Annotated in this window: 53 protein-coding genes (2 of these 53 cut by a window edge); 24 read left to right on the top strand and 29 right to left on the bottom strand. The window is 73.0% G+C overall.

The window, feature by feature from the left end:
* On the top strand, positions 1–694 hold the 3' portion of the coding sequence (locus tag BLW63_RS08850) for a DUF3027 domain-containing protein (protein ID WP_091153913.1). 104 nt of this gene lie to the left of the window's left edge; only the last 694 of its 798 coding nucleotides appear in the window; its start codon lies beyond the left edge, outside the window; the stop codon is at positions 692–694.
* Positions 695–1114: 420 nt separating this feature from the next.
* Here the strand turns inward: BLW63_RS08850 and BLW63_RS08845 are convergent, their stop codons facing one another.
* Entirely contained in the window at positions 1115–1336 is a 222-nt protein-coding gene (locus tag BLW63_RS08845; RefSeq protein ID WP_091153911.1) for a DUF2530 domain-containing protein, read from the bottom strand.
* Positions 1337–1485: 149 nt separating this feature from the next.
* Here BLW63_RS08845 and BLW63_RS08840 point away from each other — a divergent pair, with 149 nt between their 5' ends.
* Genes BLW63_RS08840 through thpR form a run of 5 tightly spaced genes read left to right on the top strand, consistent with a single transcriptional unit; the run spans position 1486 to position 5836 of the window.
* The gene (locus tag BLW63_RS08840) at positions 1486–3000 is read left to right on the top strand and encodes an NCS2 family permease (protein WP_091153908.1); all 1515 of its coding nucleotides are present in this window, start codon (positions 1486–1488) and stop codon (positions 2998–3000) included.
* A 37-nt stretch (positions 3001–3037) separates the two neighbouring features.
* On the top strand, positions 3038–3472 hold the full coding sequence (locus tag BLW63_RS08835) for a MarR family winged helix-turn-helix transcriptional regulator (RefSeq protein ID WP_091153904.1): 435 nt from the start codon (positions 3038–3040) through the stop codon (positions 3470–3472).
* Positions 3465–4823 (top strand): MFS transporter, encoded by a 1359-nt coding sequence (locus BLW63_RS08830; RefSeq protein WP_091153900.1) that lies wholly within the window; start codon positions 3465–3467, stop codon positions 4821–4823. Before BLW63_RS08835 ends, BLW63_RS08830 begins: the two co-directional genes overlap by 8 nt.
* A 21-nt stretch (positions 4824–4844) precedes the next feature.
* Positions 4845–5273 carry a hypothetical protein gene (locus BLW63_RS08825; protein WP_091153896.1) on the top strand — a complete coding sequence of 143 codons (429 nt, stop codon included), beginning with the start codon at positions 4845–4847 and terminating at the stop codon, positions 5271–5273.
* Positions 5270–5836 (top strand): RNA 2',3'-cyclic phosphodiesterase, encoded by a 567-nt coding sequence (gene thpR / locus BLW63_RS08820; protein ID WP_091153893.1) that lies wholly within the window; start codon positions 5270–5272, stop codon positions 5834–5836. The genes BLW63_RS08825 and thpR overlap by 4 nt, the downstream gene beginning before the upstream one ends.
* Positions 5837–5919: 83 nt before the next feature.
* Here the strand turns inward: thpR and BLW63_RS08815 are convergent, their stop codons facing one another.
* Both BLW63_RS08815 and BLW63_RS08810 read right to left on the bottom strand, forming a co-directional pair.
* The gene (locus BLW63_RS08815) at positions 5920–7734 is read right to left on the bottom strand and encodes a peroxidase family protein (protein WP_211517055.1); all 1815 of its coding nucleotides are present in this window, start codon (positions 7732–7734) and stop codon (positions 5920–5922) included.
* 187 nt (positions 7735–7921) lie between these two features.
* Complete coding sequence (locus tag BLW63_RS08810) at positions 7922–8890, bottom strand: aldo/keto reductase (RefSeq protein ID WP_091153885.1); 969 nt, start codon at positions 8888–8890, stop codon at positions 7922–7924.
* Between the two features lie 27 nt (positions 8891–8917).
* On the opposite strand from BLW63_RS08810, the gene BLW63_RS08805 reads away from it, so the two are divergent.
* A complete protein-coding gene (locus BLW63_RS08805) occupies positions 8918–9730 on the top strand; it encodes a thioesterase family protein (protein WP_091153881.1) in 813 nt (270 codons plus the stop codon).
* A gap of 13 nt (positions 9731–9743) precedes the next feature.
* Here BLW63_RS08805 and BLW63_RS08800 read toward each other — a convergent pair whose 3' ends face one another.
* Together BLW63_RS08800 and BLW63_RS08795 are read right to left on the bottom strand one after the other, a co-directional pair.
* Positions 9744–10781, bottom strand: coding sequence for a hypothetical protein (locus tag BLW63_RS08800; protein ID WP_091153878.1), 1038 nt, complete (start codon positions 10779–10781; stop codon positions 9744–9746).
* The gene (locus tag BLW63_RS08795) at positions 10782–11729 is read right to left on the bottom strand and encodes an NAD(P)/FAD-dependent oxidoreductase (RefSeq protein ID WP_091153875.1); all 948 of its coding nucleotides are present in this window, start codon (positions 11727–11729) and stop codon (positions 10782–10784) included.
* Between the two features lie 65 nt (positions 11730–11794).
* On the opposite strand from BLW63_RS08795, the gene BLW63_RS08790 reads away from it, so the two are divergent.
* Positions 11795–12604 carry a TrmH family RNA methyltransferase gene (locus BLW63_RS08790; RefSeq protein ID WP_091153871.1) on the top strand — a complete coding sequence of 270 codons (810 nt, stop codon included), beginning with the start codon at positions 11795–11797 and terminating at the stop codon, positions 12602–12604.
* 71 nt (positions 12605–12675) lie between these two features.
* Here BLW63_RS08790 and BLW63_RS28525 read toward each other — a convergent pair whose 3' ends face one another.
* The 5 genes from BLW63_RS28525 to BLW63_RS08765 all read right to left on the bottom strand — a co-directional run bounded on the left by BLW63_RS28525 (position 12676) and on the right by BLW63_RS08765 (position 18276).
* Positions 12676–13131, bottom strand: coding sequence for a YflT domain-containing protein (locus tag BLW63_RS28525; protein WP_280140503.1), 456 nt, complete (start codon positions 13129–13131; stop codon positions 12676–12678).
* Between the two features lie 113 nt (positions 13132–13244).
* Positions 13245–14186 (bottom strand): septation protein SepH, encoded by a 942-nt coding sequence (sepH, locus tag BLW63_RS08780; RefSeq protein WP_091153864.1) that lies wholly within the window; start codon positions 14184–14186, stop codon positions 13245–13247.
* Between the two features lie 179 nt (positions 14187–14365).
* A complete protein-coding gene (locus BLW63_RS08775; RefSeq protein WP_091154814.1) occupies positions 14366–15817 on the bottom strand; it encodes a family 14 glycosylhydrolase in 1452 nt (483 codons plus the stop codon).
* Positions 15818–15959: 142 nt separating this feature from the next.
* Complete coding sequence (gene serC / locus BLW63_RS08770; protein ID WP_091153859.1) at positions 15960–17072, bottom strand: phosphoserine transaminase; 1113 nt, start codon at positions 17070–17072, stop codon at positions 15960–15962.
* Positions 17073–17151: 79 nt separating this feature from the next.
* A complete protein-coding gene (locus tag BLW63_RS08765) occupies positions 17152–18276 on the bottom strand; it encodes a citrate synthase 2 (protein ID WP_091153855.1) in 1125 nt (374 codons plus the stop codon).
* Positions 18277–18476: 200 nt separating this feature from the next.
* Between BLW63_RS08765 and pdxH the strand changes: the two genes are divergently transcribed.
* Entirely contained in the window at positions 18477–19133 is a 657-nt protein-coding gene (pdxH, locus tag BLW63_RS08760; protein WP_091153851.1) for a pyridoxamine 5'-phosphate oxidase, read from the top strand.
* The gene (locus BLW63_RS08755; RefSeq protein WP_425284242.1) at positions 19130–20518 is read left to right on the top strand and encodes an MFS transporter; all 1389 of its coding nucleotides are present in this window, start codon (positions 19130–19132) and stop codon (positions 20516–20518) included. The genes pdxH and BLW63_RS08755 overlap by 4 nt, the downstream gene beginning before the upstream one ends.
* A gap of 10 nt (positions 20519–20528) precedes the next feature.
* Here BLW63_RS08755 and BLW63_RS08750 read toward each other — a convergent pair whose 3' ends face one another.
* Both BLW63_RS08750 and BLW63_RS08745 read right to left on the bottom strand, forming a co-directional pair.
* A complete protein-coding gene (locus BLW63_RS08750) occupies positions 20529–20972 on the bottom strand; it encodes an organic hydroperoxide resistance protein (protein WP_091153847.1) in 444 nt (147 codons plus the stop codon).
* Between the two features lie 123 nt (positions 20973–21095).
* Entirely contained in the window at positions 21096–21866 is a 771-nt protein-coding gene (locus BLW63_RS08745; RefSeq protein WP_280140502.1) for a UdgX family uracil-DNA binding protein, read from the bottom strand.
* On the opposite strand from BLW63_RS08745, the gene BLW63_RS08740 reads away from it, so the two are divergent.
* From BLW63_RS08740 to BLW63_RS08720, 5 genes are all read left to right on the top strand, one after another.
* On the top strand, positions 21859–22584 hold the full coding sequence (locus tag BLW63_RS08740) for a type 1 glutamine amidotransferase family protein (protein WP_091153840.1): 726 nt from the start codon (positions 21859–21861) through the stop codon (positions 22582–22584). The genes BLW63_RS08745 and BLW63_RS08740 overlap by 8 nt on opposite strands.
* Positions 22585–22620: 36 nt before the next feature.
* Positions 22621–23532, top strand: coding sequence for an ABC transporter ATP-binding protein (locus BLW63_RS08735; RefSeq protein WP_091153837.1), 912 nt, complete (start codon positions 22621–22623; stop codon positions 23530–23532).
* Positions 23529–24722 carry an ABC transporter permease gene (locus BLW63_RS08730; RefSeq protein ID WP_091153834.1) on the top strand — a complete coding sequence of 398 codons (1194 nt, stop codon included), beginning with the start codon at positions 23529–23531 and terminating at the stop codon, positions 24720–24722. The genes BLW63_RS08735 and BLW63_RS08730 overlap by 4 nt, the downstream gene beginning before the upstream one ends.
* A 151-nt stretch (positions 24723–24873) precedes the next feature.
* Positions 24874–25854, top strand: coding sequence for a TIGR03557 family F420-dependent LLM class oxidoreductase (locus BLW63_RS08725; protein ID WP_091153830.1), 981 nt, complete (start codon positions 24874–24876; stop codon positions 25852–25854).
* Between the two features lie 89 nt (positions 25855–25943).
* Entirely contained in the window at positions 25944–26801 is an 858-nt protein-coding gene (locus BLW63_RS08720; protein WP_091153826.1) for a tetratricopeptide repeat protein, read from the top strand.
* A gap of 91 nt (positions 26802–26892) precedes the next feature.
* Here the strand turns inward: BLW63_RS08720 and BLW63_RS26745 are convergent, their stop codons facing one another.
* From BLW63_RS26745 to BLW63_RS08705, 3 genes are all read right to left on the bottom strand, one after another.
* Entirely contained in the window at positions 26893–27051 is a 159-nt protein-coding gene (locus BLW63_RS26745) for a hypothetical protein (protein ID WP_091153823.1), read from the bottom strand.
* A gap of 9 nt (positions 27052–27060) precedes the next feature.
* Entirely contained in the window at positions 27061–27765 is a 705-nt protein-coding gene (locus BLW63_RS08710; protein WP_091153820.1) for a class E sortase, read from the bottom strand.
* Positions 27766–27856: 91 nt separating this feature from the next.
* Positions 27857–28792, bottom strand: coding sequence for an SMP-30/gluconolactonase/LRE family protein (locus BLW63_RS08705; RefSeq protein WP_091153815.1), 936 nt, complete (start codon positions 28790–28792; stop codon positions 27857–27859).
* Positions 28793–29037: 245 nt separating this feature from the next.
* Between BLW63_RS08705 and ppc the strand changes: the two genes are divergently transcribed.
* Entirely contained in the window at positions 29038–31860 is a 2823-nt protein-coding gene (gene ppc / locus BLW63_RS08700; RefSeq protein ID WP_211517054.1) for a phosphoenolpyruvate carboxylase, read from the top strand.
* Positions 31853–32962 carry an inositol monophosphatase family protein gene (locus BLW63_RS08695; protein ID WP_091153812.1) on the top strand — a complete coding sequence of 370 codons (1110 nt, stop codon included), beginning with the start codon at positions 31853–31855 and terminating at the stop codon, positions 32960–32962. The genes ppc and BLW63_RS08695 overlap by 8 nt, the downstream gene beginning before the upstream one ends.
* Before the next feature lie 69 nt (positions 32963–33031).
* Here the strand turns inward: BLW63_RS08695 and BLW63_RS08690 are convergent, their stop codons facing one another.
* From BLW63_RS08690 to BLW63_RS08660, 7 genes are all read right to left on the bottom strand, one after another.
* Entirely contained in the window at positions 33032–33862 is an 831-nt protein-coding gene (locus tag BLW63_RS08690) for a DUF2182 domain-containing protein (RefSeq protein WP_091153808.1), read from the bottom strand.
* Between the two features lie 4 nt (positions 33863–33866).
* Positions 33867–34469: a DUF1326 domain-containing protein gene (locus BLW63_RS08685; RefSeq protein WP_091153804.1), complete on the bottom strand. Its 603-nt coding sequence runs from the start codon at positions 34467–34469 to the stop codon at positions 33867–33869.
* 70 nt (positions 34470–34539) lie between these two features.
* Complete coding sequence (locus BLW63_RS08680; protein ID WP_244522449.1) at positions 34540–35958, bottom strand: FAD-dependent oxidoreductase; 1419 nt, start codon at positions 35956–35958, stop codon at positions 34540–34542.
* A gap of 269 nt (positions 35959–36227) precedes the next feature.
* The gene (locus BLW63_RS08675; RefSeq protein WP_091154801.1) at positions 36228–37055 is read right to left on the bottom strand and encodes a glycoside hydrolase family 25 domain-containing protein; all 828 of its coding nucleotides are present in this window, start codon (positions 37053–37055) and stop codon (positions 36228–36230) included.
* 40 nt (positions 37056–37095) lie between these two features.
* A complete protein-coding gene (locus BLW63_RS08670; RefSeq protein ID WP_091153797.1) occupies positions 37096–37905 on the bottom strand; it encodes an Fpg/Nei family DNA glycosylase in 810 nt (269 codons plus the stop codon).
* 84 nt (positions 37906–37989) lie between these two features.
* Positions 37990–39354, bottom strand: coding sequence for a cryptochrome/photolyase family protein (locus BLW63_RS08665; RefSeq protein WP_091153793.1), 1365 nt, complete (start codon positions 39352–39354; stop codon positions 37990–37992).
* A gap of 57 nt (positions 39355–39411) precedes the next feature.
* Positions 39412–39783, bottom strand: coding sequence for a GNAT family N-acetyltransferase (locus BLW63_RS08660; RefSeq protein ID WP_244522448.1), 372 nt, complete (start codon positions 39781–39783; stop codon positions 39412–39414).
* A 101-nt stretch (positions 39784–39884) separates the two neighbouring features.
* Between BLW63_RS08660 and BLW63_RS08655 the strand changes: the two genes are divergently transcribed.
* Entirely contained in the window at positions 39885–40058 is a 174-nt protein-coding gene (locus BLW63_RS08655) for a DUF4236 domain-containing protein (protein WP_091153786.1), read from the top strand.
* 5 nt (positions 40059–40063) lie between these two features.
* Here BLW63_RS08655 and BLW63_RS08650 read toward each other — a convergent pair whose 3' ends face one another.
* Genes BLW63_RS08650 through BLW63_RS08630 form a run of 5 tightly spaced genes read right to left on the bottom strand, consistent with a single transcriptional unit; the run spans position 40064 to position 43003 of the window.
* Entirely contained in the window at positions 40064–40360 is a 297-nt protein-coding gene (locus BLW63_RS08650) for a hypothetical protein (protein WP_091154797.1), read from the bottom strand.
* Between the two features lie 28 nt (positions 40361–40388).
* The gene (locus BLW63_RS08645; protein ID WP_091153782.1) at positions 40389–41585 is read right to left on the bottom strand and encodes an MFS transporter; all 1197 of its coding nucleotides are present in this window, start codon (positions 41583–41585) and stop codon (positions 40389–40391) included.
* Between the two features lie 18 nt (positions 41586–41603).
* On the bottom strand, positions 41604–42161 hold the full coding sequence (locus BLW63_RS08640) for a TetR/AcrR family transcriptional regulator (RefSeq protein WP_091153780.1): 558 nt from the start codon (positions 42159–42161) through the stop codon (positions 41604–41606).
* Positions 42158–42754 carry a sugar O-acetyltransferase gene (locus BLW63_RS08635; protein ID WP_091153776.1) on the bottom strand — a complete coding sequence of 199 codons (597 nt, stop codon included), beginning with the start codon at positions 42752–42754 and terminating at the stop codon, positions 42158–42160. The genes BLW63_RS08640 and BLW63_RS08635 overlap by 4 nt, the downstream gene beginning before the upstream one ends.
* Positions 42755–42796: 42 nt before the next feature.
* Entirely contained in the window at positions 42797–43003 is a 207-nt protein-coding gene (locus BLW63_RS08630) for a hypothetical protein (RefSeq protein WP_091153772.1), read from the bottom strand.
* A 182-nt stretch (positions 43004–43185) separates the two neighbouring features.
* On the opposite strand from BLW63_RS08630, the gene BLW63_RS08625 reads away from it, so the two are divergent.
* Entirely contained in the window at positions 43186–43536 is a 351-nt protein-coding gene (locus BLW63_RS08625) for a DUF2218 domain-containing protein (protein WP_091154792.1), read from the top strand.
* Positions 43537–44012: 476 nt separating this feature from the next.
* On the opposite strand, the gene BLW63_RS08620 is transcribed toward BLW63_RS08625, so the two are convergent.
* Entirely contained in the window at positions 44013–44228 is a 216-nt protein-coding gene (locus BLW63_RS08620; RefSeq protein ID WP_091153768.1) for a hypothetical protein, read from the bottom strand.
* Between the two features lie 804 nt (positions 44229–45032).
* Here BLW63_RS08620 and BLW63_RS08615 point away from each other — a divergent pair.
* Positions 45033–47312 carry a hypothetical protein gene (locus tag BLW63_RS08615; protein ID WP_091153765.1) on the top strand — a complete coding sequence of 760 codons (2280 nt, stop codon included), beginning with the start codon at positions 45033–45035 and terminating at the stop codon, positions 47310–47312.
* Positions 47313–47857: 545 nt separating this feature from the next.
* On the opposite strand, the gene BLW63_RS08610 is transcribed toward BLW63_RS08615, so the two are convergent.
* A complete protein-coding gene (locus BLW63_RS08610; RefSeq protein ID WP_091153762.1) occupies positions 47858–49030 on the bottom strand; it encodes a glycosyltransferase in 1173 nt (390 codons plus the stop codon).
* Between BLW63_RS08610 and fxsT the strand changes: the two genes are divergently transcribed.
* From fxsT to cas3g, 4 genes are all read left to right on the top strand, one after another.
* Positions 49029–51413 carry an FxSxx-COOH system tetratricopeptide repeat protein gene (fxsT, locus tag BLW63_RS08605; protein ID WP_091153759.1) on the top strand — a complete coding sequence of 795 codons (2385 nt, stop codon included), beginning with the start codon at positions 49029–49031 and terminating at the stop codon, positions 51411–51413. The two genes, BLW63_RS08610 and fxsT, sit on opposite strands and share 2 nt — an antisense overlap.
* Before the next feature lie 892 nt (positions 51414–52305).
* A complete protein-coding gene (gene cas7g, locus BLW63_RS08600) occupies positions 52306–53541 on the top strand; it encodes a type I-G CRISPR-associated RAMP protein Csb1/Cas7g (protein WP_091153755.1) in 1236 nt (411 codons plus the stop codon).
* Positions 53538–55073 (top strand): type I-G CRISPR-associated protein Csb2, encoded by a 1536-nt coding sequence (gene csb2 / locus BLW63_RS08595; RefSeq protein WP_091153750.1) that lies wholly within the window; start codon positions 53538–53540, stop codon positions 55071–55073. Before cas7g ends, csb2 begins: the two co-directional genes overlap by 4 nt.
* On the top strand, positions 55067–57671 hold the 5' portion of the coding sequence (gene cas3g, locus BLW63_RS08590) for a type I-G CRISPR-associated helicase/endonuclease Cas3g (protein ID WP_091153746.1). The gene runs 239 nt beyond the window's last position; the window shows 2605 of its 2844 coding nt (coding positions 1–2605); its start codon is at positions 55067–55069; its stop codon lies off the right edge, out of view. The genes csb2 and cas3g overlap by 7 nt, the downstream gene beginning before the upstream one ends.

Here is a 57671-nt window from a genome sequence, read left to right as displayed (position 1 = left end):
GGTCGGAGAGCACCTCGGCGCCGTCCGCGAGACGCCGCCCACGGGGGCCGGCGGGACGGGCTTCGGCGAGGTGGTCACCCACTCCTTCGCCAGCCGGCTGCCCGGCTACGTCGGCTGGTACTGGGCGGTCACCCTCGCCGCGGTGCCCGGCGAGGAGCACGTCACCGTCGACGAGGTCGTGCTGCTGCCCGGCGACCAGGCGCTGCTCGCCCCCGCCTGGGTCCCCTGGCACGAGCGGCTGCGCCCCGGGGACCTCTCGGTCGGCGACGTGCTGCCCTCGACCGAGGACGACCCCCGGCTGGTCCCCGGCTACACCACCGCGGACGATTCCGCCGACGACCCCGAGGGCTCCGTGGTCGCCTCGGAGATCGGCATCGGCCGGGAGCGGGTCATGTCTCGGGAGGGGCGCCAGGAGGCCGCGGACCGCTGGAGCGCCGGGGAGTTCGGCCCCCGCTCGCCGATGGCCCGGCAGGCGCCCGGTCCGTGCGCCAGCTGCGGGTTCTTCCTGCCGCTGGCCGGTTCGCTCCGGCAGCGGCTGGGTGCGTGCGGCAACGTCTACGCCCCGGCCGACGGGCGCGTGGTCACCGTCGACTACGGCTGCGGCGCGCACAGCCAGGCGACGCTGGCGGCCGACGACGCCGCGGAGGTCGTGCGCTCGGCGCGCTACGACACCGGTTCGTTCGACGTGCTGTGACTGGGTGATCTGTCGCCTGCCGGCCGACACCGCGGCCAGGAGCCGTCCCCCGCTGAACTGAGCCCCCCCGGACGCGTCCCTCCTCGGGGACCCTCCGGGCCCGGCTCGTCGGTCGCACACCGCGGCCAGGAGCCGTCCCCCTGTTGCGCTGAGCGTGTCCCGCGCACTCGTCGGGTGGCATCCGGCCCCCGCTCCTCGCACGCGCTCACGTCGGTCCGGACGGCAGGAGTCGTCACCGGGAACCTCGGCCGCTGCTCACAGGTGGGGGCAGGGGAAGAGGTCCGGGCGAGGAGAGTCGGCCGCTGCTCACAGGTGTGCGCAAGGGGAGAGGTCCGGGGAGAACACTCCCTCGCCGCAGGTGCGGGGGAGGAACCGAGGAGGAACGGCGCCAGCAGCCAGGCGGCCGGGACCGACGAGGTGTCAGTCGTGGCGGCCGATCTGACCCTGCAGGCGCATGACGCCCAGCCCGACGCCGGCCAGCGCGATGCCGGCGACACAGGTCCAGGTCCACATCCGGTCCACCCGGTCGCCGAGGACGAGCAGCACGACGAGCGCCACCACCCACAGCGCCGTCCCGGCCAGCACCACCCGCACGGTGTCCACACGCAGCGGCGGCGGGGCCTGCTTGGTCGGTCTGGGCACGTCCCGACCCTAGGACCCGCAGGCCCGCCGCGTGTCACCTGATCGGAACACCGGTGTGGCACGCTGTCGCCGCTCATCGCAGTCCCCACCGGTCAGCCGGCGCGCCTCCCCCGCCGCCTGCTCGCCCGGCCGCGCGCCCGGGAGTCGTCATGGCACAGAAGTCCCGCCCGTCCAGGGGCACCACCACGGACGGCGGCACGCCTGCCGACGTCGCCGCCGGGGCACCGTCGCCGCGCCGCAGCGAGGGCCCGCGGGTGCGGCCCAGCAACGGGGTCGACCGCTACTTCGGCATCAGCGCCCGCCGCTCGACGGTCACCCGCGAGCTGCGGGGTGGCCTCACGACCTTCTTCACCATGGCCTACATCGTGGTGCTCAACCCGATCATCCTGTCGGGCGCGGACGTCACCGGGGCCACCCTGCCCTTCGCCTCGGTCGCCGCCGTCACCGCGCTGGTCGCCGGGGTCATGACGATCCTCATGGGCGTCGTCGGCCGCTATCCGTTCGCGGTGGCCGCCGGCCTCGGGATCAACGCCATCGTCGCGGTCTTCGCGGCCACCCAGATGTCCTGGCCGGAGATCATGGGCCTGGTCGTCCTCGAGGGCCTGCTGATCACCCTGCTGGTGCTCACCGGTTTCCGCCGGGCGGTCTTCGAGGCGATCCCGGCGCAGCTGAAGACGGCGATCGCGGTCGGCATCGGCTTCTTCCTCACGATCATCGGGCTGGCCGACGCCGGCGTCATCCGGCCGGGCACCCCGCTGATCAGCTTCGGCATCAACGGCCAGCTGGCGGGCTGGCCGCTGCTGGTCTTCGTCGTCGGGCTGCTGCTCACCAGCGTGCTCGTCGTCCGCCAGGTGAAGGGTGCGCTGCTCATCGGCATCGTCGCGTCGACGGTGCTGGCGATCGTCGTGGAGGCGATCGCCCAGGTCGGCGCCCGCACGCCTGACGGGTCCAACCCGCGCGGCTGGGCGCTGCAGGTCCCCACCCTCCCCGCCGAGGTGGTGAGCGCGCCGGACCTGTCGCTGGTGGGCCAGTTCTCGCTGTTCGGCGGCTTCGAGCGGATCGGCGTCATCGCGGCGCTGCTGATCGTCTTCTCGATCATGATCGCCGACTTCTTCGACACCGTCGGCTCGGTGACCGCGGTCGGCGCCGAGGGCGACCTCCTCGACGAGGAGCGCAACCTGCCCCGGTCGCAGCCGGTGCTGCTGGTCGACTCGGTGGCCGCCGCGGCCGGCGGGGCGGCCAGCGTCTCGTCCAACACGACCTACGTCGAGAGCGCTGCCGGCGTGGCCGACGGCGCGCGGACCGGACTGGCCAGCGTGGCCACCGGCGTCCTCTTCCTGCTGGCGATGTTCTTCACCCCGCTGGTGCAGGTCGTGCCGTCGGAGGCGGCGGCGCCGGTGCTGGTGATCGTGGGCGCGCTGATGGTCAACCAGATCCGCCACCTGCAGTGGGAGGACATGACGGTGGTGATCCCGGCCTTCCTCACCATCGCTCTGATGCCGTTCACCTACTCGATCACCAACGGCATCGGCGCCGGCGTCATCAGCTACGTGCTGCTGCACGTGGCGGCCGGACGGCGGCGCGAGATCCACCTGCTGATGTGGCTGATCGCCGCGCTGTTCCTCGTGTACTTCGCACTGGAGCCGCTGCAGCAGCTGTTCTGAGCCGCGGCCGCGGGGCGGGTCGTTAGGCTGGGCAACCGTGAGCCGGACGACGCTGGACACCGCGGCGCTGGCCCACGACCTGCGACTGGCGGTCATGCGGTTCTCCCGCCGCCTGCGCAACCAGCGGGTCGACCAGTCGGTCACGCTCACCCACCTCGCGGCGCTGTCGACCCTCAAGCGGCACGGCGCGATGAGCCCGGGCGAGCTGGCCGGCCACGAGCGGGTCCAGCCGCCGTCGATGACCCGGGTCGTCGTCGCGCTGGAGGGCATGGGGCTGGTCACCCGCAGCCCGCACCCGACCGACGGGCGGCAGGTGGTCATCGACCTGACGCCCGCCGCGGAGGCGTTGCTCACCGCCGAGGCCCGCGCCCGGGAGGCGTGGCTGACCGGCATGCTCGAGCGGCTCAGCGTGGAGGAGCGGGCGGTGCTGTACGAGGCCGCGGTGATCATGGACAAGCTGGCGAGTGGGTAGGGGCCGGACGACGGACGGCGGCACGTTCCGGTCGCTGCGGGTGCGCAACTACCGCATCTACGCGTCGGCCAACCTGGTCAGCCTCACCGGCACCTGGATGCAGCGCATCGGCCAGGACTGGCTGGTCCTGCAGCTCTCCGGTGACGACGGCACCGCCCTCGGCCTGGTCACCGCGCTGCAGTTCGGTCCCACGCTGTTCCTCGGCATGTACGGCGGCGTGCTGGCCGACCGCTACGCCAAGCGCCGGGTGCTGCTGGCCACCCAGACGCTCATGGGGCTCGTGGCCCTCGTGCTCGGCCTGCTGGTGGCCTCCGACGCCGTCGCCCTGTGGCACGTGTTCGCGCTCGCCGCCGCCCTCGGCTCGGTCTCCGCCATCGACGCGCCCGTGCGGCAGGCGTTCGTCTCGGAGATGGTCGGGCCGGACCTGCTGACCAACGCCGTCAGCCTCAACTCGACCATCTTCAACAGCGCTCGGCTGGTCGGCCCCGCCCTCGCCGGGCTGCTCATCGGGGCGGCCTCGGGCGACACTGCGCCGGCCTTCCTCGTCAACGCGGCCAGCTTCGTGTTCACCATCGGGGCGCTGCTGGCGATGCGGCCCGGGGAGCTGCACCCCAGCCGGCGGGTCGCGCGCGCCCGCGGCCAGCTGCGCGAGGGGCTGGCCTACGCGTGGTCGCGCCCCGACCTCCGGCTGGGGATGGGCCTGGCCCTCGTGCTGGGCACCTTCACCTTCAACTCCCAGGTGACCATCGCGCTCATGGCCCGGGAGGTCTTCGGCGTGGGCGCCGAGGCGTTCGGGCTGCTCACCACCTGCTTCGCCGCCGGGTCGTTGTCGGGCGCCCTGCTGTCGACCCGGCGCACCCGCCGACCGCGGCAGCGCTTCCTCGTGGGCGCGGCGGTGGCCTTCGGGCTGACGTCGATCGTCTGCGGCCTCATGCCCACCTACTGGTCGTTCGCCGCCCTGCTCGTGCCGACCGGCGCGGCGGGCCTGGTGTTCAGCGTGGCCACCAACAGCTTCGTGCAGCTGGGCGCCGAGCCGCAGCTGCGCGGCCGGGTGATGGCGCTCTACTTCACCTGTTTCCTGGGTGGCACGCCCATCGGCTCTCCGCTGATCGGCTGGGTCGCCGAGCGGTGGGGAGCGCCGTGGGGGTTCGTCCTCGGTGGCGCGGTCGCGGTGGCCGCGGCTGGCGTCGCCGCGGTGTGGCTGGCGCGCGGCCGGCGAATCCGGCTCGAGGCGCGTGTCGTTCCGCCGCGGCTGCAGCTCCACGTCTCGCCGCGGGCGGTGCCGCCCCCGGCGGTCCGGGCCGCGGCGGAGGCGGCCTCGGCCGAGGCCCCGGGCACGCAGGCGAGCTGACGCGCCCCGGACCGTCGTACCGTGACGGTCACCACACTCGAGGCGTCCGCGGAGGCGGGGATGGGCAGCGCGCTGATCAACCTGGGGGCGATCGTCGGCGGCGTGGTCGGCTCGGTCGCCCTCATGGGCTGGCTGGCCCGGCTGGTGTTCGGCTCGGCGCGCCTGCCCCTGCCGCACCGGGCGACGCCGGCCCCGGTCGGCCGCCCGATCGAACAGGTGGCCGCCGACCTGCGCCGGCTGGGCGCCCAGCTCGCCCGCGTCCCGGCCGGCGCCCCGATGGCCCGCCGCCGCGGCCTGCAGGCGGCCTACGACGACGTCCTCGTGGAGGCCGCCCGGCTGCTCGAGGTGCCCCACGCGCTGGACACCGTCCCACCCGGCCGGCCCCGTGACGTCGAGCGGCTGCGGCTGCAGACCGCGCTCGCCGAGGCCGGCCTGGCGGTGCCCGACTGACCCTGCACCGGCCGCGGCGGCTGTTCTTCGCGGTGACCCCGCCGGCCGGCGCGCTCACCGAGCTCGACCGTGCGCTGGCGCCGCTGCGCGAGGCGCCCGGGGCGCCCCGCTGGACGCCGCCGGAGCGGTGGCACCTGACGCTGCTCTTCCTCGGCGCGGTGCCGGCGGACCGGGTCGAGGAGCTCCTCGCCGCCGCCGGGCCGGCCGTGGCGGGCACTCCACCGATGACCCTGCGGCTGGCCGGCGCCGGACGCTTCGGCTCCCGCCGTCGTCCGCAGGTGTTCTGGGCCGGCGTCACCGGGGACGGCGTTGCGCTGGGCGCGCTCGCCGCCCGGCTGGCCGCGGCCGCCCGCGGGCTGGGCCTGCCGGTCGAGGACCGGCCGTTCCGCGCCCACCTCACCCTCGGCCGCTGGCGGCCCGGCCGGCCGGGGGACGGCGACCTGCCCGAGCGGCTGGCCGGGCACCGCGGGCCGGCCTGGCCGGTGGCCGAGGTGGAACTGCTGGAGAGCCACCCCGGCCCCGTGCCGCGCTACGACCGGGTCGCGGCCTGGCCGCTGGCCTGAGCCCGCGGCCCCGTCCAGAGGCGAGCCTGCGAGCCTGCGAGCGGTGAGGAGGACGGGGTCCTTCTCCTGCAAGGGGGCCGCCCTCACACCACCTGACCGGGTACCGGGGACGTCGCCGCGGGGTCGGGCGCCTCGCCGGGCTCGAGCAGCTCGGGCTCCTCGTCGTCCTCGGGCTCCTCGACCTCCGGCTCCTCCTCGTGCGGTGCCTCGTCCTCCACCTCGCCCTCGTCGACCTCCCCGTCGGCGGGCTCCTCCTCCTCGGGCAGCTCGTCCTCCGGCGCCTCGAAGGCGCGCGGGTCGATGGCGTCGGCCCAGAGCAGGAAGTGCCCCATGGAGTACCCGGCGCCGGGGTCGAAGCCGGGGTTGGCGGTGAAGTACGAGGCGGTGTCACAGGCCATCAGGCCGAGGATCACCTCGGCGACGATCGTGCCGCCGACCTGGCCCAGCCGGTGCCCGCCGAGCAGCTCGGCCTCCTTGAGCACGTAGAACCAGAGCGGCGCCTTGCCCTTCCAGCCGGGGTCGGTGAGGCCCAGCTGCTGGTTGGTCAGCGGCTTCAGGCCCATCGCGACGGCGACGTCCTGGCCGGCCGGCAGGCCCAGCCGCTTGCCGCGGAGCAGGTTGCGCTCGGCCAGCGAGGTGATCGCCCCGGCGGTGGGCGCCACGACGGTCGGTGGCAGCTTCGACAGGGGCAGCGAGAGCTGGGTGTCGATCAACCGTGCCATGTTGCGGTCGTCGGGCGTGCTCATGCCGGGGATCTCGAAGAAGTAGTTCCAGTCGATCCACAGGTCCTCCGGCACCGGGCGGTTGCCGCGCAGGTCCTGGTAGCCCTCGTTGCCGAAGATCGGCACGGTGTGCTGGTCGTGCACCTCGTACTCGGCGCGGATCATGCTGTGTCCGAAGCGGTAGGCCGCGCCGGAGTATTCGACCGGCATGTACGGCCGGCGCGGGTTGCGCGGCTTGTAGAACCGCCCGAGGAACTCGATCGGCCCGCCGCGGCGGCGACGGAGGAGCCGGTCGACGACGTCCCGGCCGACGATCCGCGGCAGGTAGTCGTTCACGATCAGCCACTGGTAGTGCCAGCGCACCAGCTGCTGGGCCTGCTCGAAGGTCTTCCCCTCGTCGCGCAGCTTGTTGTGCAGGCGCAGGAAGACCGCGTGGAACTGGGCGACGATCAGGTTCTCGTCGTTGCGGGGGTCGCCGAGGTAGGCCGCGCCGACGTCGTCGCGGGGCAGGTCGCGCACGCCGTCGTGGTCGTTGCACAGCAGGTAGCCCGGCCGCGCCGGGTCGTAGAGCTCGGGGCTGCCGGCCGGGCCCTTGCCGTAGACGCTGGCCAGGTCGAAGCGGGGCGTGTCGTAGTTGGTCATCGCCCGCGGGTCCTGCTGCTGCAGGGTCAGCGGGGTCTTGTCCAGCGTCATGTCGTGGTCGACGAACTGGCCCAGGTAGATGTAGCCGGCCGGCATGCCCGGGTTGTCGAAGGCGACGTCGGAGTCCTTGACGTCGGACAGCGGCGCCTTGCCGTCGTTCATCGAGACCGCCAGCGCCGTCAGCAGCGCGTCCGGCGGCGCGAAGGCCGGCAGCTTCTTGAACATCATCCCGAACCGGGCCTCGGCGTCCCGGCCGGCGCGGACCGCGATGTCGCTGCCGCGCGGGTTGCCGACGGCGTGCGCGCCCCGCGCGGCCCGCGGACGGCGCGCGGGAGGCGTCGGCGCGGTGGTCGGGACCGGCGGACGGCGGGGCGGCGCGGCGTGCGCCGTCCCGCTCATGACCGGCAGCGCGGCCAGGCTCGCCAACCCGGCGAGCATCGTCCGCCGCGAGACCCCGCTGCGCGCCGTCCCGCCACCCGCTCCGCTGAACGGGCAGACCCCGCCCGTCTCGTCCCCGAACCCGTGCACGTGCACCCGCCCCCCGGCGTCGCAGAGCCCGCCCCCACGGCCGCTCTCGATGGCTCCGAGGCTCCGGCGGGGGGCGGGGACGGGGCACACGCGGCCGTGGGGGACCCCGTCCCCCAGTCCTGGGGGTGCCGGGCGTGGCGTGTCGCGCTTGGTGAGGAGAACGTGACGCTATGGGGCTACAGACGCCAGAACATCACCACGCGTACTCCATCGGCGCCGCGCGGTAACCAGGGAAGATTTCGTCGAGCCGACTCAGCTGAGCCTCGTCGAGCCGCACGTCCAGCGCCCGCAGCGAGCCCTCGAACTGCTCCATCGTGCGCGGGCCGACGATCGGTGCGGTCACCGCCGGCTGGTGCAGCAGCCAGGCGACCCCGACGTCCGCCGGCGCGGAACCCCACTCGCGGCAGACGTCCTCGTAGGCCTGCAGCGCGGACCGGTGCTGCTCGATGCGCTCGCGGTTGTGCTGCTGACGGCGGCGGTCGCCGGCCTGGTCGCCGAGCACACCGGCCAGCAGCCCCTGCGCGAGAGGGCTCCACGGGATGATCCCGACGCCGTAGTGCCGGGCTGCCGGCAGCACCTCGAGCTCCACGTGCCGGGTGAGCAGGTTGTAGTGCGACTGCTCGCTGACCAGGCCCAGGAAGTGCCGGCGGGCGGCCGCCTCGTTCGCCACGGCGAGCTGCCAGGCGGCGTGGTTGGAGGAGCCGACGTAGAGGACCTTGCCCTGCGCGACCAGCGCCTCGCAGGCCTGCCAGATCTCGTCCCACGGCGTGGACGGGTCGACGTGGTGGAACTGGTAGAGGTCGATCCAGTCGGTCTGCATCCGGCGCAGCGAGGCCTCGCACGACCGGATCAGGTTCCGGGCGGAGAGGAACGTGTCGTTGGGCCAGTCGGTCATCGAGCCGTAGACCTTGGTGGCCAGCACCGTCTTCTCGCGGCGCTCGCTGCCCCGGGCGAACCAGCTGCCGAGCACCTCCTCGGTGCGCCCCTTGCCCGCGTCGAAGCCGTAGACGTTCGCGGTGTCGAAGAAGTTGACGCCCTCGGCCAGCGCCCGGTCCATGATCGCGTGGGCGTCGAACTCCTCGGTCTTCCACCCGAAGTTCATCGTGCCGAGGCACAGGCGGGAGACCGACAGGCCGCTGCGTCCCAGGTGCGTGTAGTCCACGGACGACAGCCTGGCAGGCTCCCGGGCGTGCCGCAGACGCCTGGGACCCCGTCCGCCTTCGACGCCGCCACGGCCGTGCGCCGCGCCGAGGGCGGGGGACTGGTCGCCGACCTCGACCCCGGCTGGGACGTCGGCGGCGGGGTCCTGAACGGCGGCTACCTGCTGGCGGTCGCGGCCCGCGCCGCCGTGCTGGACAGCCCCCACCCGCACCCGGTGGCGCTCTCGGCCGGCTACCTGCGGGCCACTGCCGGTGGGCCGGCCCACCTCGCCGTCACGCCGGGCCCGGCCGGGCGCACGCTGGCGCACTGCTCGGTGACGCTCGGCGGGGAGGCCGGCCCGTCGCTCGCCGTCCAGGTGACGACGGCGCGCCTCGGCACCGAGCCGGCCGAGTACACCGTCAACCCCGCGCCGCGGCTGCCCGCCCCCGACGACTGCGTGGCCGCCCGGACCACCGGCGCCGGGCCGGCCGTCGGGCTGGTCCGGCACATCGACACCCGGCTGGACCCCGCGACGGCGGGCTGGACGGTCGGCCGGTTCTCCGACGAGCGGGTGCTGCGGTCGTGGATCCGGCTGGCCGACGGTCGAGCGCCCGACCCGCTGGCGCTGCTGCTGTTCGCCGACGCCCTGCCGCCCACCGCCTTCGCCGTCGGCCGGCCGGGCTGGGCGCCCACCGTGCAGCTGCAGGTGCTGGTCCGCGCGCTGCCGGCGCCGGGCTGGTGCCTGGTCGAGTCGCGCTCCACCGAGGTGGCCGGCGGCTGGGCGGACGAGGAGTGCCGGATCTGGGACGCCGAGGGCCGGCTGGTCGCCCAGGCCCGCCAGTTGGCCCGGGTGGCGCGCTGAGCGCCTGCGCGGCTCAGCCCGAGCCGCGCCGGCGGGAGACGGTGTCGGCCAGCAGGACCACCAGCGCCGGGACGACGCACCAGGCGCCCAGGACCAGCACCGCCCGCGCGACGCCGTCCCCCTCGAGGTAGGCGAGGCCGCGCAGGGCCCGCACCGCGACGCCGGGCGGCAGGGTGCCGGCGAGCGGCTCGAGCCAGCCGGGCAGGTACGCGGCGGGGAAGCTGCCGGTGCTCGTGGCCGCGCCGAGGGTCAGCAGCACCGCGGTCGCGATGAAGGTGCCCGCGCCACCCAGCACGCGCAGCGCCAGCGCGGCCGCCGCCCCGGACGCCAGCGCGAGCAGTGCCACCAGGCCGGCGACGGGCCAGAAGCCCGCGGGCACGGCCGCGAACACCCGCACCGACAGTTGGGCTCCCAGCAGCCCGGCCGCGGCGGCGAACAGCACGGCACTGAGCAGCCGCAGCAGCAGCCGCAGCTTCGGGGCGACCTGGTAGCTGGTGATGCCGAACAGGAAGCCCCCGAGCACCACGCCGAACGCGGTGTGGTCGATCGCCCGGCCCCGGGTGTCACCGGCGGCCAGCGGCGCGACGTCGGTGACGGCCGGCGGCGCCCCGACCCGCTCGGCCGCCGGGCCCAGGGCCTGGGCGAGGTCCTGCGTCACCCCCTGGCCGTGGGCCCCGGCGACGAGCAGGCGCGGCGTCGGGCCCTCGAGCACCAGCGCCCCGTAGACCTCCCCGGACGCGACCGCCCGCTCGGCCGCACCGGCGTCGGGCAGCCCGACCGGCGTGAAGGCGCCGGGCTGCGCCTCCGCCAGCGCCTGCCGGACCTCGACGACCGCGGGAGCCGGCCCGACGACGCCCACGGGCAGGTCGTGCGGCGCCGCGGTCGGGAAGGCGGCCAGGTAGACCACGACCAGCAGGGTGCCCACCGCGACCGCCACGGCCGCCGGCAGGCCGATCCCGCGCAGCGCGGCCTTGGCCGGTGAGCCGTCGGAGCGCTGCGCCTCGGCGGTCTGGTCGGCCGGGCCCGGGGGAGGCGCGAGGCCGGCGGGCACTCAGCGGCCGCCCAGCTCGCTGCCCAGCAGGTGTCCCGACGTCCAGGCGCTCTCGACCCGGGACGGCGCGGACCACCCGTCGCCGCAGACGCCGATCCCGTCGGCCAGCCCGAACGGCTCCTCGCGCGGCTCGGCCGGCCGCGCGTACGTCCAGCGCTGCACCGCCGTCCAGGCCGGCGCGACGTCGATGCCCAGCGCCCGGCCGACCGCGCCGGCGACCGGGCCGGCGGCGGCGTCCGGGTCCTCGAGGTGGGCGGCCGCGAGCGCGGCGGTGGTGTGCGCGACCAGGACCGGGGCGCCGTCCCCCCGCCGGTCGCCGTCGTCGGCGACCCAGGTGACCGCCCGGTCGTCCTGGACGAACGCGCCGTGCAGGTCGGCCGGCCAGTGCCGCTCCGGCCACCCGAGGACGACGGCCAGCGACGGCTCCCACGGCCGGTCGTCGACCAGCCGCCCGGCCGTGTCGGCGTCCAGCAGCCGGCGGGCCTGCGGATCGGGCATGGCCAGGACGACGGCCGGCGCCTCGTCGCCGTCCACCCGCGGGCCGGGGCCGACGGCGGCGACCGTGCGCCCGCTCTCGACGTCCAGGCCGGTGGCCAGGTCGGCGACCAGCGAGCGCAGCCCGGCCGGCGCGGCGTAGCGGACCGGCCCGGTGGTGGTGGACCGCAGGCCGTCGGGCCCGGCGACGGCGAACGTGTCGGTCCACGGGCGGGCCAGGCCGCGCGCGACCCAGTCCGCGACCACGGCGGCGAAGGGCGAGCCCTCCTGCGCGGTGAGGTACGAGGCGCCGAGGTCGACGGTGCGCTCGGACAGGGTCCGGGAGGCCATCCGCCCGCCGGGCCGCCGGCCGCGGTCCAGGACGCGGACGGGTACGCCGGCGCCGGCCAGGGCTCGGGCGCAGGCGGTCCCGGCGATGCCGGCGCCGACGACGGTCACGGGGGAGGAGGGCACGCCGACGATCCTGCGGTCCGGACGGCGCGGCCGCCCGCTGGAGGCGGCCTGCCAGGATCGGCGCCGTGCCGCACGACCCCGCGACGATCACCGACCCGGACGACCCGCGGGTGGCCGACTTCCGCGACCTCAAGGCCGGGGACCGGCGGCCGGGCACCGAGCGCGGCACCGGCCCGGTCATCGTGGAGGGCGTCCCGGCGGTGCAGCGGCTGCTGGCCTCGCCCTACCGGGTGCGCGCGGTGCTGGGCGTGCCCGGGCGGGTGGCGGCGCTCGACCTGCCCGAGGGGGTCGCGGCCTACGAGGCGGACACGTGGGTGCTCTCGGAGGTCATCGGCTTCCGGCTGACCCGGGGGGTGCTTGCCTCGGCCGACCGCCGTCCTGCGGCCGACCTCGGCGCGCTGCTGGCCGGCCCGGACCCGGCCGCGCCCCGGCGGCTGGCCGTGCTGGAGGGGCTCAACGACGCCGAGAACCTGGGCTCGATCGCCCGCTCGGCGGTGGCCCTCGGCGTCGACGGGCTGCTGCTGGACCCGCGCTGCGCCGACCCGCTCTACCGCCGGTCGGTGCGGGTCTCGATGGGCCACGTGCTGGCGCTGCCGTTCGCCGTCCTGACCGACTGGCCCGCCGGGCTGGACCGGCTGCACGACGCCGGCTACCTGACCGTGGCGCTGACCCCGGCCGCCGACGCGGTCGACCTGGCCGAGGTGGACCCGCGGGCACACCCGCGGACGGCGGTGCTGCTCGGAGCGGAGGGGCCGGGGCTGACCCCGCAGGCGCAGCGGGCCGCCCGGGTGCGGGCGCGCATACCGATGCGGGCAGGAGTCGACTCCTTGGGCGTGGCCGCGGCCGCCGCGGTGGCCTTCGCCACCCTCAGGTGACGTCCTGGAACGGCCCCGTCCAGGGGCCCACCCTGAGCCTGCGAAGGGTGGGGAGGACGGGGGTCCTTCCGTCAGCCGCGGAGCGAGAAGCGAGCCAGGTGCGCCCGGGCCTCCTCGGCGCGGGCGGGGTTGCACATGATGTCGTACCGGCTGGCGACCACCGTGCTGGTGCTGGTGAAGTCACGCCGTCCCCGGGTGGCGGAGTAACCGAGCGCGGCGAACAGCGCGCCGAACACCAGACCGATGAGCAGGCCGGTCAGGATCGAGCCGAACCACGCGGAGCCGTCGACGGCGAAGATGCCGAGCAGCAGGCCGACGAACAGGCCCCACCAGGCGCCGCCGGCCGCACCCGCCGCGAGCACCCGGCCCCAGGTGAGCCGGCCGGTGACCCGCTCGACCTGGCGCAGGTCCGAGCCGATGATCGTGACGTTCTCCACCGGGAACTTCTGGTCGGAGAGGAAGTCGACGGCGGCCTGGGCCTGCTCGTAGCTGTCGAAGGAACCGACCTGCACGCCGCCGAGAGGCATGGACACCGAGGCTGACATGCTCCTCGTGGTACCCGGCCGTTCCGCGTGGACACCTGCCCTCGGAGTGGCCGCCGTCACCCGTAGCCGGGCCGCACCGTACGGGGAACTGCAGGTCAGCGGTGCCGGCGGACCCCGAAGACGATGTCCTCCCACGCCGGGATGCGGGCGCGCGGGTCCTCGTCGTCGTCCCCGTCGCCGCCCGGGCGGCCCAGGACGACGGTGTCGTGCTCGCTGATGTCGTCCTCGTCGACCGGCGCCTCGGCGCGGCGGGGTGCCTCGGCGGGAGAGCCGTCGGGAGGCAGCACCGGGCGAACGTCGTCGTCCCCGGCCGGCTCGTCGTCCTCGTCGCGGGCGAGCCGGGAGGAGGCAGGGGCGGCGACGTCGTCCTCGTCGGGGACGACGACGACCGGCCGACTGCGCACCGGGATGGAGCGCTCGGCGGGCACGTGCGGGACGACGCGGACCAGGCGGGTGCCCTCGGCGAAGTCGGTGGTGGCTGCGTCGACCGGGCTCACGGTGCGGGCCGGGATGTCGTAGGCCCAGCGCGTGACGCCGGACTTGGCGCCGGCCTGCCAGGCGGCGGTGACCTGCCAGACGCCGTCGCCGGCGCGGTGGGCGTCCCAGCGGACGGCGTCGAGGTCGGCGCCCAGCAGCCGCAGCCGCTCGGACATGAACTGCTGCAGCGGGACCGTCGGCGTCCCCTCGGACAGCCGCACCCGGGCCTCGCGCGCCTGCTCGGCCACCCGCTCGCGCTCCTGCAGCACCGGGTGGGCGAAGCGCATGATCCGCTCCACCCGGATGCCGGAGGCCTGCGCCACCTGCTCCGGGGTCTCGCCGGCGCGGATGCGGGCCTGGATCACCCGCGGCGGCAGCGTCGCGCCGATCTCCACGTCGATCTGGCCGAGCCGGCGGGCATCGCCGCGCGCGGCGGCGCGGACCCGCTCGTCGATCGGCAGCTCGAACCGCTCGCCCTCCTCACCGGGTTCGGTGCCGTCGATGGCGAGCACGAGGCTGCTGCCGTCGTCGGAGAGCGCCACCAGCCGCAGCTGACGCATGGGCGGCCTCCTGGGTCGGTGCTCGGGTCGGGACGGCGGGCGGACCGGCCCCGGGACGGGGAGGTCCGCTGCCGAGGCTATCCGCGCGCGCGGGAGCGCGTCGGCAGGCTCGCCCGGCGTGGCGCGCCGGCCGCCCTGCGGGGTCCGTTGCGGGTGGCGGGGGTCAGGGGGCGCCTCCCTCACGCGGCGGGGCCGTACTCCGCGATGAACTCCGCGTACCGGCGCTGCCCGGTGCCCGAGGCGACGTCGCTCATCCGGAGCACGGTGAGGCCGAGGTAGCCCCACGTCGCGAAGGCCTCCTCGATGTTGTCCCAGCCCTCGTTCGACTGGACGCCGCCGGCCAGCGCGTTCTCGCCCTTCAGCCCGACGCCGGCGCGGTACGCGTGGTCGCCGATCCAGCCGACCAGGGTCTGGGCCAGCGAGTACGCCTCGGGACCGGGCTGGTCGTCCATCTCCAGCGCGGTGAAGTGCAGAACCACCTCGCGTGCGCCGCCGTCGAAGCGGTTGGCCAGCTCCACGATCCGCTGGTAGCCGTGCCCGGTCGCCCACGAGTCGAGGTCGACGCTGGTCTGCACGAGCCCGGTGGTGACCTCGGTGGCCCGCGGGTGGACGGGGTGGGTCATCTGCCAGTGGATGCCCGGCACCTTGTAGCCGATGTCGGCCTCCGGGAAGTCCCCGCCGAGGGTCGCGACGACCGTGCGCAGCACCCGCTCGCCGTGGTCGACCAGCGAGCCGTTGTACCAGTCGACGAAGTCGCGGCCGTACTGCGTGTCCCGGTAGGCCAGGCCGGTGAAGAAGGCCTCGGCGTCCGCGGGCGGGCCGATCTCGTCCACCGACCGCAGGTCGGTGCCCCAGGCGCGGTTGACCTCCGCCAGCGACCCGTAGCGGCGCAGCACCGACTCCTGCAGGTCGCGCACGGCCAGCGGCGAGTAGGCCTGCAGCGCGCCACGGGTCGGGTAGCCGGTGCCGTCGTCGTGCTGGTTGTAGGACGGGTAGCGCAGCTCGCCGGACGGGCCGAGCGACACGTTGACCTCGACGACCTCGTCGGCGTAGCGGTCGCCGTACTGCTGCTCGAAGGCCCGGGTGAAGTCGCGGTACTCGCCCATCACGACGCGGTCGGCCCAGCCCTGCACGCTCTCGCGGCTGTGGTTGCCCTGCTCGCTCCGGTGCTGGAGGCCGGTCGGGCCGAGCAGGACGCCGCGGTGGGTGACGCCGGCGTACTTCTCCCACAGCCAGGGCGGCAGCAGGCTGGTGTAGTCGTCACCGACGTTCCCGCCGGCCTGGTGGAACGACAGGATCGGCGCGAGGTCCAGGCCCGCGGCCGTGACGGTCGCGAAGACGCGGTCGTAGTAGGCCCAGTCGAAGCGGTTGTCCGCCGCGCCCTCGACGTCGCCCCACCACACGTCGACGCTGACCGCGTCCACGCCGTAGCCGGCGACCGTCGCGAGGTCGGCCTCGAAGGCGGCCCAGTCGGTCACCTTCAGCGGCGCCATCACGTTGGCGGTGAACTCCGGGTTGCCGAGGGCCACGGGCCCGGGCGGCACCGGCCCGTCCCCGGGCGCGGCCTGGGCGGTGCCGGTGCCGGCGAGCACCAGCCCGAGGACGGCGAGGGCCGTGGTGACGCGTCTCACACCGGCGATGCTGCCAGCTGCCCGGCCGGCGTCCACGGCCGGTGGCGAACGGTCCGTCCCGGGGCGGCGTGTCGTCGTGGACACGCTGCGTGCCGGCCCCCCGCGGGGTCCACCTCCGGTGGGCTCCCGCAAGGGGCCTCGCTCACAGCTTCGCGACGACGAAGTCGATGCAGGCGGTCAGCGCGCTGACGTCGTCCGGGTCGACGGCGGGGAACATGCCGACCCGCAGCTGGTTGCGGCCGAGCTTCCGGTAGGGCTCGACGTCGACGACGCCGTTGGCGCGCAGCACCCTCGCCACCTCGGCGGCGTCCACCGACTCGTCGAAGTCGATGGTGCCGACGACGTAGGAGCGGTGGTCGCGGTCGGCGACGAACGGCGTGGCGAACGACGACTGCTCCGCCCAGCCGTAGAGCCGGCTCGACGAGTCCTGGGTCCGCGCGACCGCGCCGGAGAGCCCGCCGAGCGAGAGCAGCCAGCGGATCTGGTCGGCCAGCAGGAACAGCGTGGCGACGGCCGGGGTGTTGTAGGTCTGGTCCTTGGCCGAGTTGTCGACGGCGATGGACAGGTCGAGGAAGCCGGGGACCCAGCGGCCCGAGGCCTTGATCTCGGCGATCCGGTCGAGGGCGTCGCGCGACATGAGGGCCACCCACAGCCCGCCGTCCCCACCGAAGTTCTTCTGCGGCGCGAAGTAGTACACGTCGGTCTGCGTGACGTCGACCGGCAGCCCGCCGGCGGCGCTGGTGGCGTCGACGAGCACCAGCGCGTCGTCGGTGTTGTGCGGTCGCTGCACCGGGGCCATGACGCCGGTGGAGGTCTCGTTGTGCGCCCATGCGTAGACGTCGACGCCGTCGGCGGCGGTGGGCAGCGCCAGCGAGCCGGGCGCGGCCTGGGCGATCACCGGGTCGGCGAGGAAGGGCGCCTCGGCCACGCCGGTCGCGAACTTCGCGGAGAACTCGCCGTAGCTGCCGTGCGCGCTGCGCTCGCGGACCAGCCCGATGATCGCGGCGTCCCAGAACGCCGTCGTCCCACCGTTGCCGAGGACGACCTCGTACCCGTCGGGCAGGTCGAACAGCTGGGTCAGCCCCTCCCGCACCTGGCGGACCAGGCCCTTGACCGGGGCCTGCCGGTGGGAGGTCCCCATGAGGGTGGCCCCGCTGGCGGCCAGCGCCTCGAGGGCCTCGGGGCGCACCTTCGACGGGCCGCAGCCGAAGCGGCCGTCGGAGGGCAGGAGGTCGGCGGGGATGGTGATGCTCATCCGGGGGCGTGCCTCTCGGTAAGGACCCCGTCCTCCCCACCCTTCGCAGGCTCAGGGCGGGACCCGGGACGGGGCCGTTTCAGGCCGGCTGGTCGATGGGCTTGGTCTTGATGGTGTCGAAGCCCTCGACCTCCTCGGGCTTGCGCGGGCCCGGGCCGATGTAGCGCGCCGACGGCCGCACGAGCCGCCCGGTGTTCTTCTGCTCGAGGATGTGCGCACACCAGCCGGCGGTGCGGGCACACGTGAACATCGAGGTGAACATGTGGCTGGGGACGTCCGCGAAGTCCAGGACGATCGCCGCCCAGAACTCCACGTTGGTCTCGATGGGCCGGTCCGGACGCCGCTCGCGCAGCTCCCTCAGGGCGGCCTGCTCGAGGGCCAGCGCGGCCTCGAAGCGCGGAGCGCCGAGCTCCTTGGCGGCCTTGCGCAGCGTCCGGGCGCGCGGGTCCTCGGCGCGGTAGACCCGGTGGCCGAAGCCCATGAGCCGCTCGTGCCGGTCGAGGAGGTCCTTGACGTACTTGTCCGCGTCGCCGACCTGCTCCACGCCGTCGAGCATGTGCAGCACCCGGGAGGGAGCGCCGCCGTGCAGCGGGCCGGACATCGCGCCGATCGCGCCGGACATCGAGGCGGCGACGTCGGCGCCGGTCGAGGCGATCACGCGGGCGGTGAAGGTGGAGGCGTTCATGCCGTGCTCGGCGGCCGACGTCCAGTAGGCGTCGACGGCGGCGACGTGGCGGGGGTCGGGCTCGCCGCGCCAGCGGACCATGAACCGCTCGACGATGGTGGCGGCCTCGTCGATGCGCGACTGCGGCACCGCGGGGACGCCGATGCCGCGGGCGGACTGCGCCACGTAGGACAGTGCCATGACCGCGGCCCGGGCCAGCTGGTCGCGGGCGGTCTCGGAGTCGATGTCCAGCAGCGGGCGGTAGCCCCAGAACGGGGCCAGCATGGCGAGCGCAGCCTGGACGTCGACGCGCACGTCACCGCTGTGCACCGGGATCGGGAACGGCTCGGCCGGCGGGAGGCCCGGCCCGAACTTCCCGTCGACCAGCAGCGCCCACACGTTGCCGAAGGTGACCTTGCCGACGAGGTCCTCGATGTCGACGCCGCGGTACCGGAGGGAGCCGCCGTCCTTGTCGGGTTCGGCGATCTCCGTCTCGAAGGCGATGACGCCCTCCAGGCCGGGTACGAAGTCGTCCGCCATCTCGCATGCTCCTCTGCGCGCGGGACTCGTGCGCGCACGGGGGGCGGCGCACGACTGCGGTTGCGACCCTAAGCCGTGCCGACGCGCCGGGGGCACCCGGGGCGGGGCCGGCTCCCTCCCGACGAGATCTGCACAGTGGTGGTCATCGGGTGCCCGATGACCACCACTGTGCAGATCTCGCGGGGCAGGCGGGTGACAGCATGGAGGTCGTGCCCGACCTCTCCCGCATGCGCAGGGACTACGAGACCCGGGGCCTCCGCGAGGACGACCTCGCCGCCACGTGGGTCGAGCAGTTCGACCGCTGGTTCGCCGACGCCGTCGCCGCGGAGCTGCCCGAGCCCAACGCCGTCGTGGTCGCCACCGCCGACGCCGACGGCGCACCCGACGCGCGCATCGTGCTCATCAAGGGCTACGACGAGGCCGGCTTCGTGTTCGCCACCAGCTACGCCTCGGCCAAGGGGGCCCAGCTCGCGGTCAACCCCCGCGCGGCCCTGGTCTTCCCGTGGCACGCGCTGCAGCGGCAGGTGCGGGTAACCGGCCGGGTCGAGCGCGTCGGGGACACCGCCAGCGACGACCTCTGGGACCCCCGCCCCCGCGGCGCGCAGCTGGCGGCCGCCGCCTCCCTCCAGTCGACGACGGTCGACTCGCGCGAGGAGCTGGTCGAGCGGCTGCGCCGGCTGGACGCCGACACCGCGGGCGGGAAGCTGCCGCGACCCGAGGTCTGGGGCGGCTACCGGGTGGTGCCCGACTCCGTCGAGTTCTGGCAGGGCGGGGCCGACCGGTTGCACGACCGGCTGCGCTTCGCGCGCGACGACGAGGAGGGGGGCGGCTGGGTCGTCCAGCGGCTCGCGCCGTGAAGAAGGACCCCGCTGCCCCCCAGGAAGGACCTCTCCGCCCCCCACCGCTCGCAGGCTCGCGGCGGGCCCCTGCAGAGAGGCCGACAAGGGCTCGGCGCGGGTCCCTGCAGCGGGGCCACCGTCGCCGCCGCGCCTGGGCGATCGACACCACCCCGCTGCGCAACCCGCACTACCGGCGGTTGTTCTGGGGCGTGGCCGCCACGATGCTCGGCCAGCAGATGACCCTGGTGGCCGTCCCGTACCAGGTCTACGCGCTCACCGGCTCCTCCCTGCTGGTCGGCGTCACCTCGGTGGTGGCGCTCGTGCCGCTGGTCGTCTTCGGCCTGCTCGGCGGCGCGATCGCCGACTCGATGGACCGCCGGCGGCTGATGCTGGTCACCGGTGCCGGCTCGGCGGTGACCAGCGCGCTGCTGGCGGCGCAGGCGCTGCTGCCCGGGGGCGGCAGCCTGGCGCTGCTGTGGGTGCTCACCGCCTGCCTCTCCGGGTTCACCGCGGTCAACCAGCCCACCCGCAGCGCCGTCATCCCCGCGCTCGTCGGGACGGCGGGCGTGCCGGCGGCGAACGCGCTGGCGATGACCGTGCGCCAGGTCGGGGTCATCGCCGGCCCGCTGCTGGCCGGGCTGCTCATCGCCGTCGGCAGCCTGCCGGTCACCTACGCCGTCGACGCGCTCGGCTTCCTGGTCGCCGTCCTGCTGCTGCGCGGGCTGCCGCCGCTGCCCCCGGGGCGCGAGGCCGGGCCGCTGCGGCTGGGCGCGGCCGTGCGCGGCGTGGCTGCGGGGTTCGCCTTCCTGCGCACCCAGCCGGTGCTGCTGATGACCTTCGTCGTCGACGTGGTCGCGATGCTCTTCGCCTGGCCGCAGGCGGTCTTCCCGGAGCTGTCGGAGGGCCGCTACGCCGACTCGGCGAACAGCCTGGGCTGGCTGTTCGCCGGCGTCTCGATCGGTGCGCTGCTCATGGGGCTGACGTCGGGCTGGGTGTCGCGCGTGGACCGGCAGGGTGCGGTCGTCGTCGTCGCGGTCGCCGTGTGGGGTGTGGCGATCATCGGTTTCGGGTTCGCGCCGACGCTGTGGCTGGCCGTGGTCTGCCTCGCGATCGCGGGCGCCGGCGACATGGTGAGCGCGGTGCTCCGCTCGTCGATGCTGCAGCTGGCCGCGCCCGAGCACATGCGCGGGCGGATGCAGGGCGTGTTCATCGTGGTGGTCACCGGCGGGCCCCGGCTGGGGGACCTGCGGGCCGGCGCGCTCGCGAGCGCCGCGGGCGTCACGACGGCGATGGCCTCCGGCGGCGTGGTGGTGATCGCCGCGATGGTCGTCGTGGCGCTGGTCGTGCCGTCGTTCTGGGCGTTCCGCGTCTCCCGCTCGGCGCAGCCGTCCGCGCGCGGCTGAGCGGCCTGGTTCAGGCGGCCGAGGCCGCCGGGACGACGTGCAGCCCGACCTCGACGTTGCCCGCCGTGGCCCGCGAGTACGGGCATATGGTGTGCGTCCGCTCCAGCAGCTGCCGGGCCCGCTCGTCGTCCAGCTGCGGCAGCCGCGCCCGGAGGTCGACGGCGAGGCCGAAGTCGCCGGGTGCCGCGCGGAGGAAGTGCACCTCGGCGGTCACCGAGGAGCCCTCGAGCGCCTGCGGGGTCAGCCCGAGGTCCCGGAGCGCGAAGCGCATCGCGCTGTGGAAGCAGGCGGCGTAGCCGGCGGCGAACAGTTGCTCGGGGTTGGTGCCCGGGCCGTCGTCCCCGCCCATCTCCGCCGGGCGGGACAGGCTGGCGGCGAGCCGGCCGTCGGAGGATCGGACCTCCCCGGTGCGGGCTCCGGACGCGGTTGCCTCGGCCGTGTAGACGCGGTCCATGCGACCGTCCTACCCGCCGGGCGGCATCCGCGCAGGAGAAGGACCTCCCTGCCCCCCACTCCCCGCAAGCTTCGCGGCGGGACCCTGCAGGGAGGCCGGAGGCCTCCTCAAGCCAGGGCGTGCTCAGGCCAGGGCGTGCGCCACCACTCGCAGGTCGGCCACCAGCGCGTCGTAGGCCGCAGCGCGCGCCTCGTCCGGCGTCCGCAGGATCGCCGAGGGGTGGGTGGTGGCCAGCATCCAGGTCTGGTGCGGCGCGTCCTCGTCGTCGTCCGCGGGGCTGTCGTCGCCGGCCTCCGCGCGGGCCACGCCCGGCGGGGTCCAGGGGAGCAGCTGCCCCCGCTCCTTGGTGATCCGGAACGACGGCGAGATCAGCGCCTTGGCTGCCGTGGCGCCCAGGCAGACGACCACCTCCGGCTGCAGGACGGCGAACTCCGCCTCGAGCCAGGGGCGGCAGGCCCGCAGGTGCTCGGGTCCGGGCGTCTGGTGGATCCGCCGCTTGGGTGTCGGCGTGAAGCGGAAGTGCTTGACGGCGTTGGTGATGTAGGCGTCTCGTCGCTCGATGCCGGCATCCCCGAGGGCCCGGTCCAGCAGCCGGCCCGCGGGGCCGACGAACGGCTCGCCCTTGCGGTCCTCCTGATCGCCGGGCTGCTCGCCGACGAAGACCACGCGCGCGGTCTCCGGGCCCTCCCCGAACACCGTCTGGGTGGCCGGCTCCCACAGCTCGCAGGCCCGGCAGCCGGCCGCGGCGGCCCGCAGCCCGTCCAGCCCGACACCGGTGGGCGGCTGCGCCGGCACGTTCTCCTGGCTCATGGCCCGATGAGACCGCAGATGCGGCCGCGCCGCAGGGCAGACTGTCGCGGCTCGTCCGCCGACCCGAGGAGGCCCCGTGCCCACCGTCCACCTGATCGGCGGGGGCTGGGACCCGTCGGCCGCCGCCGCCGTGTACGGGCCCTTCCTCGAGGCCGCGGGCACCGCGCCCACCGTCGCCACGCTGGTGCTCGACGAGGGGGACGGCGAGGTGCAGTCCGCCCGGTGGGCGCAGGTCCTGCGACGGACCGCCCCGTGCGAGCCGGTCCCGGTGCTGGTGCCGCTGGGCGGGCGGCTCGACGTGGCCGCCCTCGGCGACGCCGACGCCCTGCTGGTCTGCGGCGGGCTCACCCCGGCGTACGCGGACGCGCTGGCGCCGGTGGTCGGCGAGCTGCGGGCCTGGCTGGCCGCGGGGGAGCGGCCCTACGCCGGGTTCTCCGCGGGGGCCGCGGTGGCCGCCGGGCGGGCCGTGGTCGGCGGGTGGCGGGCCGGTGGCGTCCGCGTCTGCCCGGAGGACGCCGCGGAGGACCTCGACGAGGTGTCCGTCGTCGACGGCCTGGGCGTGGTGCCGTGGACCGTCGACGTGCACTGCGCGCAGTGGGGCACCCTGCCGCGGCTGCTCACCGTCCTGGCCGGCGGCGGGCGGGGCCTGGCGCTGGACGAGGACACCGCCGTCCACCTCGACGGCGACGGTGCGCGGGTCGCCGGGCACGGCACGGCCTGGCTGGTGGACGGCGGCGGCGCGGCGGTGACCGTCACGGCGTCGCGCGCCGGGGACCGGCTGCCCTCCCCCGGCGCCCGATAGCGTCGGCCCCTGGTCCACGCTTCGGGGGGAGAGCGCGTGCTGGAGTTCGACGGCCTGCACAAGAGCTACGGCGGTAACCGGGTGCTCGACGGCGTCTCGTTCGCCGTCGCGCCGGGGACGATGTTCGGCTTCTGCGGCTCGAACGGCGCCGGCAAGACGACGACCATGCGGATCGCGATGGGGCTGGCCCGCGCCGACGCCGGTGAGGTGCGCTGGCAGGGCCGGCCGCTGGACCAGGCGCTGCGCCGCCGGATCGGGTACATGCCGGAGGAGCGCGGCCTCTATCCGAAGATGCGGGTCGGCGAGCAGCTGGCCTACTTCGCCCGGCTGCACGGCCTGGACGCCGGGGCGGCCACCCGCGCCGCCGAGCACTGGGCCGACCGGCTGGGCCTCGGGGCGCGCCGCCGTTCCCGGGTCGAGGAGCTCTCGCTGGGCAACCAGCAGCGGGTGCAGCTGGCCGCCGCCCTGGTCAGCCGGCCGGAGGTGCTCATCCTCGACGAGCCGTTCTCCGGCCTGGACCCGGTGGGCGTCGACGCGCTGGCCGAGGCCCTGCTGGAGCAGGTGCGCGGCGGCGTCCCGGTCGTCTTCTCCAGCCACCAGCTGGACCTGGTCGAGCGGCTCTGCGACGCCGTCGGCATCCTCGCCCGCGGGTCGATGGTCGCCGTCGGGCCGGTCGCCGAGCTGCGCCGCCGCGAGGCCGGCGGGCTGCTGCGGGTCGACGTCCCCGACGCACCGCCGGGCTGGGCGGCCGGGCTGCCCGGCGTGCGGGTCGTGGCCGAGCGGGCCGGCGACACCCTGCTGGAGCTCGCCCCCGGCACCGACGACCAGGCGGTGCTCGCCGCGGCGCTGCGCACCGGCCGGGTCGCGCACTTCGCCCGGCGCGAGCCGAGCCTGGTGGAGCTGTTCCGCGAGGCGGTCGCCGAGCCGGCCGGAGAGGTCGCCGCGTGACGTCGCCCGGGACCCGCACACCGGGCAGCGCCGCGCTGGTCCGGCTGGTCGCGGCGCGGGAGGTCGCCAGCCGCATCCGCGACAAGAACTTCCTCATCAGCTCGGCGGTCATCCTGCTGTTGCTGCTGGGCGTGATGGCCTTCCAGGTGGCCGTCAGCGGCGGGGACGGCGCCGCCCGGCTCGCCGTCGTCGACGACGACGGCCGGCTCGGGCCCGCGCTCGAGGCGCAGGGCGAGGTGGTCGGCGTCGACGTCGAGGTGGTCGACCTCCCCGACCAGGCCGCGGCGCGCGACGCCGTCGAGGCCGAGGAGGTCGACGCGGCCCTGGTTGGCGGCACCGGGCCGGCCCCGGAGCTGGTGCTCGTCGACCGGGACCCCGCCCTGGAGGCGGTCGTCGGCGGGGCGGTCAGCGGCCTGGCCGTCTCCGACCGGCTGCTCGAGGCCGGCGTCGACCTGCAGACCCTGCCCGAGGTGGCGGTCACCCCGATCGGCGACCAGGGGGAGGACGACGGCCAGCGGGTGGTCGTCGCGGTCATCGGCGTCGTCGTCCTCTACAGCCTGCTGATCCTGTTCGCGCAGTTCGTCGCGCAGGGCGTGGTGGAGGAGAAGGCCAGCCGGGTGGTGGAGCTGCTGCTCGCCACCATGCGGCCGTGGCAGCTGCTCGCCGGGAAGATCCTCGGGCTGGGCCTGCTGGGGCTCGGGCAGATCGTCGTCATCGGCGTCGTCGGGGTGACCGGTGCGCTCGCGTTCGACCTGGTCGACGTGCCCGGGCAGCTGATCGGCACGGTGGCCACCGTCGTCGCCTGGTTCGTGCTCGGGTACGCCTTCTACGCGTGCGTCTTCGCCGTGGCGGCCTCGCTGGTCAGCCGGCAGGAGGACCTCGGCAGCGTGCTGACGCCGGCCTCGATGCTGCTGGTCGTGGGCTTCTTCGTGGCCGTGCAGGCCGCGGGCGACCCCGCCGGCACGCTGGCCACGGTCACCTCCTACGTGCCCGGCCTCTCGCCGCTGGTCATGCCGGTGCGCCAGGCGGCCGGGGAGGCGGCGGCCTGGGAGGTGGCCCTGGCCGTCGTCCTGATGCTGGTGACCATCGGCCTGGCCGTGCGCCTCGGGGGGCGGGTCTACGCCGGCGCCCTGCTGCGCACCAGCGGCCGGACCAGGGTGCGCGAGGCGCTGCGGGCCGAGCGCGCCTGAGGAAGGAGACCCCGTCCTGCCCACCCTTCGCAAGCTCAGGGCGGGGCCCGGGACGGGGCCGGCGGGGCACTGCAGGGGGGCCACGTCCGGGGCCGTCGATCTCGCCGCTCGCGACCCGGTTGTCCCGGCCCACCAGGGGTAGCGCGGCGACATGGGCATGCAGCTGGGCTACACGATGATGACCGAGCAGGCCGGTCCGAAGGACCTGGTCAGCCACGTGGTCGGCGCCGAGGAGGCCGGTTTCGACTTCGCCGTCTGCAGCGACCACTACTTCCCGTGGTTGGACGAGATGGGCCACGCCCCGAACGCCTGGGTGACCCTGGGCGCCGCGGCGCACGCCACCAGCCGCATCGACCTGATGACCTACGTGACCTGCCCGATCCTCCGGTACCGCCCGGCCGTGGTGGCCCAGCAGGCGGCCACCCTGCAGCTGCTCGCCGACGGCCGGTTCACCCTGGGCCTCGGCGCGGGGGAGAACCTCAACGAGCACGTCATCGGCGAGGGCTGGCCGCCGGTCGCCGTCCGCCACGAGATGTTCGCCGAGGCGGTGCACGTCATCCGCGAGCTGCTCTCGACCGACGGCTACACGACCTTCCACGGCGACTACTACTCCGTCGACGGCGGCCGGATCTGGGACCGGCCCGAGGGCGGCGTGCCGATCGGCATCGCCGTCTCCGGCGAGCGGTCGGTGCAGCTGGCCGGTGAGCGCGCCGACGTGCTGATCGCGACCGAGCCGAGGGCCGAGCTGGTCGAGGGCTTCGACGCCGCGGGCGGCGCCGGCAAGCCGAGGGTCGCCCAGATGCCGATCTGCCACGACGCCGACCGCGACGCCGCCGTGAAGCGGGCGCACGAGCTGTTCCGCTGGTTCGGGCTGGGCTGGAAGGTCAACGCCGACCTGCCGGGGACGGCAGGGTTCGCGGCGGCCAGCCAGTTCGTCCGCGAGGAGGACGTCGCGGAGAGCATCCCCTGCGGGGACGACGTCGACGCGGTGATCGAGGGGGCGCGGGCCTACGCCGACGCTGGCTTCACGCACCTGGCCCTGGTGCAGATCGGCGGGGACCAGCAGCGGCCCTACCTGGAGTGGGCGCAGCAGCGCCTTCTACCCGCCTGGCGGGAGGCCTTCGGCAGCTGAATCCCCCCGGGTGACCTGCACCTCCTCCGACGGGTGAGACCGCCCGGGCGGGGGAGGACGCACCGCCGGGCCCCCGCGATGATCGCCGCATGCGGGAGGACCTCGACGGGCGCCTCCGGAGGCTGCGCGCCTGCCGGGACGCCGACGCCGTCATCGAGCTGGGCTGCGACCTGGTCGATGCCGGGCGTCCTGAGGACGCCGAGCGGTGCTTCCGCCGGGCCGCCGAGCTGGGGGACGCGCTCGGCTGGTTCAACCTGGGCAACTCGCTGGCCGCGCGCGGCCGGGTCGAGGAGGCCGCCGACGCCTACGAGCGGGCCCTGGCCGGCGGCGAGCGCGACGCCTGGGTGAACCTCGGCCTGGTGCTCGAGGAGCTCGGCGACCTGGCCGGCGCGATGCGCGCCTACCGGGGCGCCGGCGCCGCCGGGGACACCCAGGGCGGGCTGCAGCTGGCGTTCCTGCTGCACGAGCAGGGCGAGCACGAGCAGGCCATCGCCGTGGCGGCCGAGCTCGCCGCGACGGGGGACGACGTCGCCGCCGCGGTGGTCACCTGCTGGCAATGGGCCGCCTCGCACGACACCTCGCTGGAGGTCGACCTGCGCGCCGGGGCCGACCGCTTCCCCGGCGCCCGGGTGGCGCTGGCCGCGCTGCTGCGCGTCACCGACCGGGCGGCGGAGGCCCGCTTCACCCTCGAGCGCGGCGCCAAGCTCGGCGAGGTCCAGGCGTGGCTGCCGCTGGGCAACTTCTACGCCGAGGACCTGGCCGACGTCGAGGCGGCCGAGGAGGCCTACCGGGCGGGCATCGCCGCCGGCGACAGCTACTGCCACCACAACCTGGCCGTGCTGCTCGCCGACCGCGGCGACCTCGACGGCGCGGTGGAGCACTTCCGGCTCGGCGCCGCGGACGGCGACGACCTCGCCGCGCGCGCGCTGCGCGAGCTCGGGGGCTGAGGAAGGACCACCCTCCTCCCCACCCCTCGCAGGCTCGGGGCGGGACCGGGACGGGGCCGGCGGGGCCCTACAGAGGGGCCGTCCGGAGGGGCTACTCGTCGACGGTGACGTCGGCGAACGGCACGAACGGCTCGACGTACGGGAAGACGACGAACAGCAGCAGCGCGCTGACCGCCGCGACGAGCACCAGCGCGAGCAGCGCCCGCACCGCCGTCCCGCCGGGGAGGTGCCGCCAGATCCAGGAGTACACGGTCGCTCCTCACGCCCCCAGGAGAGCCGGGGGCCCATCGGGTGCCTCGGCACGGCTCAGCGGGGCCCCGTCGAGCACGGCGTGCACGATCAGCCGCTCGCGCGCGGAGTACTCCGGGTGGCAGGTGGTCAGGGTCAGGTAGGCACCCGTCGCCGGGCCGTCGGCCGGGCCGCCCGGCGTCGGCGCGATGACCGACACGTCCGCGGGGGAGACGACCTGCTGGCCGGGCACCTGCTCGGCCGGGCCGAGGACCCGGTAGACGAACCAGCCGTCGGCGGTCTCGACGACGATCGGGTCACCCTCGCGCAGCTCGTCGATCTCCAGGAACGGCGACCCGCGGCCCACCCGGTGCCCCGCGACGGCGAAGTTGCCCTGCTCCCCGGGCATCGCGGTGCCGCGGTAGTGGCCCGGCCCCTGCTCCAGGTCCTCGGTGCCGGTGCCCTCGACGACGGCCCGGGCGTAGTCGGCACCCAGCCGCGGGATGTGCAGCAGCGCGAAGGCCTCGCCACCCTGCAGCGCGGTCGGGACGGTGGCCGGCTGCGTCCACTCCTCGCGCAGCTCGGCGGTCAGCTCGTCCTGCCGGGCGTTGCTCTGCAGGTCGGTCACCCACAGCTCGTAGACGACGAACAGCAGCAGCACGTAGCCGACCGTGAGCAGCAGCTGTCCGGTGCCGCGGGCGGCGGTGCGCAGAGCGTCCTCCCGGGTCCTCGACACGGCGTCCGATGCTAGGTCGGCCCGCGCCCCCCGTCGGGAGCGCCGCGCCCCCGCGCCCCAGCAGCCCCTCCCGTCCCAGCCGCCAGCGGCCTCAGCCGGGCTGGCGCAGCCCGTCCAGCGGGCCGCGGTAGGGCCGCGCCGGCGGGCCGGTTCCGCCGGGGCGGGCGGTGAACAGCCGGCCGGCGTCGGGCTGGGCGGCCCGCGCGGCGTCGTCCAGCCCCTCCGCCGAGGTGCTCACCACCAGCAGGTCGCGCCCGGGGCCGGCGAACGCGCAGCTCGACGTCTGGGCCACCCCGGGCACCTCGACGACGGCGAGCAGCTCGCCCTCCGGCGACCACCGGCGCACCTGCCCGCCGCCCCAGAGCGCCGTCCAGAGGCAGCCCTCGTCGTCGACGGTGAGGCCGTCGGCGACGCCGTCGTCCCCGTCGAACCGGAGCAGCACCCGGCCGTCGGTGAACGAGCCGGTGTCCACGTCGTAGCCGAAGGCGTGGACCACGCCGGGGCCGGAGTCGGCGAGGTAGACGGTGCGGCCGTCCGGCGACCAGTCGATGCCGTTGGAGACGGTCAGCCCGTCGAGGACGGTGGTCACGGTGCCGTCGAGGTCCAGCCGGTACAGGCTTCCGGCGCCGGGGCGCTCGTCGAAGGCCATGGTGCCGGCGTAGAACCGGCCGGTCGGGTCGCAGGCGGCGTCGTTCATGCGGGTGCCGCCGTCGGTCGCGGTGCCGCCCTCGCCGGTCAACGCGAGCAGGACGCGGGCGGTGCCGTCGGGCGCGAGGTGGGTGAAGCCGCCGTCGGCGGCCAGCAGCCACCCGCCGACCGCCGCCGGGACGACGGCGCCGACGGTGCCCCCGCCCCGGTGCACCCCGGTCTCCGTGAGCGCGCCCCCGGCGTCGACCGCGGCCCGCCGCACCAGGCCGCCCGCGATGTCCACCCACAGCAGCTCGCCATGGTCGCCGTCCCAGGTCGGGCCCTCGCCGTGCTGGGCCGGGGCGAGGCCGGGGACGGACGAGGCGGAGTGTCGCTGCACCCCTGCATCGTCCCGGCGCGACCCGCCGGCTGCGCGCCGAGCGGCCGCCATCGACCCACCCGCCCCCCGCGTTGATCATGGACTTGTTGCCCGCCGGACACGCCGCCGGCGGCGTGTCACCTTGCGACAACCCCATGATCGACGGCGGAAGGGGCGGCGGCGAGGGCGGAATCGGGCGGGGACGGCACGAGCGTGGCGGCGTCGGCCGACACGCCCCCGTCACACGGGCGGTCGATACTCACCGGGTGTCCGAAGCCACCGTCGACGTCGCGGACCTGCGCCACCACGGGGGAGTCGAGGGCGACGCCGCCGACGCCCCGCTGCGCGAGGACATCCGGCTGCTGGGCCGGGTCCTCGGGGAGGTGATCGGCGAGCAGTCGGGGGACGACGTCCTCGCGCTCGTCGAGTCCACCCGCGTGGAGGCCTTCCGGCTGCGCCGCTCGGAGGTCGACCGCGCCGACGTCGCCGCCCGGCTCGCCGGCCTCGACGTCCGCTCGGCCAACCACGTCATCCGCGCGTTCAGCCACTTCTCGCTGCTGGCCAACCTCGCCGAGGACCTGCACCACGAGCGCCGCCGTCGCTTCCACCGCAGCGAGGGCTCGCCGCCGCAGCAGGGCAGCCTGGCGGCCACCTTCGAGCTGCTCGACGCCGCGCACCTCGACGCCGACGTCGTCGCCCGCGAGCTGGCCGGGGCCCTGGTCTGCCCGGTCGTCACCGCGCACCCCACCGAGGTCCGCCGGCGCACCGTCTCGCGGGTCCAGCGGCAGGTCACCGAGCTGATCCGCCGGCGGGACCGCTCCGCCCCCGGGGAGGCCGACGACCCGGCGTGGTCGGCCGAGCTGGAGCGGGCGGTGCTCACCCTCTGGCAGACAGCGCTGCTGCGGCTGTCCCGGCTGCGGCTGGCCGACGAGATCGACGAGGCGCTGCGCTACTACGAGCTGTCGCTGTTCGAGGTCGTCCCGGCGATCAACGCCGAGCTGCGCCGTGCGCTGCGCGAGCGCTGGCCCTCGGCCCGGCTGGACCGGCCGGTGCTCCTGCCCGGCTCGTGGATCGGCGGCGACCGCGACGGCAACCCCTTCGTCACCGGCGACGCCGTCCGCCTGGCCAGCACTCGACAGGCCGAGACGGCGCTGGGCCACCACCTCGCCGAGCTGCTCGCACTGCACGACGAGCTGTCGATGTCCGAACGGCTGATCACGCCGACGCCGGAGCTGGCGCACCTGGCCGAGGTCTCCCGGGACAGCTCGCCGTTCCGGGCCGACGAGCCCTACCGCCGCGCCCTCTACGGCATCCACGCCCGGCTGGCCGCCACCGCGCAGCGGGTGCTGGGGTCGGTGCCCGGTCCGCCGCCGCACACGACGCTCGAGCCCTACACGACACCCGAGGAGCTGCTGGCCGACCTCGCCACGATCGACGCCTCGCTGCGCACGCACGGCGCGGGCGCGCTGGCCGACGACCGGCTGGCCCGGCTGCGGGAGAGCGTGGAGGTCTTCGGCTTCCACCTGGCCGGGCTCGACATGCGGCAGAACTCCGCCGTGCACGAGGAGGTGCTCGCCGAGCTGTTGGCCTGGGCCGGGGTCTGCCCCGACTACGCCGCGCTGGACGAGGACCAGCGCGTCGAGCTGCTCGTGGGCGAGCTGCGGATGCGCCGCCCGCTGGTGCGCTCCGACGCCGCGCTCTCCGACCTCGCCCGCGGCGAGCTCGACGTGCTGCTCGCGGCGGCCGGCCAGGTCCGCGCGCTGGGGCCGGACGCCGTCCCGAACTACGTGATCAGCATGTGCGAGTCCGTCAGCGACGTGCTCGAGGTCGCGGTGCTGCTCAAGGAGGTCGGCCTGCTCGACCCCGACGATTCGTCCCCCGCCCACCCAGGCCCTCGCTGCCCGGTCGGCATCTCGCCGCTGTTCGAGACGATCGGCGACCTGCAGCGCGCCGCGGAGACGATGACCGCGGTGCTCGGCCAGCCGCTCTACCGGGCGTTGCTGGCCAACCGGGGCGACGTGCAGGAGGTCATGCTCGGCTACTCCGACAGCAACAAGGACGGCGGCTACCTCGCGGCCAACTGGGCGCTCTACCGGGCCGAGTTGGCGCTGGTCGAGGTCGCCCGGACCGAGGGCGTGCGGCTGCGGCTGTTCCACGGCCGCGGCGGCACCGTCGGCCGCGGCGGCGGCCCGAGCTACGACGCGATCCGGGCGCAGCCGCCCGGCGCGGTGGCCGGCGCGCTGCGGATCACCGAGCAGGGCGAGGTCATCGCCGCCAAGTACGCCGAGCCGGACCGCGCCCGGCGCAACCTGGAGGCGATGGTCGCGGCCACGCTGGAGGCCACCCTCCTCGACACCGAGGGCCTGGGGGCGGACGCCGAGGAGGCCTACGCACTGCTCGACGACCTCGCCGCCCGCGCCCAGCGGGCCTACCGGGCGCTGGTGCACGAGACGCCGGGCTTCGTCGAGTGGTTCCGCGGAGCCACCCCGATCGGCGAGCTGTCCGAGCTCAACATCGGCAGCCGCCCGCCGTCGCGCAAGGCCGGGGACTCGATCGCCGACCTGCGGGCCATCCCCTGGGTGTTCAGCTGGTCGCAGGCCCGGATCATGCTGCCCGGCTGGTACGGCACCGGGTCCGCGCTCGAGTCCTGGGTGGACGGCGACGGTGCCGCCTCCCGCCCCGCCCGGCTGGCCCGCCTGCAGGAGCTGCACCGGCGCTGGCCGTGGCTGCGCACGATGCTGTCCAACATGGGCATGGTGCTGGCCAAGACCGACCTCGACCTGGCGGCCCGCTACGCCGGGCTGGTGCCCGACGAGCAGCTGCGGCACCGGGTGTTCGACCAGCTGACCGCCGAGCACGAGCGCAGCTGCCGGATGCTGCTGGCGGTCACCGGCGACGACCGGCTGCTGGCCGACAACCCCTCGCTGGCCCGGTCGATCCGCAACCGCTTCCCCTACCTGGAGCCGCTGCACCACCTCCAGGTCGAGATGCTGCGCCGGCGACGAGGCGGGGACGACGACGAGCTGGTCCGCCGCAACATCCAGCTGACCATCAACGGCATCGCCACGGCCCTGCGCAACAGTGGCTGAGCCGCAGCTGCAGGAGCGCCCCGACCCGGTCCCGCTCGACCTCCGGGTGGCCACCGGGTCGCGCGAGGTGCAGGCCGCGGCCCGGGCCCTCGGCGTCGCGCCCGCCGCCCTCGCCACCGCGCTTCCCGACCCCGGCCTGCGGCTGCTGGTCGACGGCCGCGGCGCCGTCGCGCTGCTGCGCCGCGAGTGGGGCGCCGACGGGCACGCGGAGGCCGTGCTCGTGCGCGGGCAGGGCGCCCGGATCGACCGTCCCACCGTCCTCGCCGCCGCGTCGGCGTGGGGCTGCGAGCGGGTCCGCGACGCGCGACGGGACGACGTCGTCCCGGTCCCCGCCCCGCCGGACGACGCCCCGCTGGCGGACCGCTTCCTGCACCTGGCCGCCCTGGCCGCCACCCGCGTGGAGGTCGCCGTCGCGCTCGCCCGGGACGCCGGTCAGGAGACCACCAAGGCCGACGGCAGCCCGTCGCTGGGCGCCGACGAGGCCGCGCACCTTGCGGCGGCGCACGCGCTGCGCCCGCTCGGCGTGGCCGTGCTCAGCGAGGAGCGCGCCGACCGCCCGGTGCCGGTCGACCAGCCGTGGGTGGTGCTCGACCCGCTCGACGGCACCGGCAACTTCCGCGCCGGGCTGGCGCCGTGGGCGTTCTCCGCCGCGCTGGTGCGGGACGGCCGCCCGGTCGCCGGCCTGGTGGCCGACCTCTCCTCGGGCCGCCGCTGGTCCGGCGCGGTGGGGTCCGGGGCGTACCGCGACGGGGTGCCGGTGCGCCCGCGGGACGCCGGGACCGTCGTGGCGCCCACCGCGCCGTCCGGGTCGGCCGTGCAGGTCCCGCGGACCGCGCGCCGGGTCCGGGTCACCGGCTGCACCGCCGTCGACGTCTGCCTGGTCGCCGACGGCGCCGCGGGCGCCTGGCAGAACCTCGACCGCAGCGGCACGCACGTGCACGACGTCGCCGGCGGGCTGGCGCTGCTCGCCGCGGCCGGCGGCGTCGCGCTCACCCCGGACGGCGAGCCGCTGGTGCTCCGGCCGGACACCGAGACGCTCATCCGCTTCGTCGCCGCCGGCACCGAGCAGCGGGCGCGGGAGCTGCTGCGCGAGCTGACCTGAGCGCCGGTCGCGGGCGGCTCAACGCGACCGTGTCGCCGGCCGGGTCGGTGCCCGAGGCGACACGGAGTGCTAGGAGCCCATCGGCTCCATCTCGTCGACCATGCCGTCGCCGGGCACGGTGAGGGCCGGGATCCCGTGGGGGGCCAGCCACAACAGGACGCCGAGGGTGAGCAGCACGACCGCAGTTCCGTAGTTCGCCACCCGGCGCCACGGCAGGGTCTTCTCGATGGCGATCAGCCCGGCGACGAAGGCCATCCAGACGACACTCATGACGCCCAACGCGAACAGCGACGCCATCAGCGCCCAACAGCACCCGACGCACCACCCACCGTGTCTCGCACCCATCCGCAACGCACCCCAGCGCCCGTCGCGCCAGGAGCCGAGGAGGAACCCGAGCGGGCTGCGGCACTTGCCGAGGCAGACGTCCTTGAGCGGGGTCAGCTCGTAGACCGCCGCGACGACGAGCGTGGCACCAGCGACCCACCGGCCCGCACGGTCCCACGCCAGCACGTCTCCCGCGACCTCGTCCACGGTCGCCACGAGCGCGAAAGCGACCAGGCCCGCCCCTGCCCACGTGACCAGATAGCCCCCCACGAACAGCAGGGGCGACAGCGGAGACCGCTTCCTGGTCATGCGGGAGTACAGCGCCACGGTCGGCGCGACCGACGGGAACATCATCGCGGCCATCATCACGACCCAGACGCCGAGGAACCAGCCCAGCGCCCCCAGGCCGGTCCACGGTCCCTCGTCCATCCCCTGCATCTGACGGGCGGTCCACCACCAGCCGACCCCGGCGAGGGCGAACAGGACGGCGACCAGTCCCAGTCGGGCACGGACGGCGGCGAAGGCCGGCGTGAGGCCGGGGTCCGGGGTGAGGCGTGCGGGCGCCGGAGCGCTCATCGGGTCACCCGACCCAGGAGAACTCCGCGGTTGAGAGCCCGTTCTTGCCCTCGAACCGGATGCCGAAGGCATCGATCCGTGAGTGCCGCGCCTCGGCGATCGTCAGGGTCGACGCGACCGGGTGGCCTCCAGCGTCCAGCCTGACCGGCTGACCGTCCTCCTTGCCGAACGGCACGATGTCCTCGATCTCGAAGTCGATGGCCTCGCCGACGCGAACGCCGTGCCGAAGACCGTCGTCGCGAAACTCGATCGGCGCCCGTTCGACGCCGGCGATCTCCGCAACGAGCGGGGCGAGCGCGGCCATCGGCCCGCCGAGCTGCCCACCGAAGACCTGGACCAGCTTGTCGAACTGCTCGTCCGACGCCTGGTCGTCGACAAACATGCCGAGCCGCCAGTTGCCGTCGGTCATGACCTTCGGCGTGTCGACGATGGTCACCACCCTGCGACCCCGGACGTCGGTGCCGTCGACCTCGCCCTCGCGGATGTCGAAGGCCAGGGTCGCCCGGCAGTAGTCGTAGGTGGCGCCGTGGTCGAACGAGACAGCGCAGGGGCACATCAGCTCGCACGAGCACGTCTCGGCGTAGCTGCCCTTGAGGTTCCATGCCATGGCCGGTTCCCTCCGCGAGGCGGCAAGTCTCCAACCCCGGACAGAACGGGGTCAACCGGCTCCTGAGCGATCAGCGCACCCGGGCGGCTGCCGCCTTGACGGCCGCCAGCAGCGACTCCCACTCGTGCAGCGTCGTCCGCGCCCGGCCGCGGGTGGCGCCGAGCGCGACCTCGGCGGCGTCGATGGCCCGCCAGTCCTCGAGCAGCACCGGGTCGGCGCCACGGGCGCGCAGCGTCGTCACCAGGTCGTCGTCCCCGCCGCCGCCGGGCCGGACGACGCCGGCGGCGACGTCGGCCAGGAGCGTGGCCACCGTCTCGCGGGCGTCGTGCTTGTTCGTGCCCACGACGCCGGTCGGTCCGCGCTTGATCCAGCCCGCGACGTACTCGCCGGGGGCGGGGTCCCCGCCGCGCAGCACCCGGCCCAGGTCGTTGGGGACGGTGCCTCGGTTCGGGTCGAGCGGCAGCTCGGGCAGCTCGCCGCCGCGGTAGCCGACCGAGCGGACCACCAGGTCGGCCGGCAGCACGGTCGTCTCCCCGGTGCCCGAGGCCCGGCCGTCGGCGTCGACGACGGTGCGCTCGACCTCGACGCCGGTCACCCGGTCCTCGCCGAGCAGCCGCACCGGACGGGTGAAGAAGCGCAGCGTGACCGTCGCCCGGCCCGGCTGCGCCGTGTGCCCGGCCCACTCGCGCAGCACGGCGAGGTTCCGGGACACCACCCGGTCGGCCGCCACGCGCTCCTCGGCGGCCGGGTCCAGCTCCAGGTCGGCCGGGTCCACCAGCACGTCGGCCGCGGCCAGCTCGCCGAGCTCGCGCAGCTCCTGGGTGGTGAAGGTGGCCTGCGCCGGGCCGCGGCGGCCCAGCACGGTGACCCGCCCGACCGGGGCCGCGGCGAGCACGTCGAGGACGTGCTGCGGCATGTCGGTGGGCTCGAGCTCGGCCGGCGTGCGGGCCAGCACGCGGGCCACGTCGAGCGCGACGTTGCCGACCCCCACCACGACGACCGAGCGGGCCCGCGCCAACGCGGCCTCCACCGTGGCCCGGTCGGCGTCGGGGTGCCCGGTGTACCAGGCGACCAGCGCGGTGGCGGCGAGGCTGCCGGGCAGCTCCTCGCCGGGGATGCCCAGCTGCCGGTCCAGCGCGGCGCCGTAGGTGTAGACGACGGCGTCCACCGCGGCGTGCAGGTCGCGGCAGGAGAGGTCCCGGCCGATCTCGACGTTGCCGACGAAGCGCACCGCCGGATGGTCCAGCGCCCGGTGCAGCGTGTCGCGGATGGCCCGCATCTTGGGGTGGTCCGGCGCGATGCCGTGGCGCACCAGGCCGAACGGGGTGGGCAGCCGGTCGATCAGGTCGACGGCGACCGGGACGTCCTGCTGCCGGGTGAGCGCCTCGGCGGCGTAGATGCCGGCCGGGCCGGCGCCGACGACGGCCACCCGCAGCCGCGGGGGAGGGGACGGGCAATCGGGGTCATCGTCGGCCGACACGACACGCATCCTGTCCCGCCCGGGTGGGCGAGCACCAGGCTCCGGGAACCCCGAGTCCAGGAGGCAGCCTGTCTCCGTCGTCGCCACCACCACCCCGCAGCCCGAGCACGTCCGGACGGTGGTGGGAGGCGGGCCCCTCGCGGCCCCCTGCAGCCTCCCGCCGCGGGCCCCGTCCAGGGCACCGCCCCCGAGCTCTGACGGCCCACTTGCAGGGTCCCGCCGCGAGCGGGCGCGTGGCGGGGGGCAAGGGGGTCCTTCGAGGGGAGGACGGGGTCCTTCTACGAGCCGCAGCTGTGGTCGTGGTCGAGGCCGTCGACGACGTACTGGGTGAGCACGACCTCGCCGCCGTCGACCAGGGGCTCGCGCAGGCACGCGGCGCGGGCGCCCCGGGGGGAGGTCGCCCCGGCCAGCCAGCTGTCCAGGTCGTGCAGCGGGCTGTCCTCGGGCACCACGCCGGTGATCCGCCGCCACTGGTAGTGGGTCGAGTAGAGGCCGACCTCGGCGCCGGTCGCGGAGAGGCGGGCGGCCATCCCCTCGAGGGTCGCCCGGTTGCGGGCGCGGGCCGGTGCCGACCCGCGCTGCCAGGTGTTCGCCGTCTCGACGTCGAGCCACCAGGTGTGGTGGCCCGGGTCGGGGTCGACGCCGGCGGCCTCGGCGGCAGGGACGAAGAACTCCTCGACCGTGACCGCGGCCCGTTCCCACCCGTACTGCCACGAGCAGGCCCGGCTGTTGTCACCCTCGCAGCGGCCGTAGGGGGTGCGGCCGCGTGCGGGCCAGGTGGTCACCCGGTCGCGCACCTGCCCGGGGTTGGCGGTGTTGACGTAGAGCTGCAGCCGCGGCTGCGCCGCCACCTCGCCGGTGGACTCCGCCGCCGCCCAGGCCAGCTGCTCGGCCAGGCAGGGGTTGGGCCGGGTGGCCAGCCCGCCGTTCACCCCGACGACGGCGAACGCCGGCCGGTCGGGCAGCTCGGCGCCGCACTGCGGGTGGGAGACGTCGTACCCGACCTCGCGGGAGTCGCCCGGGTCGGCCGCGGCGGCCGGCACGCCGAGGGCCAGGGTGGCCACCGCGACCGCAGCCACCCCGAGCACCCGTCCCCCGCCCGTCATGGCCACACGGTAGATCCGCGGGCGTGCCGCGGTCACCGGGTCAGGCGGCCTGGCAGACCGGGCACCAGTGCAGGTTGCGGCCGACCATCGGCTCGGTCCGCACCGGCGTCCCGCAGAGGCGGCAGGGCAGCCCGGTGCGCCGGTACACGTAGTGCGCGTCCTCCCGCCGGACGGCGCCGCCGCGGCGGCCGCGGTGCTCCGGCCGGGTGGTGACGATCCGGCCCATCCGGACGCCGGCGCGCATGAGCACGACCAGGTCGGCCCACATCGCCGCCCACGTGCCCGCGTCGACGTCCCGGCCCGGCCGGAAGGGCGAGACGAGGTGCCGGAAGAGGATCTCGGCGCGGTAGACGTTGCCGACCCCGGCGAGCACCGACTGGTCCATGAGCAGCGCGCCGATCGCGGTGCGGCTGGCGGCGATCCTCCGGTGGGCCACCGCGCCGTCGCTGCGCGGCCGCAGCGGGTCGGGCCCGAGCCGGTCGAGGATGCGGTCCACCTCCGGCGCGGGGAGCACCTCGCAGGCGGTGGCGCCCCGGAGGTCGGTCCACACGCCCAGCCCGTCGGGGCCCTCGCCCTCCCACCGCATCCGCAGCGCGCCGCGCGGTGGCGGCGGGCTCCCGGTGCCGGCGGTGTAGTTGCCGTAGAGGCCCAGGTGCACGTGCAGGGTGTCGGCGCCGAAGCAGGCGAACAGGTGCTTGCCGTGGGAGGTCACCTCGTCGAGCACCCGGCCGTCGAGCAGCGCCGCGCCGGCGGCGAACCGGCCCTGCGGGCTGGTGACGTGCACGGGGCGGCCGGCGAAGGCCAGCGACTGGTCCCGGGCCAGCCGGTTGAGCGTGTGTCCCTCAGGCACGGGCGGCTCGCCAGGTCATGCCCCCAGCTTCACCCCGGGCCGGCGGTCCCGCCACGACGGCCCGGGAACGCGGGGAACACCGGGTCAGCCGTCGCGGACCTGCTGGTAGCGCTCCAGCGCCACCCGCCGCTCCTCGGCGTGGTCGACGATCGGCAGCGGGTAGCCGTCGGGGACGCCGTCCGGGGCGAGCCACGGCTCGTGCACGTACCGCGCGGGGACGTCGCGCAGCTCGGGCACCCAGCGGCGCACGTAGTCGCCGTCCGGGTCGAACTCCTTGCCCTGCCGGGTGGGGTTGAAGACCCGGTAGTAGGGCGAGGCGTCGGTGCCCGTGCCGGCGACCCACTGCCAGCCGTGGTTGTTGCTGGCCAGGTCGCCGTCGACGAGGTGCTGCATGAAGTACCGCGCGCCGCGCCGCCAGTCCACGTGCAGGTCCTTGACCAGGAACGACGCGACGATCATCCGGACGCGGTTGTGCACGTAGGCCTCGCCGAGCAGCTGGCGCACCCCGGCGTCGACGATCGGGTAGCCGGTGCGGCCCCGCGCCCAGGCCTCGAACCGCGCGTCGGCGTCCTCGCCGGTGTCGTAGGCCATCGCGTGCATCCGCTCGTCCAGCGGCTCGCGGGCGGACTCCGGGCGGTGCCACAGGACGTCGGCGTAGAAGTCGCGCCAGGCCAGCTCGTTGCGGAAGCTGTCGGCGGAGTCCGACTCGAGGCCCTCGAGGTCGGCCAGCAGCGTGCGCGGGTGCACGCAGCCGTACTTGAGGTAGGCCGACAGCCGGCTGGTGCCGTCGGTGCCCGGGGTGTTGCGGGTCGTCCTGTAGCCCTCCAGGCGCTCGGCGCGGAAGCGCCGCCAGGCGTCGTGCGCGGCGGCCTCACCGGCCGGGGGCAGCCGGACGCCGTTCAGGTCGGGCGCCGTCGGCGGGTCCTCGGAGCGGACGCCGGTGACCCAGGGGACGTCGTCGGGGCGCGGTGCCGGGGCGCGCCAGCCGTGCTCGCGCCAGGCGCGGGCGAAGGGCGAGAAGACGCGGAACGGCGTCCCGTCGGACTTGGTGACCCGGCCGGGGGTCACCGCGTACGGCGAGCCGGTGCGCACCAGCGGGACGTCGCCGAGGGCGCGCTCGACCGCCGCGTCCCGCTGCCGGCCGTGGACGCCGGTGTCGGCCGAGACGTGCACGCTGACCGCGTCCACCTCGCGCGCCAGGTCGGGCACCACCCGCGCCGGGTCGCCGGAGCGCAGCACCAGGGCGCCGTCCGCCTGCCCGCCGAGGTCGGCGAGGCAGTCCAGCAGGAACTGCCGCCGCGGCAGCCCGGAGGGCCCCCACAGCCGGGGGTCGAAGACGAACAGCGGCAGGACGGCGCCGTCGGGTCCGGCCGCCTCGCGGGCGTCGAGCAGGGCCGGGTGGTCGGCCAGCCGCAGGTCGCGGCGGAACCAGAGCAACGCGGTGGGCACCCCGGCGAGGGTAGGCAGCTCGACAGCCAACCGCAGGTCGGCTGCCCGGAGAGCGGATCAGCGGTCGGCGGTGGCGAGCCCGAAGTGCGGACGGTCGTCCTCGGCGACGAGGTCGACCTCCTCGGGGTGCTGCTGGATGTAGTGACGCACGAACGAGCAGTAGGGGAGCACGGTCAGCCCGCGCTCCCGGGCGGCGGCGAGCACGCCGGCGACGAGCGTCGAGCCGATCCCGCGGCCGCCGACGGAGGGGTCGACCTCGGTGTGCGGCAGCGTCATGGTGCCGTTCTCGACGTGGTAGCTGGCCAGGCCGACGACCCGGTCGCCGAGCCTGACCTCGAACCGCCCCCGATCCGGGACGTCGACCACGCTCGTCTCCATGCTGGGTGTCCCCCTCCGCTCGTCCCCGGCGCCGTTGCCGGGACTCGACATGCGTGCGGAGACGGTAACGCCTCGCAGCACCCGAGAGTGCCGCCCCGCGGGGGCATGTCGCCCCTGTGAGGGATGCGCCGACGGCTGGGTAGGGGCCTTACATGCCCTTCTCCTTCCGCCTCACCAAGCGCCTCGGACCGCTCCACCTGAACGTCAGCCGGCGAGGCGTGTCGCCCAGCTTCCACGTCGGTCCGGTCGGCTACAGCCCCCGCGGACGCCGCTGGTCGGTGCGCCTGCCCGGGCCGTTCCGCTACGTCTGGTCGAGGCGCCGCTGAGCGGCTCAGGGGCGGGGGTTCGTCCGCGTCCAGCCGCGCTCATCCCGCCGTCCCCCCAGTCCGGCCCGGCACCGGCGGCACACAGCCTGCACCTCCTCGGCGTGCCGGCCGGACTCCGGCTGGACGTCGGCCCACGGAACGTGCGGGAAGCGGACCAGTCGCGACCGGCTCAGCGACAGGCCGCAGACGGTCTCGTTGCGCCCGCGCTCCCACGCGTGGACCTCGCCCGCCGGGTAGCGGATGCCGTCGTCGGGGTCGACCCACTGGCCGCCTGCCGCGACCGCCGCGCTGCGGAGTGCCATGGCCGGTGCGTACCCGGGCCTGCCGCGCTCAGGCGGCCGGCGACCCCGCTGCCCGGCCGGGCAGGGCACGGCCGAGCACCAGCGCGCCGACCCCCGCCAGCACGACGCCGAGCAGGGCGACCCGCAGACTCGTCGCGTCGGCCAGCGCGCCGACCAGCGGCGGCGACACCAGGAAGCCGATCCGCAGCAGCCAGTTGATCACCGCCAGCCCCACGCCGTGCGGCAGTCCGGGTAGCTCGTCGGCGGCGTGGTAGACGGCGGGGATCAGGGTGGCGACGCCGAGCCCGGCGAGCGCGAGGCCCAGCAGGGTGGTGGGCACCGACGGCAGCGCCAGGGCCAGTCCCATCCCCGCCGCGGTCAGCGCGCCGCCGGCCCGGGCCACGCGGCGCTGGCCGAACCGGTCGACGACGCGGTCGCCGGTCAGCCGCCCGACGGTCATCGCCACCGACAGCGCGACGAAGCCCAGCCCGGCGGTCGCCGCCCCGGCGTCGAGCTCGGTGCGCAGGTAGAGCGCGCTCCACGAGGCGCCGGCGTCCTCGACGAACGCCCCGCACGCGGCGAGCACGCCGAGCACCGCGAGCGCCGGGACGGCTCCGCGCCGGCGCGGGCGCTCCCGCGGCACCTCGTCGGCGGCCGGCTCCGGCTCGTCCGGGCCGGGCAGCACCGCGCGCGAGACGGCCACCGCGAGCGCGCCGAAGACGACGGCCGACGCGCCCAGCTGGACGGTGAGCGGCACGCCCAGCCCCGCCGCGGCCGAGCCGAGCAGCCCGCCCGCGACCGCGCCGACGCTCCAGACGCCGTGGAAGGCGTTGAGGATCGAGCGCCCGTAGAGCCGCTGCACCCGCAGCCCGTGTGCGTTCTGCGCGACGTCGACGACCGCGTCGAGCGCGCCGAGCACCAGCAGCGCCGCGGCGAGGGCGAGCCAGTTCGGCGCCACCGACACCGTCCACACGGTGACGCCGAGCAGCACCAGGCCGTGTGAGGCGACCCTGCCGGAGCCGAACCGGCGGTTCAGCGCCGCGGCCGACAGGCCGGCCAGCAGCGCCCCCAGCGGCACGGCCGCGAGCGCGGCGCCCAGGGCGGTGCTGCTCAGGCTCAGTTGCGCCTTCACCTCCGGCAGCCGCGGCACGAGGCCGGCGTAGAAGACGGCGTTGAGGAAGAAGCAGGCGGCGACGGCGACGCGGGCGCGGCGCAGGCGCGTGGCACCGGCGGTGGTGGTGTGCACGAGGGCCTCGGGTCGGGGTCAGCCGGCGAGCCGGAGCAGGGCGGAGCGGATCTGGTCGGCGTCCATCGGGTCGGTGGAGAGGGCGCTGTGCAGCACGAGCCCCTCCACCAGCGCGTCGACCTCCCGGGCGGTCACCGGGTCGAGGTGTCGCTCGAGGCTGCGGCGGCTGCGCGACATCCAGTCCTGGGTGACCGCGCGAAGGGCGGGGTCCCGCGCCGCGGCGACGTACAGCTCGACGGCGAGCACCAGGTCCCGGCTGGAGCCCAGCAGGTCGTCGGTCAGGTGCCCGACCAGCGCCTCGAGGGCGGCCGCCCGGTCGGGCGCCGCGCGCATCCGCTCGTCGAAGCGCTCGGCGACCGTGTCGACGTGCCGGGTGAACGCGGCGGCGAGCAGCTCGGTCAGCGAGGCGAAGTGGTAGGTCAGCGACCCGAGCGGGACGTCGGCGGCGCGGGCGATCGCCCGGTGCGTGGTGGCGGTGACCCCGTGCTCGGCGATCACGTCGAGCGTGGTGCCGAGCAGCCGGTCGCGCCGTCCCGGGTCGTGCCGGCGGGGGCGCCGCGCCGGGGCCGAGGTCACCGGCCGGGCCCGTCCAGGCTGCGGACGACGCGGGCGGGGTTGCCCACGACCACCACGTTCGCCGGCAGGTCGCGGGTGACCACCGCCCCGGCGCCGACGACGGTGTTCTCGCCGATCGTCACGCCGGGCAGCACGATGGCCCCGCCGCCGAGCCAGACGTTGTCCCCGATGGTGATCGGCTCGGCCGCCTCCCACTTGGCCCGTCGCGGCTCCGGGTCGACGGGGTGGGTCGGGGTCAGGAGCTGGACGTTGGGCCCGATCTGGACGTCGTCGCCGATGGTGATGGGCGCGACGTCCAGCGCGACCAGACCGAAGTTGGCGAAGCAGCGGGCGCCGATGCGGGTGTGGCTGCCGTAGTCGACGAAGAACGGCGGGCGGATCTCGGTGCCCTCGCCGACGCTGCCGAGCAGCTCCTCCAGCAGCCGGCGGCGCAGCGGGCCCTGGCGGACGGTCGTCGAGTTGTAGGCGTCGGCCAGGTCCAGCGCCCGGGTGCTGGCCTCGCCGAGCTCGGGGTCGTCGGCGATGTAGAGGTCCCCGGCGAGCATCCGCTCGCGCATGGTCCGGGGGTCGGCGGCGTCCGCAGGGGTGCCCATAGGAACGAGCGTACACATCAGCCCGCCGCGGCGGCTCCGAGGTCAGGTCCAGGTGTGCGCAGCGGCGCTCCAGCGGGCGGTGCGCGAACGCGCGGCGGCACGCGGCGTGCGCCGCTCGAACTCGCCGGGGGCCGGTCGGCAGCCGCGGGGGCAGTCGACCGCGACGGGGACGCCGTCGCGCCACCCCACGGCCGCGCACCGGCCACAGCGCGGGCAGGTCTCCCAAGTGAGGCGCTCGCCGGTGCTCATGGCGGACACCTCCGGGCCGCGGACATCGCCGACCGGATGGGGGACCGGTGGCCGTGGGTTCGGCCCCCGGTTGCCCCGGGACGCAGCGGTCGGTACCCACGACGCAGCGGAGCAACCGGGATGAGGTGGGGTGCGGATCCTCGGCCGGCCCCGGACCCCGCCCCCCGGTGCACGCTGTGCTCATGACCGTCCTCACCTCGCGGGCCGACGTACCGACCGAGGCCCCGGCCCGGTACGCCAAGCAGTTGCTGTCCCACCTGGGCCGCCGGACCACGTGGACCACCGACGGGGACACCTCCAGCGCCGAGATCGCCGGCGGGACCGGCCGGGTCGCGGTCGGCGACGGCGTGCTCACGCTGGTTGCGGAGGCGTCCGACGCCGAGACGCTGGGCCGGGTGCAGCACGTGCTCGGCAGCCACCTGGAGCGCTTCGGTCAGCGCAGCGAGCTCACGGTCACCTGGACCGGCGACGTCGCGCCCGGACCCACGCCGCCGGCTCGGGGAGAGCACCGGCGACCCGCCGAGCACGGCTGAGGACGGCGCACGGTCGCGCTGCCGGGGTGGGTGCGTCAGCCCGCAGCGGTGCTCTGCTGCGACGTCGGTCTCTCCCAGCAGCGCCGTGGCCGCATGGACCGGCTGGGTGACCGTGCTCGCCGGGCTCCTGTCGGTCGCGGTCGGGGTCGACGTCGCCGAGGGGCAGCCCTCGAAGTGCCCCCGGCAGGATTCGAACCTGCGACACACGGTTTAGGAATCGGTTACGGCCGGGGGGTGGGCCAGCGCGTATGACGGCCGATGCCGGCGTTGGGCGTGAGGTTCGTGCGCGCCGTTGCTCATCGTCACTTACCGATTACCGCAGTCTTGTGCCCCGCGTGTGCCCCCGTGCCCCTGCTGTGCCCCTGCTGTGCCCCCAGATTCGACCCCGGGTTGCTGAATCGCCGTCCGCACTTGAGGTGTACTAGCCCGCCAAAAATCTCTGGGGGATGTGGGGTGCGGAGGTCTTGGAGGTGCGGTCAGGAGCGCTCGGTCCAGCCCCGCCCATCCGCGCTGGGTCCGTCGAGCCGGGTCATAAGCACGTCGAGATGGGCTGTAAGCCTGTCGATGCTGTCGTCAAGCCGCTGGAAGGTTCTGCGGATCGCTCGTCGCTGCCAGACGAGCAGCCCCCAGCAGGCGCCCGCGTAGGCAACGAGGACGCCGACCACGAGCCACCAGCCGGCTGCCCCGCTCATGCTTCTCGCCTCGGGCGGCGGAAGCTCGGCTGGTACTCGGCCTGCTGGTGCCATGACCAGCTGAGGGCGGCATGCCTAGGACCCATCCAGGCGACGGTTGCGATGACCGGCCGCATCGCTGACATGGCGAGACCCTATGACTCGATCGCCCCTGGCGGAGACTGCCTTTGGTCGGGGGCTCGCCTCCGGTGCCCATTCCGCGGTTGCGCCGCAGTGCGCCCAGCCGGCCATACGGGGGACCCGGGGTTGATGAACACGGCTGTGGCTCCTTTCGTACCGCCCGGCTCAAGGTTTCTAGGGGATGGGGTGCCTGCGATTCACACCCCCTTAGTAGACCCGCGGGGGAGGGCAACACCGGCCGGACGGCCTTCGCCCGGTACGAGTGCGCGCAGACCCTGCGCTCGTGTCGCGCAGGGGTTCCGCCGTGCCGCCACGTAGATAGACCCAACGGTCGCGGAGCCGACGCAATACTTCCTCCCGGAAGCCGCGGACGGTCCGGGCGGGCGCGGTACCGAACCCCACAGATGCTCGCCGACCCCCGGTTCACCTCCTTCTTGTTGGGCTTTGGCCGCCTGCCGCCGTCTCCGATCCAAGGAGCGCCGGGCGGACCCGCGCCCGGCAGCCGGGGCTTCGCAGAAGCCACCTCTTGGCCATCCCTGGCGTCTATCAACTCCGCACACGACACGTCCCGCCGCCTCCGACGCAACAGCAAGTCCACCCTGCGAACGCGGCTAAGGTGGGGCGGCGCTGCACTGCTGAACGCGAAGCAGCAGACACATCCTCGAGCCCTGAAGGAGATCTCGCGTGGCGGACGAGCCCATCCACCCGGACCTGGTGAAAATCGCCCTCGACCGGGTTACGGGCTGGCAGTTCGAGGGCTTCGCGAACAGCTTTTACGCGAGCCTTGTGGGGGTCAGATTTGTCCCACTCGGAGGCAATAAGGATGGCGGCGCTGATGCTTTCGACGGAGATCCGGTCAAGCAAGAAGAGGGCCGACCGACCATATTCTTCCAAGCCAGCATCGAAGCCGACTATCGCTCTAAGCTCCGGCGGACCGTCAAGCGACTGCGCGAGTTTGGTCGAGACCCACGGGAACTGACCTACTTAACGTCTCGAACCGTCAAGTACATCGATGCCGAGGAGCGCGAACTCAGTCGAGAGCTGGATGTAACTATTCGCATCAGAGACGCCGCCTATGCTATTAGCCACATCAACGATGGCTCAGCAACACGGGCGGCCTATCGGCACTACCTGCAATCCGCGACCGATTTCCTGAAGTCAGTTGGCGCGTCGTCGATCATCGGCCCATCGCGGCACGTCTCTTCTCCGGCGGTGTACGTCTTCCTGGAGCAGGAGTTAGCACGTCGCCGCGGCGATACCAGTCTAGTGGACGCAGTTACGGACAGCCTGATTCTTTGGGCGCTCGAAGGAACGGACCCAGACGCAGGCCTCTTCATGTCCCAAAGTGACATCTTGGAGCGAATTAGCAGAGAAATTCCCGCCACTCGTCAAGTTGTAGAGCCGCGACTCGAGCGCCGACTCCAGCTGCTCGCGAGCAGAAACCACCCCGACGGTCGACAGGTTAGATGGCACAAGAAGGATGACCTGTACGTCCTACCGTACGAGACAAGGCGGCGCATCGAGGACGAGAATAGAGCAGACGAAAGTTTGCGCCTGGACGTGCTCAACAGTCTCTACAGCAGGATCGCTGCACACTCTCACCCCAGCCTTAGTGAAGTGGAAAACCGCGTAGCCGCCGAAGTGGCACTGCGAAGTCTTCAGCGCACATTCGAGCAGGAAGGCTTGGAGTTCTCAAGCTTTCTGCTCGACGAAGCCCAGGGTGACCTTGCCACGGTGACCGACAGCATCAGAACCACACTTACGGAGCGTAACCTAACCGGACAGAAAGGCCTCGCTGTGGGTGAGGTCGTGTTCCAGGCGATCCGCAGCGTGTTCTACGAATCCGCCGAGATCGAGCGCGCATACCTCGGGAAGCTCTCGAGAACCTATACTTTGCTGTTTACGCTCAACACCGAGCCCAAGCTTATCGAATTCTTTCAAGACGTTACTGGCCACCTCAACTTGTACGTTGGAACCGATCTACTCGTCCGGGCTCTGAGTGAAAGATACGTTCCCGAGCCCGACCAGATGACCCGACGCACGTTGCTCATGGCAAGTCGGCTCGGAGCACGACTGGTCTTGAGTGACGCGGTCTTGGAGGAAGTGCTCGGAAACCTCAGGGCCGCGGATCATGAATTTCGCAACTGGTTTGAGTCGATCGAAGCTCACGTCGATGACCACACGGCTCGGAATGCCGACAAGATCATGATCCGAGCCTACTTCTATGCCAAGCTCAATCCAAACCTGGGAATCATGAGGCCGACGTCTTGGCCGGCCTTTGTTTCACAATTCTGCCGCTTCGAGGATCTCCATCGATCGTCGGCTGTGGACAACCTGCGGCGATACCTGCAGGTGACATTTGGCTTGGAGCACGAGTCCGACGATGACCTGGAGACGATCGTCAATCACAATCAGCTCAACGAGTTGACGACCAATCTGGCCGAAAGCAAAGCCACCGAGAGACTGGCGCGAAATGACGCATTAATGGCGTTGGCTGTATATGCGCGAAGGCGGCAGCGGCGGGAAGACAGCAGCGTCTCGGAGTTCGGTTACGAGACATGGTGGCTCACCAGCGAGTCCACCATCCTGCGGCACACCAAGGAACTTGTTCGCTCGCATCGTGGCGCTCGATACATGATGCGACCTGACTTCCTTCTCAATTTCCTAACATTGGCCCCTAACAGCTTCGAGGCGCGGCAGACTCTGGGGCACGTCTTCCCGAGCCTCCTAGGAATCCGCCTATCGCGAAGAATGAAAGAGAGCACGTACCATGGCATCCTCAGCAAGGTCAAAGAGGCGGCAAGCTTTGAAGACGCTCGGCGCGCCGCCGCTATTGCGGATGCAACGAATCGCCTCAAAGGCGACTTCTGGAAGCAATACCGGGTGCAACTGCAGGAAGACCGACCGGACCCCTTGAGGAACGGCTCCTCGCTTGTGATGTCGACCGAGTCTTCCGGGTTCTAATGCCAGGTTTTGGACGCCGCAAGTTCACTAGGCAGGGATTCGTCCCTCGCGCAGCCCCGACCGACCACACGTGAAGCCCCGGCCGACCACACGTGCCCCCGGCAGGGACGGGTACAAGACCATAAGGGAAGAAGTAGAGGAAGGCTACAAGTGCGCCGCCATGGGGGTCCGTCGGGGCAGTGGACCGCGTCCCCCAGGCGGTAGTCATCAGCGCTCCGCCCACCATGGTGGCACCACGACGAGGCTTCGCCGAGGCACGCACCCTCGCCGGATAGCGTAGGGGAGCGCCTCGCCCGCGTCGGTCGACCCGTGCCCCTGAGGGCGGCCTAAGGGGCAGCGGTCGGCGTCGCCACTCTGCTGGCCGGCCTCTCGCACTGCGACTGCCTGAGCGCTGCAATCTGCAAGGCGATATTGGCGAGCTGCCATGAGTTAAAGCCAGACGTCGCACGCCCACCCTCGGTTCTGTCCATGGGTTGGAGTACGGCGTCGTCGGCACCATATGCGGCGTCTCCGACGCCCAAGCTCACGGCCACCCCGGACATCCGCTAAAGCCCTTTCAGGGCCCCGACAGCAGCAGCTGCCTGCCAGGGCATGGGCATGCCAGCGATCTCAGCCCGAATGCGTCGAGCCGCCCTTCGAAAGTTCTCCTCGCCTAAAACCTCCTCGGCCGCCGAACGTATGGCCTGCGAGGTCAGTTCCTCGGGGCGGACCGTCAAGCCTACCCCGGTCGCCTCGCATGACCGCGCGTTGGAAAAGTTGTCTGCCGCCATAGGCACACACACAACCGGCACTCCTTTTGCCAGAGCGCCTATCACCGTGCTCCAACCGCCGTGGCAAATTACCAAGGCCGCCTTTTCCGCCAGGTGTGAAAATGGCACATACGAATCAACATGGACGTGGGGCGGTTGCGTCCCCAATTCGTCCGGACTGCGCCCCGGGCCAACACTAACTGCAACGTCTGCCACCACTGAATGCAGACCCGCGACAATCGTCTCCAGTATGCCAGCACGATGGTTCATCACAGTACCTAGACTGACGTAAACCACCGGCCGCTCGCTTGCTCCCCACCTCCACACAGGCACAGTCGCCCCAGGAGAGACTTCGTCGGGGGCAATCGGACGTATCCCGTGCGACAACGTGGGATACGGGCGGCGCGTCGGCAGTTGAAGCGATGGAGGACACGGATCAATGTACAAGTCCCTGTCGCCCAATGATAGATTCTGCCTTCGCAGATGCACCGCGTCGCATAAATCTTCCAGCTCTCCTCCTCCAATGTCATAGATATCTTCATTATTGCGCCACTGCCCAATGCCATGGAGCACGCAGGGGATTTTCAACACCCGGGCAGCAAGGAGCCCGCCGAACTCCCACACCTCACGCATGATGATGTCAGGCAACCAGTTCTCGGCCATGTCTAGGATGTCCTTCATCATCGCCCGCGCATGGACGCCGCAGAAGATGTGGCTCATGACGTAGCGCTGGGCTGCGGCATCGACCGAAGCTCCGATTTCCGGGAAGGTTCTTCGCACTAACGGCTCCGACGCTAGCCAATCTGGACCCGCACTTATCCCCACTAGACCGGCCGCGCTAATGTACGACTGAAAACTCGCGGATGCCGCGACAAGCACCTCGTGCCCCGCTAGGACGAGGGCTCGGGCAATCGGAACCAACGGATGAAAGTGCCCGACAGCCGGAAGTGTCGTTATCAGCACCCGCATGTCAGCCCCCAGACGTATCGCCGTGCCAGCGGCAGTCAAGACTGCTAAGGGCGTCAGCCGTGGTGGCGGCCGGATAAGCAAAGGACCAATCGAGACCAGCAGACATGATAGCCTAGCTCAGTCACAGCGAACTTGGCCGCCTAACCGTCGGAGCATGATGGCGAGGAAGAGAGCCAGAGTAGCCGCAACGGTGATGGTGGGCGTTCTCGTACTGTTCATCGGCAGCCTCGCTTTCAATGCAGCCTCAAGCGCGACCAGGTGGCCCGGACCGCTGGACTTAGTCCGCCGCTATCCGTGGATAACTCTACTCGCACTGCTGCCACTGGCATTCTTCGCCATGTGGCCGGGTAGGCCAGATGACGACGCGTCGAAGCAACATGATCAAGGGCCGACGGAACTCCAACGCGAGCGGAGAGAGACCCAGGCCTTTCAGTTGCCGGCCCGGAACCCACGCTTTACCGGGCGGAACCGCGAATTGGGACAGCTTCGGAGGCGCTTAACTGATCCGCGGGCTCACACAGTGCAGGCTATACACGGGATGGCGGGAGTCGGGAAGACTGAACTAGCAGTTGAGTACGCTTATCGATATTTGCACGAGTACAAGCTGGTTGGTGTGCTGGACGCTGAACGGGGGGCTCTTATCCCGGTACAGTTCCAAACATTGGCTGCTGAGCTCGGCCGACCGGATGTTGCACCTCAAAGGGCCGCCGACGTCGTATACGGACTGCTCGCCGAAAAGCTGCCCTGGCTTCTCATCTTTGACAATGCCGAGCGGCCTGCGGACGTAGTTGGTTTCCTCCCCACTGGCTCTGCAGCCGAGAATGGCCACGTGATTGTTACAACTCGCCGTGGTGGCTGGGCATCTCGTGGGGGAACAATGAGCGTGGACGTCTTCAGTCGTCAGGAGTCGATTGCGCTGTTGACGGACCGGATTCCGGATATGACAGCGCGTACTTCCGACCGAATAGGCGATGTCCTCGGCGACTTACCTTTGGCCGTCAGCCAGGCCGCCGCCTATCTGGACTACTCCAACACTCCGCCAGAAGCCTACTTGGAGCTCATCTCGACGAAGCTTGACGCTATGCTCGAGCTTGGTTTAGCTCACGGTGCGCAGCACGTTGTGTCGACACTGTGGACCGTGGCTCGGAACCGTCTGATTGATGAACAACCGACCATTCAACTCTTGGAGCTATGTTCGGTGCTAGCACCCGAACCGATTCCGCTTGACCTTTTCATCGGACGGGTCGCACTCTTAAAGGAGCCCCTTCGGGGGACCGTCTCTGATCCAATCCTGTGGGTTAATGCGGTCGGAAGGCTCGCGGACCTCAGCTTGATCCGTCGAGAGGGGAGCCAGATTGTAGAGCACCGCCTGACCCAGTCAGCCGTACGGGCCGCCATGCCCTTGCACGTCAGAAATCAGAATGAGCAGTTGGCCCTGAGACTACTCACCGCTCACCTTCCCCAGGATATTGAGTCTGACCCTGAAGTAGGGACGCTTTGGGCTCAACTACTTCCTCATGTGCTAACTGTTACCCAGACCGGACCTTCCGCCGAAACGGCGGCAGACGTTGGACAATTGCTGCAACTGGCGGCCAGGTACTTCCGCCAGCTGGGCAACCTCACCGCCGCGCTCCCCTTGGCGGAGCGTGCGGTGGCCATTCATCAGGCGCAGTGCGGGCTTGACCACCCGTCCGTAGGCGATGACTTGAATACTCTTGCCCGGATTGTCCGCGATCTCGGGGACGCTGTAGGCGCGCTGCCTTTAGCAACCCGGGCTCTCACTATCCATATAGCGGCGCATGGTATCAACCATCCATGGGTGGCAAACGACCTTATCACCCTCTCGCAGATCCATTTGACCATGGGCAACCATATTTCGGCACTCTGGCTTGCCTATCGAGCCTCAATCATCCACGAAGCAATGTGCGGACCTGAGCACCCATGGGTGGGCAACGACCTGAATATTCTTGCCCGTATCTTGCGAGAGTCCGGAAATCCACGTGAGGCACTCGAGACTGCCGAGCGCTCATTGTTTATCCATGAGGCAACCTACGGGCGGGATCACCCGTACGTAGGCATCGACTTGACCATTCTAGCGGGAATCCACCACGACCTAGGACACACGACAGAGGCGCTATCGATGGCTGAGCGGGCTCTCACGTTGGACGAGAGGACTTACGGCGCTGATCATGTCTGGATCGTCAACGATTTAACCATCCTGGCCCAACTTCACCGAGAGCTAGGCGATGCAAGGCAGGCCGCGACACTGGCTCGCCGTGCGCTCGATGTTCTTTCGTCATCCGGTGGACCATACGATCGACAGGTAGCGAGCGCGAAGTTCTTGTTGCAGACCTTGGCTGCTTGCGGGCAGGAAAATGCTTAGGCGCAGTCCAAGAGACTTTGCCCCGCGGCGCAACGGAAGACCAGGGGATCAAGCGAAGGTGCCTAATGGCCGACCGACGCAGGCTGAGTGGGCCGCTCAGACACCAGGATGGCTGACTTCAACGGCGGCCTTAGGGACGGCGCAGCGTATCGTCGCCCGGCCGTATGAACGGCCCTGTAACAAGCCAGATAAGGACAATTTCCAGTAGGCCACCGAGGACCAAGCGGAGGAGGAACCGGGCTAGGTCAAAGGGTGGATCGCGAAGCTCATCGACAAAGCTTCCAATAAGGACCCAGGCGGTGAGCCCGGCGAGGATACACCGACGCTCCCGGACGCTGAAGCCAGGGATTTCCGCCTCCTCACACCTTCATAATCATTCAGCGACGTGGGCCGCCAGCCGGGGACTGACCGCGTGACCCTTAGTGGGCCGTGCAGGGACAGCGGGCGCCTTCAGGGGGAGCCGGCCAGCGCGAGTGCGTCGCAGCGCAGCCGGTGGATCGCCTCGTCGTGCTCCGGGCGCGAGCGCGGCGAGCTGCCCGCCAGTGAGCCGGTTCTCCAAGCCCAAGACCGCCATGCCTTCCCTTGGGTGCTGGTTGCTCTCGGGATGGGCTGGCCTCGGGTCAAGCCCATCGGCAAGAAGCCGTGGCAGATCGAGCCTACGTCGGGCGAGTGCCAGTCAAAGCCGGAGACGGCAGCAGTTACGTCACAGGCCTATTCGCAGACGGGTGTCATCGTCATTCACCGGGGTACTTCGCTTGCGCCTACTTGGTTGCCTACTTGGTTGCATGGTTACAGCGGTTTGGCGCCACATCCCGTGCGGCGGACCGGTGCCATCCGACGGGTGCCCCGTCCTCCCTGGTCCTGTCGTAGCCTGCCGTTACGGTCCCGCGCCGTGACGACCATCGACCTGGACCTGCTGCTCACCGCCTGCTCGACGGGTGGTCCCAGCTGTCTCTCCTCAACCACGCGTCTGCGTCCGGCCGGCGGACTGCACACCGCTGTCGCGCCAGCGAAGTATTTGCAAGGCAAGGGGAGCGACGCGAAGTCCGTCTACGTGTACGAGCGGCGGTTCCTTGGCGGGGAACCCCGCCACACCGTGCTGATCGACTCGAAGCAGTCGCAGCTCAACCGGCTCGAGGCTCAACTGGAGCAGGCGCGGGTAGACGGTCACTCGCTGCTGTCCCGAATACCGCATGTCCAGGTCACCTACCGGGACGGCCAGGACGTCCGGGGCTTCACTGACCTGACACTCCCGCACCGGGTCTTCGATGCCCACATCAGAGCCGGGACGGTGGACGGTGTCCCGACCACGCAAACCCCTACCTACCGGGCCGTTCGGGACGCCGGCCCAGCCAACGCCCGTGCACTACTCAACGTTAGCCCAGTGACACTGGTGCTGGGCGGCTGGGACGCCAGCCGGAAGTCGCGGCAGGCCCGATGGCGTAGCGCCCTTGTTGGAGAGATCGTCGGCTTCGTTCCGGGCGGCGGAGCAGGCGGGCACGGCGTCCCAGCGGAAGGTCGCCGGGGAGGTGCCCGCATTGACCCCGTCGGGATGCAGATGAGGGTGCCCGGGACGGCACTCGCGCAGATGGCGGAGGCGCAGCGGGACGAGCTCAGCACCAAGACCTACAACAAGATGGTTGAGCAGGGAAGAAAGGCGCAGGACGCCCCCGTTACTGCCGCGGAGCTCGGCTTCGGTGGCATACCCCCGGCTCTGTCTGCGCTTGGTGGCGTGGCCTGTGACCCGATCCTTCGCACCCACGTCCTCTCCTTCGCCGCCCTGCGACAAATGCGCTTCGGCGCCGGACCTAACGGCGACGCCGCCTGTCGGGCGCTCCTCGCGGCGCTCGCCTTGGACGGCCTCGCGCGTAGCGACGCCGAGCTGTACCTGCGGGCTAACTGCGACCTCGTCGAGGACGGAGCCGCCACCATGACCCTCGACCAGCGCGGCGGCGAGGCTCTTGTTCTAACCGCGCCGGACATCGCGGCCGCCGATGCACTGCTCGAAGCAGCTCTGCGGGAGGCGGAGCAGCAGGCCGGTGTGACCTGGTCAGGGGTGGCACTGTCCGTGACCGGCCATCCGGACGTCGTGCGGGGCGCTGTAGCGGAGGATGACGAGGCGTCGTGAGAGAGTTCGCGGTCATCGCCGAATTGCCGCTCGGTGCCTATCGGGCCCGCACGCCGGGCGGGCATCTTGACCCCGTGCCATCACCGGCGCGACTACATGCCGCGCTGCTCTGCGCGGCGGCGACCGGCACTCGCGCGATGACTGACGGCGACGAGCTGCGCCCTAACGATGATGATCTCGAGACGCTCAAGTGGCTAGAGCAGCACCCGCCGGACGGCGTGGCGGTGCCGAACACAGCTCAGGTGCGAACGACCGTCTACGGCTATCGGCGTGAAGGGACGCTGGTGAAGGAGGGTGGCCGTGGCCCCAAGGACAAGGTCGTCCCCCGGGACGTAGTCGGTCTCATCGCGGTTGATGGCGCCTTCGCATGGACCTGGGCGGACCGGCCGTCGCCCGCCATCCAGGAGAGCCTGGATGCCCTGTGCCGCGACGTCGCCCACCTCGGTACCGCCGATACCCCTGTGCGCATGCGGGTCGGCACGGCATACCCAACCCACCGTCGTGACCCAAACGCCGACCTGTTCATGACGGAGAAGGGTCTCGACGTCGACATCGCGGCGGACGGCCGTACCGAGGCGCTCATCGACGCATTTGCAGCCCGGCGCAGCACTCCAAGGATCGCGGCGGACAGGTTTTCCACCAGCGAGGTCCCCCGCTCGACGACCTACATCGACGCCGGCCGGCAAGCCGCCCGGTTCGTTAGCCTGTCCCGCGCCGAGGAACCAGAGGGGCCATGGTCCACGGTTCTGCTCGCCGGGTTCGGCGGAACACAAGATCGAGTCCGTCCCGCCGACCACGTCGGCTGGGCCATCGCCGTCCACCGGGCTCTCATCGCCATCGTCGGTGACGGAGCACCAGCAGTGCTCACCGGCACCTACCTCCCGGGTGTCCCACGGCCGGCCAACCGGGTGGCCATCCAGATTCTGACGCCGAATGCCGTCCGCGCCGCTGGCATCGCCCATCAGGGGGCAGTACTGGCTGTCCTGCTGCCGACCGGCGCGGACAGCACCGATCTGGCCACGGTCAGCGAGGCCTTCGGACGTCTGCCCTATGTCACCTGGGGCCGAGCGGTCCGCACTCTTACTCCGCTCCGCGCGCGGTCGGCGCGGACCTTCTGGCTGGACGGGCCGGCGGGACGCCGATTCGACGTTCGCCCGGCCGCCGTCCCCGACACCCGCCCGCTGGGCCGGGACTGGACGATTGCCGATGCCGTGGCGCTGTCCTTCGGTTTCGTGCTGCGCGACCGAGCAGAGCTGGTCGGTCAGGGACGCGGGGATACCCGTCACCGGGAAACGGCACGGCGGGTCCAAGCCGCGGGTCTCAAGGTGTACTCCGTCCAGCGCGTCATGGACGGCGACCTCTCCCGATATGCACATCGCATCGATCCGACCCGGGTGATCCAGCCCTATCGCGCCCAGCTCTCTCTTGGGGGTCTGCTCAACGAACGGTCCCTGGTCTGTATCGGCCAGAGCCGGCATCTGGGCGGTGGGCTCCTCGCCCCGTCAATGGATGGGAGTGATTCGGGGTGGTAGCGCGAACTGATTTCGGTGACTTCTTCGCCACCGTCCGGCCCGGACAGCGGCCATTCTCCTGGCAGGAGCGCCTCCTGGATTTCCTGCTGTCCGAAGGACGATGGCCGGACCGGATCGTGGCACCAACTAGTGCTGGCAAGACGGCCGTCGTCGATGTCCATGTCTTCGCCAACGCCCTTGCAGCAGCCGGGCAAGGCCCGCGGGTTCCTCGTCGACTTGTCCTGGTGGTCGACCGGCGATCGGTGGTGGACAGCCACCACGAGCACGCGCGACACGTGGCGGCACAGCTGGCCGGCGCCCAGGACGGGGTGCTTCGCGACGTAGCTACTATTCTGGAGAGCCTCCGACTTGAACTACGGGCCGCAGTCGACGTCCAACTTGACGCCACGCCGCTAGTCACCGCCCGCCTTCGAGGAGGCGCGCCGCCGCCTCGCGGCTGGCGCGACCTGCCGGAGATGTGCGCCGTCCTCACCGGCACGCCCGACATGATTGGCAGCCGACTGCTGCTGCAGGGCTATGGCTCCTCGTGGCGAGCATGGCCCCGGGAGGCCGGGCTGCTGGCTTTCGACACTGCATTGGTTGTCGACGAGGCACATCTTTCCCGCCAGTTCCTCGTAACGGCGCGTCGCGTCGCAGAGTTGGCAAGCCGCCCAGCCTCGACCGTGACGGGGGGCGTGCCGGTGCTGCAGGTCGTCGAGACCAGCGCAACACCGCAGCCCGGCATTGGCCGAGAGGTGGGTGTGGAAGAGGACGACCTCGACGATGCGGTACTCAACCGACGTCTGCGAAACCCCAAGCCGGTCGAACTCCTTCGCGTCCAAGACTGGCCTCTCGGATCGACGGCTCCATCGCTCCGACACGTCGCTGACGAGGTTCGTCGGGCTCGAGCAGACTTCGGCTCCACAGTGGGCTGTGTCGTAAACCGGGTGTCGACTGCAACTGCGGTAGCTCGGCTACTGCGGGACTCCGGGTTGACGGTGGAGCTGCTGGTGGGGCGGATGCGCCCGGCCGATGTCGACCACCTACGTCGTCGGCGACCCGGTCTGCTCAACACGGCAGGCAATGCTGACGTCGATGTGTTGGTCGCCACGCAGACGGTCGAGGTAGGCCTCGACCTGGACCTGTCCGCGCTGGTCACTGAGCTAGCGCCGGGTGCCGCCCTTGCTCAGCGCAGTGGCAGGGTTAACCGCAAGGGCGACCGGAGCGCAACGCGCGTGGTCGTGGCGGTGCCCGAGGGGGGCAAGATCCCCGACAAGGGAACGGAGCCCTACACGCCTAGTGACCTCTCCGCGGCGCTCACCTGGGTCCACCGGCTCGCCGAGCGTCCGGACGGGTTGGCCCCATGGTCACTGCGTGCCGAGGCGCCGCCCGGACAAGAATTGCGCCGCCTACTCCTCCGCCGGCTCGAGCTCGCTGACAGTTGGAACTGGGCACGTACCAGCATCGAGCCGTTCGCCCAGCCCGACCTGGACCTATGGCTTGCCGATGACCTGGCCGCCGACCGGGACGTCGGGCTGATCTGCCGAGCCGGCATGCCGGATGACCCGGTGCTGGCGTTGAGATTGCTGCGCCTGCTGCCACCGCGGGCGCACGAAGTCTTTCCGGTGCGGATCGGCACACTGCGTTCGCTGTTGCCCGACCTGCGCGCAGCGGCTGGGCCGCCGCTGCTCAAGCGCGGTGACGAGATCACGACACTTGCCGAGGGAGATGACCTACGGGTCGGGGACATCCTCGTGGTTGACGCCCGCGCGCCCGTCCACATCGAGGGGGTCGTGGTGGCCGGGGACACTCGTCAGCCCGCTATAGACGTGCTTGAACACGCGGCGGTCACAGCCGACGGCCAACTTCAGCCCATTCGTCCCGGGACTGTTGCGCTGCGGTGGGGAACCATCCGCTTGCCGCCTTACTCCGAGCGGACTGCGTCCCAAACGCCAGCAGAGGCGGCGTCGGCATTCGGAGAGCTCCCTGAGGCAGCCCGCGCCATCCTGCGCGAAGGGCCCTCGGGCATGGCGGGGCGCTGGTCCCGGGACCAGCGCCGGGCGCTGGCTGACCTTCTCATCAGGCCTTCGCCGAGCCGTGTCTCGTCTCCGGAGCGGGTGGCTGATCTGGAGGCCATGAGGAATGCGGCCATCGGCCTGCTGCGCCATGGGCGAGTTAAGGACACCGCCCTGCATGTGTTCTCGGACGCCGACGGCGAGCCCAGCCTGCTTGTCCTGACCGACCTGCGCCGAGCCGCCGTCGACGAAGACATCCGCCAGACCTGGACGCCCAACGACGACGCCGTGCCCCTCGATCAGCACGCCGACGCCGTCGCCGAGGCCGCGGGGGGACTGGGGCAGCACCTGGGCCTCGACGACCCGGAGATCCACGTGCTCCGTCTGGCGGGGCGGCACCACGACGACGGCAAGGCCGACCCGCGCTTTCAGGCCGTGCTCGGTCGCCGCGACGGCGATCCCCTGTTGGCCAAGAGCGCCACCCGCGGACCTTCTAGCGACGCCGCCGCCCGGTCGACTGCCGGGCTCCCACCGGGCTGGCGGCATGAACAACGCTCGGTGCTGGACGTCTGGCGCCAGGTACCGGACCCCGCCCGCAGGCTCG

It is taken from the genome of Geodermatophilus africanus (assembly GCF_900107105.1).
Lineage (GTDB): Bacteria > Actinomycetota > Actinomycetes > Mycobacteriales > Geodermatophilaceae > Geodermatophilus > Geodermatophilus africanus.
The sequence above is the reverse complement of the archived record's forward strand: the minus strand, read 5'-3'. Positions and strand labels throughout refer to the sequence as shown.

Coding starts and splice junctions, on each gene's coding strand:
- BLW63_RS08685 (WP_091153804.1), bottom strand. CDS start 34,469: ATGGCATGGAACCTCAAGGGCAGCTACGCCGAGACGTGCTCGTGCGAG.
- BLW63_RS08630 (WP_091153772.1), bottom strand. CDS start 43,003: ATGAGCACCGGCGAGCGCCTCACTTGGGAGACCTGCCCGCGCTGTGGC.
- BLW63_RS08765 (WP_091153855.1), bottom strand. CDS start 18,276: ATGGCGGACGACTTCGTACCCGGCCTGGAGGGCGTCATCGCCTTCGAG.
- fxsT (WP_091153759.1), top strand. CDS start 49,029: ATGTCAGCCCCCAGACGTATCGCCGTGCCAGCGGCAGTCAAGACTGCT.
- BLW63_RS28525 (WP_280140503.1), bottom strand. CDS start 13,131: ATGCCTCTCGGCGGCGTGCAGGTCGGTTCCTTCGACAGCTACGAGCAG.
- BLW63_RS08725 (WP_091153830.1), top strand. CDS start 24,874: ATGGGCATGCAGCTGGGCTACACGATGATGACCGAGCAGGCCGGTCCG.
- BLW63_RS08680 (WP_244522449.1), bottom strand. CDS start 35,958: ATGCGTGTCGTGTCGGCCGACGATGACCCCGATTGCCCGTCCCCTCCC.
- BLW63_RS08610 (WP_091153762.1), bottom strand. CDS start 49,030: ATGCGGGTGCTGATAACGACACTTCCGGCTGTCGGGCACTTTCATCCG.
- BLW63_RS08650 (WP_091154797.1), bottom strand. CDS start 40,360: ATGGCACTCCGCAGCGCGGCGGTCGCGGCAGGCGGCCAGTGGGTCGAC.
- BLW63_RS08840 (WP_091153908.1), top strand. CDS start 1,486: ATGGCACAGAAGTCCCGCCCGTCCAGGGGCACCACCACGGACGGCGGC.
- serC (WP_091153859.1), bottom strand. CDS start 17,072: ATGAGCATCACCATCCCCGCCGACCTCCTGCCCTCCGACGGCCGCTTC.
- BLW63_RS08620 (WP_091153768.1), bottom strand. CDS start 44,228: ATGAGCGGGGCAGCCGGCTGGTGGCTCGTGGTCGGCGTCCTCGTTGCC.
- BLW63_RS08635 (WP_091153776.1), bottom strand. CDS start 42,754: ATGGGCACCCCTGCGGACGCCGCCGACCCCCGGACCATGCGCGAGCGG.
- BLW63_RS08625 (WP_091154792.1), top strand. CDS start 43,186: ATGACCGTCCTCACCTCGCGGGCCGACGTACCGACCGAGGCCCCGGCC.
- BLW63_RS08660 (WP_244522448.1), bottom strand. CDS start 39,783: ATGTCGAGTCCCGGCAACGGCGCCGGGGACGAGCGGAGGGGGACACCC.
- BLW63_RS08720 (WP_091153826.1), top strand. CDS start 25,944: ATGCGGGAGGACCTCGACGGGCGCCTCCGGAGGCTGCGCGCCTGCCGG.
- pdxH (WP_091153851.1), top strand. CDS start 18,477: ATGGAGGTCGTGCCCGACCTCTCCCGCATGCGCAGGGACTACGAGACC.
- BLW63_RS08675 (WP_091154801.1), bottom strand. CDS start 37,055: ATGACGGGCGGGGGACGGGTGCTCGGGGTGGCTGCGGTCGCGGTGGCC.
- sepH (WP_091153864.1), bottom strand. CDS start 14,186: ATGCGTCAGCTGCGGCTGGTGGCGCTCTCCGACGACGGCAGCAGCCTC.
- BLW63_RS08690 (WP_091153808.1), bottom strand. CDS start 33,862: ATGAGCGCTCCGGCGCCCGCACGCCTCACCCCGGACCCCGGCCTCACG.
- BLW63_RS08750 (WP_091153847.1), bottom strand. CDS start 20,972: ATGGACCGCGTCTACACGGCCGAGGCAACCGCGTCCGGAGCCCGCACC.
- BLW63_RS08655 (WP_091153786.1), top strand. CDS start 39,885: ATGCCCTTCTCCTTCCGCCTCACCAAGCGCCTCGGACCGCTCCACCTG.